We start from the raw sequence: 56717 nt of genomic DNA, 5'->3' as shown, positions 1-56717 counted from the left end.
GAGCCACCCAGTTGCAAGGCCAGCGGATGCTCGGCCTCGTCAAAGCGCAGATGGCGTTCGACATCGCCATGAATCAGCGCACCGGTGGTGACCATCTCGGTATAAAGCCAGGTATTGCGCGTGATATGGCGGGCGAAATAGCGGTAATGGCGATCGGTCCAGTCCAACATCGGCGCGATGGACAGGGTGCGCGGCGGCAATGCTTGACGACTCACGACTGCAAAGCCTCCTGCTGCAGGGCGATCAGCTCGCGTATGCCTTTTTCCGCCAGATCCAGCAGTGCATTCAGTTCGCTGCGGCTGAACGGTACCCCCTCGGCCGTACCCTGTACTTCGACAAAATGGCCGGCACCGGTCATCACCACATTCATATCGGTCTCGCAGGCCGAATCTTCCGGATAATCCAGATCCAGCACCGCTTCGCCGTTAAATACGCCGACCGAAACGGCGGCAATATGGTCGGTAATCGGGCTTTCGGCAAGCTTGCCGGCGGCAATCAGGCCGGCGATGGCATCGGACAGCGCAACAAAGGCGCCGGTAATGCTGGCGGTGCGGGTGCCGCCATCGGCCTGGATCACGTCACAGTCGATCACAATCTGGCGCTCGCCCAGCTTTTTCAAATCGACCACCGCGCGCAGGCTGCGCCCGATCAGGCGCTGGATTTCCTGGGTGCGGCCGGACTGCTTGCCGCTGGCCGCTTCGCGGCGCATGCGGCTATTGGTCGAACGCGGCAGCATGCCGTATTCGGCGGTGACCCAGCCCTGCCCCTTGCCCTTGAGAAAAGACGGCACATTCTCTTCGACGCTGGCGGTACAGATCACTTTGGTATCGCCGAACTCGACCAGCACCGAGCCTTCGGCATGGCGGGTATAGTGGCGCGTCAGACGCACGGGGCGCAGAGCGTTGGCACTTCGCTCGGAGGGTCGCATAAGGCAGCTCGCTGGGAAAAACGCGAGATTGTACAGCAACTTGCGGCACGGCCGTAAGCATGGCCAGCCGCAAAAGAACAATGCACTACAACAGACTGCGTCCGGATGCCATCATCTCGCTCTCCAGCGCCGCCATCATGGCATCGGGAATTTCCGGTGCATCCTGACTATCCACCACCCCGGCTCCGCTGCGCGACGCCGGCAACAAAGTCATGGCGGCGACGCTCAGATTATCGCTGCCGGCCCCCCCCCGGCGCTCGGCCACCTGCAGCAAGGCCGGCACCACCTGCGTCAAAGCGCGCGCACTCAGCGCCCGGGCCAGCTCGGTATCGTTCATCTGCGACCACACGCCATCCGAACACAATAGCAAGGTCGAACCGGCTGACAGCGGCAAGGGGCCGGCCTGCCCGATCAGCGGGCTATCCGTTCCGCCCAGGCAGCTATAAATGCGGTTGCGTTCGGGGTGAACCAAGGCTTCCGCTTCATTAATCAGCCCCTTGTCCAGCAGGCGCTGTACAGTCGAATGGTCTTGCGTGCGCCAGCTCACCATTCCGTGCTCGAACAGATACAGGCGCGAGTCTCCGGCCCAGGCGCAATACAGCTTATCGTCCTGCACCAGCGCCGCCACCACCGTCGTGGACGGCACTTCGGGAAAGCGCCGCGACAATGCCAGACGCACCAGCGCATGCTGCACCTCATCCAGGGCATCCTGTAAAAAACGGGCGGGATCGGCCGCGCGCGGGCGCATGGTCAAAGAAAACAAATGGGACAGGGTATCGATCACCATTTGCGATGCCAGCTCGCCATGCAGATGGCCGCCCATACCGTCGGCCACCGCCAGCAACACCGCCTCGCGCGAATGCAGCATCAGCACCCGGTCTTCGTTATAACGGCGCCCGCCCAGGCGACTGCCCCCTCCCCAGAGGAATTTCATGCGTCCACCTCCGGATGCAGCCAGCCACTCATCCTTTGCCACAAACCCTTGGCCGGTGGCGGCGGTTCGCTATACGGGCTGTTCAGGCTTTTTTGCAACTGCATCAGGCTGCCCGGGCGCTCATTCATATCCAGCGCCATACACTGCGCCACCAAAGCACACAGTTCGGCCGAATAGCGCGTACGTGCCTGCGCCAGCGCCGGCAGCACATCGCTATCGCGGGCGGTCGCAGCCATGGGGGCACCAATGCCCAGACAGGCATAAAGACAAGCCCCCAAGCTGTAAATATCGGACCAAGGGCCCAGTTTGCCTTTGGCCTGATGCTGCTCGGGTGCGGCAAAGCCCGGGGTATACATGGACACAAAGCACTTATCCTGTTGCAGGGCATTTAGCCTGGCAGAACCAAAATCGAGCAAGATGGGCGAGCCGCTGCGGCGCAGATAAATATTGGCGGGCTTGATATCCAAATGCAGCAAATGGTGGCGATGCACCTCGCGCACGCCGGAAATCAATTCGGCAAACAGCTGGCGTAGTCTGGCTTCGGGCAAACTGCCGCCGCAGAGCTCGATCTCGCGCGCCAGCGAGCGCCCGGACTTGTAGCCCATCACCATGTAGACGGTCTGGTTGGCCGGAAAGATATTACTCACCCGCACCACATTGGGGTGATTGATGCCGACCAGTACCCGCGCCTCCTCGAAAAAGCATTTCAGGCCGATGCGGAAGGTGTCGCGATCCAGCTCATTGTCTACCCTGACCTGATACTCGGCCGTGTGGCTGGCCAAGGCCTGCGGCAGATACTCCTTGATAGCGAATTTGTTATCGTGCCTATCCAGCGCCAAATACACCCGGCTAAAACCACCGGAGCTCAGCTCGCGCACAATGGTGTACTCGTCCAGTTGGAACCCTGGCGGCAAGCCGCCTTGCTTGGTTTGCGTCATCGCTGTTGTTATAGTGTTGTGGGCCTTGATGAAATTACACCATCCGGGCCCGGTTCCTGAATCAAAACCTACCGGAAGAAAACCATGATACTCAGCATGACCGGCTTTGCCGCCATCACCCGCGAATTTACCGGCGGGATGCTGGCGATGGAACTACGCGCCGTCAACCACCGCTACCTTGATGTCCAGCTGCGCCTGCCGGAAGAGCTGCGCATCGTCGACCCGGCCTTGCGCGAACGCATCTCGGCCAAAGCCAGCCGCGGCAAGATCGAGTGCCGCGTCTCGCTCAATCAGGTCGACTCGCAAGTGCCGACGCTGGAACTGAACCGCGACTACCTGCAAAGCCTGCTCGATGTCGCCGCCGACATCCGTACGCTAGCACCCGATGCCCGCGGCCTGTCGGTTGGCGAACTGATGCGCTGGCAAGGCGTGCTGCGCTCCAATGAACTGGCTCCCGAAGTGCTGCAACAGCTGTGCATCGACTGCCTGACCGAACTCTTGACCGACTTTAACGCCAGCCGTGCGCGCGAAGGCGAAAAACTCAAGCAAATCCTGCTGGACAGGCTGGATGGCATGGAAGCCATCGTACGCGAGATCAAGCCGCGCCTGCCACAAATTCTCGACGGCTATATGGCCAGACTCTCGCACCGGCTGCAAGATGCACTGGGCAGCGTGGACGACGACCGCATCAAGCAGGAATTCGCCCTGTTCGCCCAAAAAATGGATGTAGACGAAGAACTCGGCCGTCTGGGCGCGCATATCAGCGAAGTGCGCCGCATCCTCAAGGCCGGCGGCCAGGCCGGCAAGCGCCTCGACTTCCTGATGCAGGAACTCAACCGCGAAGCCAACACCCTGGGCTCCAAATCGGTCTCGACCGAAACCACGCAGGCCTCGGTCGAGCTGAAAGTACTGATTGAGCAGATGCGCGAGCAAATCCAGAACATCGAATAAGCCCCCTCATCCGGCGCTGCGCACCACCTTCTCCCGCTAGGCGGGAGAAGGATCAGAGACTGTCACACCAGGCGTGCAATGGCTGACGAATCCAGTTCGCCATCGCCGCCGGCGACCAGCTCGTCAATCAGCGCGCGAACCCGTGCCGCCGCCGGCAAGCTAATTCCCAGCTCGGCAGCGGTATCCAGCACGATGCCCATGTCTTTTTGATGCAACACGGCCTTGAAACCGGGGGCGTAGTTGTCGTCTATCATGCGCTGGCCGTGGATATCCAGCACCTTGCTCTGGGCAAAGCCGCCCAGCAACGCCGCGCGCACCGGCACCGGATCCACACCGCAGGCGCGGGTCAGCTTCATGATTTCGGCCACGGCAGCAATGCCGGCACCGACGGCAATCTGGTTGCAGGCCTTGGCCACCTGCCCGGCACCCGAGTCGCCAATATGGGTGATGGTCTGCCCCATCGCAGCCAGCACCGGCCGCACCACCTCCAGCGCCGCGGCCTTGCCGCCCACCATAATGGTCAGCGTACCGGCAATGGCACCGGCTTCACCGCCGGACACCGGGCAATCGAGAAAATCCACGCCTTTTTCTGCCAGCGCCGTGGCAATCTCGCGCGCGCCCAAGGGCGAGATAGTGCTCATATCGACACAGATCAGGCCGGGCCTCGCCGCGTTTGCCACCTCTTTCATCAGCGCCGCCACATCCGGCGTATCGGACACATTGCTGACCAGCACATCGACTTCAGCAGCCAGTTGCGCCACGCTATCGGTCCAAGTCGCCCCCGCATCCAGCAAGGCCTTGGCCGACTCGGGGCGGCGCGCCCACACCGTCACCGCAAAACCGGCCTTGAGCAGGTTTTGCACGCACGGTTTGCCCATAATGCCCAGACCAATATACCCGATTTTCATTTTAACCTCACTGCAAACTATAAAACGTCATAATACCGCGTCGGGCATGTCCTTGCCTGCTGCCTGCTGCTCGAGAAAATAGACAAAGGCCAGAAGCTCGGCCACGGCGCGATACAGCTCCGGCGGGATATGGTCATCCAGATTGACCTGCATCAGCAGATTCACGAGTTCGGGCGAATCGTGCACAAACACGCCCGACTCGCGCGCGCGCTCGATAATGCGCTCGGCCATCTGGCCATAGCCCTTGGCCACCACCTGCGGCGCGCTCTTGCCCTCCTGGTAAGAGAGCGCCACGGCAGAAGTACGGTTGGCGGGTTTATTCATCAGTGCTCGCGGATTTGATATTCAGCGCCACCAGCGCCAGACCGGCGGCGGCCAGGCCGTCTTCCAGCCGTGCGCGGTGGGTTTCGATCAGGGCCGCGGTTGTGTCATCCGCGTCCAGCGTCAGCTGAATCTGGTGGCCGACCAGACGCACGCGTGCGCCCAAGCTGCCCAGTGCCGGCAAATCCAGATTCAGCCGCGTGGCCCATACCGGAATCTCGCCGCCGCCCTCGGCCCCCTGCTCATTGGCCGCTTCGCGCTCAATCTGCCATTGTGCCGCCTGCCCCGGCCAAGCCTGGGCGTTGACATTGAGCACGCGGCTTTCCAGCGTATCCAGCTGTTTTTGCAATACGCTGCCCAGCTCGGCCATCACTTGGCTACGCGCTTGCGGCTCCTGCTTCAACAGCTCGCCGGCTTGTGCCTGCGGCTGGCTTTGCAGCTTTTCCAGCGGCAAACGCCCTTCGACCCAGGCTTTTTGCTGCGACTCGTAAAACACCCCGCTTTGCTTGACCACCTGCGCGAGGCTGTCGGCGCGCACCGACAGCGGCGCTTGCGGGTCAAGCAGCGTACTCGCCTTGCCCGCAGCTTGCGGCGCGGCGCGCAGCAGATCCGACAGATAGCGCGTGGCACTACTCAAACGCACCGCGACCGAGCTGTTTTGCGCCGGCTCGCCGGCATCGGCCGCCAGCGCAAAAGTCAGTGCCGGCGCCAGCGCCGCGACTTTAAGCGCAATACTTTCGCCCTTGGCCGAGACGCCCGGCGGCAATTGCAGGGTAAACAGACCGTTTTTGATCAGCGCGACCAGCTTATTGTCCGGCAGACGCTCGACCACGCGCGCATTCACCGTTTCACCCAATAACAAGGCCGGGACTTTGCCCGGCGCCTTGTCTACCGCAATCAGGCCGCGGCCGGCATCTTTCAGGAAACGGGCGTTATCAATCCGCGCCTGTCCCTGCGCCGGCAGACTTTGGCCCGGCGCATTACCCAGAGAAGGAATCATGAAGTCGAACTATTGCGGTAAAGGGAAACAATCAGCTCGGCCTCGCTGCGCGAAATACCGCAGCGCTCGGCAACTTCGCCGGCCGACAGGCCATGGCGCGCCAGCTCGATCGCCTGATTGTAGGGAGAAGAAAGTTCAGATGAGAGCGGCGGATCGTTGCGCCGCCGCAGCGGCTCGGTCGTCTGCGGTGGCGACTCCGCAATCGGCTGCGGCGTGCTCAGGCTGTGCAGGTCTCTTTGCAGGCGGGTAATTTGCGCCTGCAACTCGATCTGGTGCGTATCCGCTACCCGCACCGCACTACGCAAGCGGTACACCTGCCAGCCCAGCGCGGCCACGGCAACAGATAAACATGCAAGCAGCAGCCATATTTCCACTTCAGCCTCCTGACAGGGACACCGCACCCGTGCTACAGGCCCTTGCTATAGGCGTCCAGTACGCGGCTGCGGGTGCGCAGATGATGCATTTCTTCGGAAAGGGTATCACGCTCGCGCCCCATCAAGCGGCGCGACTGTTCGATATTAGCCTGAACTGCCGTCAGCGTCAGGCGCAACGTCGCCTGTTCATCTTCCGACAGCGCCAGCGTCTCCAGCCGCGGCAAACCGTCCTGCTCAGCCATCAGACGCTCGCCCAGCACCAGCGCCTGCGTCCAGTCTTCTTGTTCGGCCGCCCGCCGCGCCGCCTCGGCCAGCCCGGCAAAAGCCTGCCATGCCGCTAACGCCTCAGCGTAGGGCATGGGCGGGCTCCACGGCCGCCGGCGCCGGCTTGTAACCGATTTCGGCCCAAGCCGAACGCACCTCGCCCAACAACGCATCAACCTCATCCAGCGCGGCCTCGTCATTGTGCAGATTGGCCTCAAGCAAACGCCGGGTGCAATACTCGTACAGGCTGGCCAGATTCACCGCCAGCTCGCCGCCTTGCTCGGCATCCAGCGAATTGCGCAGGCCCTCGTCGATAATCGATACCGCCTTGCCAATCAACTTGCCCTTCTCGGCTACCTTGCCCTGCGCCATTTGCAGCTTGGCCAGACGAATTGCCTGCAAAGCACCATCAAACAACATCAATACCAGCTTGTGCGGACTGGCACCGCCGACTTCGTTTTCCAAGGCCGAACTGCCATAAGCCTGCTGCATTCTGCGGATATTCACATCCGTCCCCTCTTTGAATTGCGATTATCGGTTGCCGGATAGGCCGGCCAATTGTTGCGTCAGGAAATTACTCATGTTCTGGTACTGCGCCAGCATGGCATCCATCGCATTAAACTCGGCACGATAGCGCTTCTCGGTTTGCACCAGACGCCGCTGCAATGCCTCCTGCTGTGTGGTCAGGCCTTTGGCCGATTCGCTCAAGCCCTTGCTGAAGGCATCAATCGCACCATCGGTCTTGACCAGGCCATCCAGCTTCTGGTCCAGATCGAAGGCAAAACCCTTGGTAAACGATACCGTACCGCGATTGCCCGTCACGCCACCATTCACGGCAATAGTCAGCCCTTCAACCGGCGTGCCGACCGCGCCCACCAGCTTGTTGCCATCACCCTTGGCCGGGTGGCCACCGATCGTGCCGGCCACGCTGTCGCCGCCGGGAATGCCTGCGCCGGGTTTGAAACCGGCAAACTCAAGACCCGACACCAGCTCTACCGACGACTCCTTGCCGGTCTTGCCCGACTGGATCGCCAGCTTGCCGCTGTCCGGATCCACCGTCACCGACACCTTGCCATCCTTGCCCAGCTTGGCATTGATACCTGACTCGATCTCGTGCGCCAGTTCGGCAGCGGAAGCATAAGTCTTCTCGGTCAATGACACGCTGACTTCCTTGCCATCGACCTTGATCTTGAAATCCTTGTTGTCGGCATTTACCGTCAACTCGGGTTTTTCGTCCGCTTCCTTGGTACCGTTGAGCAACTGGGTGATCACCACCTCGTACTCGCCGGCCTGCGTCTTGCTGCTGCCGCCTACATACGAAATCCCCGAATCCGAGGTGATGGCATCGGTGGCGAAGAATTTGGCGATATCGTCAGCGTTCTTTTCCAGTGCCTTGTCCAACAGCTTGTCATCCAGCTTCATGGTACCGTCCTGATTGAACGTCAGGCCGAACTGCGATGCCATGGTATAGATGCCGCCATTGTCGCCCCCCTCGTTAAAGGCCGAGCGAATCTGGCTCTGGATGGTACGGATGATGCTGGCGCCGTTAAGGACACCGGCCGGCCGCTGCTCACCCGGCTTTACAGACGCATCCAAATTCACACCGGATACATCCTTGAGCGCCTTCATCAGCTTGTTGTAACCTTCCACCAGCCCCTCGAGCGAGCTCTTGATGCCGGAAGTATCCTTGGACACCGATAGCCGCACCGCGCTGTCCTTGCCTTCTTCCTGCGCTTTTTTCAGCGTGAGTGTCACGCCGTCAATTGCATCGCTCACCGTATTGCTCTGTTTGACCACCTGGATGCCATCCAGTAAGAACTTGGCATCCTTCGCCGCCTGCACCTGGGTCAGCAACGGTTTGCCATCGCCCCCCAGCAGGCGCTTACCGTCCTTGTCATGCGTCGCCACCTGATTGAGCGCAGGATCGCTCGCTTCGATTTTCATCGTGCTTTCGGTGCCGGTATGCTTCGACGAATACACCAGCTTGTAACCAGAGCCATCATTCACGATGCTGGCCGTAACCCCAATGTCTTCCTTGTTCACTGCGTCGCGGATATCCTCCAGCGTCGCATTGGCCGGAATGGTTACCGACTTGGGTGCTTTGCTGCCATCGCTGCTAAAGCTGCCATCCGCCCCGGTCGTACCGAAGGAAAAGGTCAGCTTGCTTTCCGTACCGCCATTCACCGCCGATTTGGCGCTGGTGAACGTGCCCGACGCCAGCTTCTGCTCCTGCGCCAGCTGCTGCACCAGCACCGAGAACGAGCCGGTCGGCGCCTTGCTGGAGGCGGAAATATCGACGTGATCGGTCGAACTGCTCGTCCCCTTGAACGACACGAACTTGCCCGCATCCTGCAAAGCCTTGACCGCACTCTGAAACTCGGACACCGCCCCCTTGACCTGGCCGGTAGCCGATATTTTTTGCTGCAGTTGCGCCTCTTTTTGCTGCAAGATATATAAAGGACGCGACTCGACCGCCATCAGGTTCTTGATCAGCCCGTCAACATCCATACCCGAGCCCAGACCTCCCACACTTAGCGCCATCTTGCCTCTCCTTTATCTTTTACGGTTTGGGATCATGCCACGACGCCCGCTACCCTGCCTTGTCACAACACAAGCACGGTGAACTCAGGCCTTGTCTTTAAACAGCACGCCCACAATCTTGTCCAGACTCTGCGCGATTTTCAGCATTTCTTCGGAGGGCATCTGGCGAATGACCTCGTCGGTGCTCTTGTCGATCACCTTGACCACCTGAATGCCGGTATCGTCGTCAACACTAAACTTCAGCTCGCTGGAGTAGGCACTGACCAGCTTGTTAACCTTTTCCAGCGCCCCCTTCAGGTCACGCTCTTCGGCGCCACCCTTGGCTTGCCCGCTACTCGCACTATTCCCCAGCGCCTGCACCGCACCGGCGGCCACCGCGACCGTTGGCGCGCTGCTTTGCTGCGCCGGCAAAGCCTGTGGCCGGCTACCCTGCTCATTGGCTACCGGTGCGGCATAACCGCCACCTGCCGGCGTCATCGGACCTAAAGTCGTCATGATTTTCCCCTCGCAAACAAAAACCCGGCAGCTTGCGCCCACCGGGTTGCGTGTCTATTTGTCAGCAGCAGAAACCGGCGGCGCTTAACGCAGCAGTTGCAGCACCTGCTGTGGCAATTGGTTGGCCTGCGCCAGCATGGCGGTACCGGCCTGCTGCAGCACCTGGTTGCGCGACATCTTGGCGGTTTCCGCCGCGAAGTCGGTATCCAGAATACGGCCGCGCGACGCGTTCAGGTTCTCCGCGCTCGACTGCAGGTTGGAGATGGTGTTGCTGAAGCGGTTCTGCACGGCGCCAAGGTCGGCACGGCGCGAGTTGACCGTCGACAGCGCAGCATCGAGCACCTTGAGTGCGGCGTTGGCACCATCAGTATCGCTCAGGTCGATGCCGGCAACTGAAGCCAGTTTTGCATTCGCCGCTGCGCTTGTCATCATGTCACCGGTAGTGGATGTCACATTGAAACCGGTATTGGAATCGAATTTCAACGAGCCGGTCACGGTGACGCTGTCGTCAGCCTGAACAACCGGAGGATCATCTGGATCCGTAGCCGCTACCGGCCCCTTGATGGTTACAGGGGTATCGCTACTACCTGCCACCTGAATAGTGCTACCCAGCGTCGAGTTGGAGTAACCCGACAACTTGATATCCGCACCGGTGTTGTCTTTAAGCTCCAGTTCACCGTTTTTACCCGCCTTCGCCGTGATGCCGGTTTGCGCGGTCTGGGCGTTAATCGCCTCGGCCAGTGCCTTGGTATCGCCCCCCGAAACCAGCGCCGAAATGTCCACTTTCTGCCCACCATCGGCCTGCAACTTGAACGAGACGGTACCATCATCGATTTCCGTCAGCTTGACCGTGGTTTCAGCGGTTGCCGTGACCCCGGTTTTGCCGCTGACATCGTTCACGCCCTTGGCAATAGTTTTGGCACTGTCTCCTGCCGTGACGGCAACAGTCTCTGGCTTACCCGTACCGGCCACCGTCAGCTTTTGGGCCACCACACCATTGGCTTCAGGCGTACCGGCAGCCTTGCTTGCCACTGCAGCACCCATGGCGATGCCGGCCGCGCTGGTTTGGTAGCTGCCGATTTCGTTACCGCGGATGCTGCCGACCGATACGTTGATGGTCTGGTTGGCGTTGGCACCGACCTGGAACTGGGCATCGCTCAGCGTGCCGTCGAGGATGTTCTTGCCGTTGAACTGGGTGGTGTCGACCAGGCGGTTCAGCTCTTCCTGCAACTGGGTGACTTCGGACTGGATCGCCTTGCGGTCGGAGGCCGAGTTGGTATCGTTGGCCGACTGCACCGCCAGCGTGCGCATGCGCTGCAGCATGTCGGAAGCAGAGGTCATGCCGCCTTCGGCGGTCTGCGCCAGCGAGATGCCGTCGTTGGCGTTGCGGCGCGCCTGATCCAAGCCATTAATCTGGCTGCTCATGCGCTCGGAAATGGCGAGACCGGCAGCGTCGTCCTTGGCGCTGTTGATGCGCATACCCGAGGACAGGCGCTGCAAGGACGTCGACAGGGCAGACTGGGAACCGGACAGATTGCGCTGGGCGTTGAGCGAGGCAGTGTTGGTATTGATGCTCATCGACATGATGATGTTCCTTGTGCTGGGTTATCCATCAGGCCCGCCACCCCGACCCCATGCCGGTGTGCAGCCTTCACCCGTTTTATCGTCCCGCCCTATCAAACCTTTAGGACTTTTTTATATTTTTCACCGGTCGTCTTCTGGCCAGCAACGGCAAACGCCTGCGCCATATCGACGAAAGCACCCCGGCAGTGGCACGACTCAAGCCGGCAGCACCCGCAACCAGTGCTCGGCCTTGGCAAAACCAACCTCGCCCAGCACGCGCACGCACTCGGTTAGATACGTCGGGCTATGTATCACCTCGCGGTAGTAATTGGCCAGCAACTCGGCCTGCTCCGGCGCATTCAGCGCGCGGTCACGCGCCAGCGCGAGCCCCGCCCACCAGAAACGCAGGCTCAGGTATTGGGTACACAGCAGCACGGTATTGGCGAACAGGGATGACTCCGGCGCCAACGGCATATAGTGGCCCAGCGCATGGTTGTACAGCACCCTCCCCAGTACCGCGTCCAGATCCGCATCGGCCAGCGCGGATTCCGCCGACACGCCGCTATCCCAGCCGGCGGCGGCTTCGCCGACCAGTTCGCAGTAGCGCTGTCGCGTCAGCGCCCAGCGCGTACGCAGGCGGCTAAGCGCGGCCATCAGCTGCAAGTGCAGATCATCGTCGCGCCGCCACAAGGCAACCGCCTGCATGGCATCACCCGACGCCAGCAAGTACTGCCATTCATCCAGCACGCGCTGGATCTCGGTCTCACGCGCGACACCCTCGGCGACAGGAGCAACCCGTGCCGCGTCGACCGATTCGGCGATCAGCAGCAACAAGCCCAGCCGCTGCCATAGCGGGATATCCTGGCTACCCAGCACGCCAAGGTAGAGCACCCTTACATTCTCGTTGGGCTCACCCCCTGTCTTACTACTGACCATTCGCGGCCGGACGGTTCGCTGCTCAATGGTCAGCTGCACCGCGCCGGCGTCCTCGACCAGCAAGCGCGCCACCTCGGGGCAGGACGGCGACGCGGTCTGTACATAGTGCCCGGCCGCTTCGATGGTGATGCGCGGATAAGTGGCACAGATATTGGGCAGCACTACCTCGCCACAACGGGCATGCAACTGGCACAGGCCCTCGCCGCTAAGCAGCGGACAGCGGCCGTCGGCGCCACCAACGGCCAGAAAGCCGAAATCGGCGCTGCCGCTCTTGCCCTGGCCGCGCTTGAGTGCCTGCGCGATCAGCGGCTTGAGTTCGGGGTCGGGCAGGTTTTTCAGCCGCCGATAGCTATCGTGCTCGACAGCCACACTCCAGCCATAACAACAGGTATCGGGGCAGGCAGGGCCCAGGCAGGAAAATTTACCCAGATAGGCAGGAACCAGCATATCGCGCGTTGTTGTTATCATCAGAAACTCCAATCACCGCCAGCAGCAGGCTGGCGGTCTTAATTGTCCATTTTTCAAAATGGTGTTGGCTAGGATCAGACCCCAGAGGCCGTGGCCATGGTTCACATCCGGCACAAAGTCTCGATCAACTGGCCGACCGCCGCTACGCCCTGCCCCAGCGCGGCCGGTTCAAATGCGACTTGCTCGGCCGACTCGCCCTTGCCGGCGGCCCAGTTGACCACCAGACACAGGTGGGCATAGGGCAGATCCAGCTCGCGCGCCAGCGCGGCTTCGGGCATGCCGGTCATGCCGACGATGTCGCAGCCATCGCCCTCCAGCCGGCGAATTTCGGCGCTGCTCTCCAGGCGCGGGCCTTGGGTGCAGGCATACACGCCGCCATCCAGCAGGGGGATGCCGCTTTGGGCTGCGCTGGCCAGCAGGCGGGCGCGCATCTTCGGGCAGTAGGGACGGGTGAAGTCGGCGTGCACCACCGGCCGCTCCGGGCCTTCGAAGAAGGTGTGCTTGCGCCCCCAGCTGTAGTCGATGATGTCGTGCGGCAACAACAGCGTACCCGGCGCCATATCGGCGCGTATGCCACCGACCGCGCCGACCGCAATAATGCAGCGCACGCCCTGGCTATGCAGCGCCCACAGGTTGGCGCGGTAATTGATTTCGTGCGGCGCCAGCGAGTGGCCATAACCGTGGCGTGCCATAAATACCACGCCTTGCGTGCCGATGCGGCCATAGGTCAGCGGGCAGGACGGCTCGCCGTACGGGGTACGGATCAGCTGGCGGTGCGTGACTTCCAGGCTTGGCAGGCTGGCCAGACCACGGCCTCCGATAATGGCGAGCATACGGTCACCCCCGACGGAATATTAAATTTTGGGTTATTGAAACACAGATGCATTTGACGGCATAGCAGCCAAATCAAACAGCGGAATCAAACCGGGAAATATATTCAAAAAGCGCAGCCCCACGATGTGGCGCTGCGCTATTTATCCGCATCGGCCAGCACGATACGCCGATGCCGGCATCACGCCCGCTCGCCCACGCCCTCGAACCACGACTGCAAAATCGTCTGTGCCGCCACTTGGTCCAGCGCGGGTTTTTGCTTGCGCCCGCGCAAGCCTGCTTCGCCCAGCATGCTCTCGGCCACTTCCGAGGTATAACGCTCGTCCACCAGAAACACCGGCAGGCCGTAGCGCGCTTTGAGCCGGTTGGAAAACTTGATGGCCAGACGGGTCATATTGTGCGCGGTGCCGTCGGCGTGGGTGGGCAGCCCGACAATCAGCGCCACCGGCTTCCATTCGGCCAGCAGGTTCGCGATGGCGGCAAAACGCTCATCGGTCACCAGGGTGTCGATGGTAATCAGCGGGTGGGCGATGCCAAGCAGGGTTTCGCCCAGCGCCACCCCGATGCGCCGCTCGCCAAAATCAAAGCCCAGTACGGTGCCAGCCAGTTGTTCACGCATGACCGACATCCCCCGACAACAGCGCAGGGTCGAAGCCGAGCAAGGCGATGGCGGCGGCGTAACGCGCCTCGGGCGGCAGATCGAAGATGATCTTGCTGTCGGCAGCCACCGTCAGCCAGGCATTCTGGGCGATTTCCTGCTCCAGTTGGCCGGCTTCCCAGCCGGCGTAGCCTAGCGACATGGTCAGGCGCACAGGCCCGATCCCCTCGGACACCGCCTGCAGCACATCGCGCGAGGTGGTCAGCGCCAGCGAGTCGCTGATGTGCAGACTGGACTGCCAGTCGCCCAAAGGCTCATGCAGCACAAAACCGCGCTCCGGCTGCACCGGCCCGCCGAACAGCACCGGGGCATCGGCCAGCGCGCCCGCGTCCAGCGTCAGCTCGATCTGGCTAAACAGCTTGGCCATGCTGATGCCGGAGGGCTTGTTGATAATCATCCCCATCGCGCCGTGGTCGCCGTGGTCGCACAGATACACCAGCGATTTGGCAAATAGCGGGTCGGCCATATTGGGCATGGCGATAAGGAAATGGTGGGAAAGGGTCAGGTCGCTCATGCCGACATTATGGGTAGGCAATGCGCTGCGGGGCAAGCACGAAAGGCGCGGGCCCCGGGAACGGGGAACCGAGCCCCTACTCCCTACTCCCTACTCCCTACTCCCTACTCCCTACTCCCCTGCTGTAGAATCACCTCCTTTCGCTTCGCCTATCTGGAACCACCTCTTGCGCCTGACCCATATCAAGCTCTCCGGCTTTAAATCCTTTGTCGACCCGACCAATATCCCGGTGCCCGGGCAACTGGTGGCGGTGATCGGCCCCAATGGCTGCGGCAAATCCAATGTGATCGATGCGGTGCGCTGGGTACTGGGCGAATCTTCGGCCAAACAGTTGCGCGGCGAATCGATGCAGGACGTGATTTTCAACGGCTCGACCACGCGCAAGCCAGTCAGCCGCGCCTCGGTCGAGCTGGTATTCGACAATAGCGACGCCACCCTGTCCGGCAGCTGGGGCCAGTATGTCGAGGTGGCGATCAAGCGCGTGCTGACGCGCCAGGGCGAGTCCAGCTACTACATCAATAACCAGCAGGTACGGCGGCGCGACATTACCGATCTCTTCCTCGGCACCGGTGTCGGCGCACGCGGCTATGCGGTGATCGAGCAGGGCATGATCTCGCGCATTATCGAGGCGCGCCCGGAAGAGCTGCGCGCCTATCTGGAAGAAGCCGCCGGCGTATCCAAATACAAGGAGCGCCGGCGCGAGACCGAAAACCGCCTGCGCGACACCCGCGACAATCTCGAGCGCATCGCCGACTTGCAGCAGGAACTGACACGCCAGGTCGAACGCCTGTCCGAGCAGGCCGAAGTCGCCGCCCAGTACAACGATTTGCGCGGTGCCCTTACCTTCAAGCAAAACCTGCTGGCGCTGGCGCGGCGCGAAGAAGCGGCACGGCTGGAAGCGGCGGCGCGCAGCGAGCTTGCCCGTCTGGAAACCGAAGAGAGCGCCCAGGCGGCGCTGCTGACCGAGCTGGATACCCGGCTGGAAACGGTGCGCGAAGCGCACTTCAGCGCCAGCGACCATGTGCAGACGGCACAGCAGGCACTGTTTGATGCCAGCAGCCAGCTCACCCGGCTGGAAGAGCAGCAACGCCACCAAAGCGAAAACCAGAGCCGTATTGCGCGCGAAATGGGCGTATTGCAAAACGAGCGCCAGACCCTGGCCGCTAGCCGCGCCCAGATGGAGGCCGAGCTGGACGAATGGCTGCCGCGACTGGAAGAAGCGCAGATGGTGCAGGAAGAGGCGCAGATGGCGCTGGAAGACGGCGCCACCAGCCTGCCCGAAGCCGAAGGCGCATTTCGCGGCTGCGACGCGAACCTGGCCAGCCTCACCGCCAGCCAGGCCCAGCTTAGCCGCGAACACGAGCTGGCACGCCAGGGCATCCTGCATCGCCAACAGGCCTTGCAGCAAGTCGCCGAGCGCGAAGACGCACTGACGCGCGAACTGCAGGCTTTGGCGCTGCCGGAAGCGGCGGCGCTGCAAGGTGCCGAAGACAAGGTTGCGCAGGCACGCGCCGCACTGGATGCGGTGCGTGCACGCGTGGCGGCGGATGAAGCCAAACTCGCCGATATGGCCAGCGAGCGCGAACACGCCGATGCGGCACTCGCCAAGCTGCGCACCGAACAGGCCCGCGCCGAAGCCGAAGCCGAGGCGCTGGACAATATGCTCCAGCGCGAAGCCGCCGGTGAGGCGCTGGGCGACTATCTGGAGCGCCAGCACTTAAGCGATGCGCCGCAGCTCTGGCAGACACTGCAAGTTCCCGAGCCATGGCGCATCGCCATCGAAGCGGTGCTGGACAAACGCTTGTCGGCGCGCGCCGCCGACTTGCCCGACAGCCTGCCGCCGGCGGCGCTGCAGCTGATCGACGCCCAAGGCGCCCCTCAGGCCGCCAACCCGGCGCGCCACGCCACGCCATTGTCAGCGCATGCGCGCGCGGCCGCGCCGTTTGATGCGGCGCTGAATCTATGGCTGGCCGGCCTCTATTGCGCCGACACGCTGGAGGAAGCGCTGGAGCGCCGCGGCGAACTGGCCATGGGTGAGGCGTGGATCACGCCGGCCGGACATCGGGTCGATGCGCTCAGTGTCGCCTATTACGCCGAAGCCTCGGGCGCCGGCCTGATGGCGCGCAAAAGCGCGCTGGATGCGGCGCGCGCGCGCAGCGCCCAGTTGGCACCGCAAATAGACCACGCCCAGAAAAAACGCGAAGCCAGCGCCAGCATGGCCGGCATGCTGGCCGAGGCGGTGCGCGCGCAAAAAGGCGCGATCAGCCGGCTGGAACAGGAACTCTCGGCCCTGACGCTGGAGCATGTGCGTCTGGATCAGGCCGCACGCCAGGGCGCCGCGCGCCTGTCGGCCATCAATGCCGAACGCGAACGGCTGCAGGAAACACGGACCCAGGCCGAGCAGGATATGGCCGAGATGGGCATGCAGGCCGAAGAAGCGGCACTGACGCTGGAAGAGCTGAGCTATACGCTGGAAGACGCGCGCCTGGCGCGCCTGAATGCCGAAACCGGGCTGGAGCTGGCACGCAACCGCACCCGCGACGCCGAGCGCCGCGTGCACGAAGCCAGACTGAATATGAGCACCGCCGAGCAAAAAACCGCCGAGGCCGGGCGGCGCGCGCGCGAGCTGGCCGAACGCGAAGAGGCGCTGGCCGAGCGGTTGGAAACGCTGGCACTGGAAGCCGAAACGGTAATCGAGGCCATTCCCGAAGACATGCTGCAAGAAGCGATTCTGGCGCGTGAAACGCAGGAGCTGGCACTGTCGGGCGCGCGCGACGCGCTGGCCGGCCTGGCCGAAGAGTTGCGCCAGCTGGCGCAACGGCAACAGGCGGTCAATACCAGCTTGCCGGCACTACGCGAGGCGCGCAGCGACTGGCTGCTCAAGCATCAGGAGGCCAGGCTGAATATGGCGCGCTTTGCCGAAGAGCTGCAAGAGGCCGGTGCCGACGAGGCGCCGCTGCTGGAAGCCTTGACCGATGCGGTCAAGCCGAACGCGCTGGCGGCCGAAATCGCGCGCCTGGCGCGCGCGCTGGAGGGCTTGGGTGCCGTCAACCTCGCGGCACTGGAAGAGCTGGCCGAGGCACAAAAGCGCGGCGACTATCTGGCCGCGCAATGCGACGACCTGAATGAAGCCATGGCCACGCTGGAAGACGCCATCAGCCGCATCGACGGTGAAACGCGCGACATGCTCAAGACCACCTACGATGCGGTCAACAGCAAGATGAGCGAGTTCTTCCCCACCCTGTTTGGCGGCGGCCATGCCGAACTGGTGCTGACCGGCGAGGACTTGCTGGATGCCGGCATCCAGATCATTGCCCAGCCGCCGGGCAAGAAAAACAGCACCATTCACCTCTTGTCCGGCGGCGAAAAGGCGCTGACCGCGATGAGTCTGGTGTTTGCGCTGTTCTCGCTGAACCCGGCCCCGTTCTGCCTGCTGGATGAAGTGGATGCGCCACTGGACGACGCCAACACCGGCCGCTTCTGCGAGCTGGTAAAGAAAATGTCGGATGCCACCCAGTTCCTCTATATCAGCCACAACCGCCTGACCATGGAAATGGCCGAGCAACTGGTGGGGGTAACCATGCAGGAGCAGGGGGTGAGCCGCATCGTGGCAGTCGATATCGTCGAGGCGCTGAAGCTGCGCGAGCATGGTTGATCTGGCGCAAATCGATTGTGCGCCGGGCAGCTGATAATCCGCAGCCGCCTGCCCTCATCCGGCGCTTTGCGCCACCTTCTCCCAGGGGGAGAAGGAATGCGGGAAGGTTCTGGCTGGCGGTGCCCGCGCCACCGGCTCCCAGAGGGATAAGGGATTCGGAGAAGGCCCAGACTGACGGAACAGCAGGATACGGGATGGGGAGCACCTTGGCTGATGGTCCCCGTTAGCAATAGACAAACCGCTTGACCGGCCATCAGCAATCATCACAGGAACGACAGACGCAGCATGACCATCCGTATCCAACGCTGGGAACCGGAAAACCTGATTTTCTGGCTGGCGCGCGGCAAGCCGATTGCCAGGCGCAATCTGTTGCTGTCCATCCTAGCCCTGCATCTGAACTTCAATATCTGGATGATGTGGAGCATGGTCGTGGTCAACCTGCCATCGGTCGGCTTTTCCATCACCCACCAGCAACAATTTTTGCTGGTGTCCATTCCGCCGCTGACCGGTGCCGTCATGCGCGTCATTTATTCTTCGCTGTGGAGCTGGACCGGTGGCGGCACCTGGCTCGCGCTCTCGACCTTGCTATTGCTGATACCCGCTTTCGGTGTCGGCCATGTGGTGCAGGATATCAGTACACCCTTTCCCCTATTGCTGCTGATCAGCGCCTGCTGCGGCATCGGTGGCGGAGCCTCCAGCTCGCACCTGTCCAACACCAACCTGTTTTTCCCCAAGGCGCAAAAAGGCCTGGCCATGGGCTTAAATGCCGGCATCGGCAATCTGGGGGTATCGATGGCGCAATTGCTGATTCCGCTTGCCATCTCGGTTCCCTTGTTTGGCGCACTGGCCGGCAGCTCGCAAATCTGGGGCCATGGTGGCGAGGTCTATCCGGTGTGGCTGCAAAACGCCGGCTATCTGTGGATTGCGCCCATTTTACTGGTGTCGGCGCTGTGCTTTGTCTACGCCCATGACCTGCCCAAACTCAGGCTGACGCCGCGCGATCAATGGCAGATGATGCAAGAACGCCACACTTGGTATGTCTGCTTTTTGTATATGGGCACTTACGGCACCTTTCTTGGCATGGCCGCCGCCTTTCCCTTGCTGTCGCGCACCCTGTTTCCGCTGCATGACGCGACGCCCTATCTGTTTATCGGCCCCATGCTGGCGGCCTTGTCGCGCCCGTTTGGCGGCTGGTGCGGCGACCGCATCGGCGGCGGCATCAGCGTGATTGCCTGCTATGCCGTACTGATCATCGGCACGCTGGGCGTGATCGCCAGCCTGCCGGACGCAGAAAGTCCCGGCTCGTTCTGGCTGTTTCTGGCCATGTGCCAGCTTCTGTTTCTCGCTGCCGGCATAGGCAATGGCGCGGCCTACCAGCTCGCACCCAAGGTCTTTATGCTGCAGGCCGGGCGCGAAGCCCACGCCAGGGGTGAAACCGTGGCACAAACCTATCAGCGCGGCACACGCCGCGGCACGGCGGCCATGGGAGTCAGCTCGGTGATGGCGGCCTTCGGCGGCTTTGTGATTCCCGAAACCTTCGGCTATTCGCTGGAAACCGCCGGCAGTTTTATGCCGGCCTTTGTGCTGTTCCTGCTGTTTTATCTGCTGTGCGCCACGATTGCCTGGCGCTGCTATACGCGCGCAAGCGCCACGCTCAAGTGCTGATAAAAAAAACCGGGGTACTGCTGCCGCTGGCCCTGTCACTGCTGCTGCATACGCTGTTTGTTGCACTATTGCCCGCCATGCAGGCGCAAACAACACGCCCGCCCTTGCAGCTAGGCCTATTGGCCCTGCCACGCCCAAGCTTGGGCAAGCCGGCTTCGGTGCCGGCCTCGCCCGCCCAAGCGGCGCCCTTGCCGGCCAAGGCCATGGCCAATCACCGGCCCGCCCCCAAAACCACGACCGCCAAGCCCTTGCCCGCACCGCCTAGGCCCGCTGGCAGACCCGACCTTGCCCTGCCCGCCCCGCCGGCAGCGCCGGCAACGGCAGCAACGGCAGCAACAACGGCAAGCCCAGCGACAGCCGGCACAGCGACCGGCAGCAGCGCGCCCGCCAGCGCGGGAGCAGGCGCGCTGCAGACAACCGATGCGGGATCCGCTTCGGATGCCGGCTTTAGCAGCGCAGACTGGCGTGCGGGCTCGCTGGACAACCCCGCCCCGGTCTATCCGGAACGCGCGCGCGCGCGCGGCGAAGAAGGCCGGGTGGTGTTGCGGGTTGAGGTCGGCGCCGATGGCCGCGTGCGCGATATCAGCATCTTGCACAGCAGCGGTTTTCCACGGCTGGATCGCGCGGCGCGCGATGCGGTCGAACGCTGGCGCTTTACCCCGGCCAGACGCGGCAATCGCGCCGTTGCCGACCGCGTCGATGTGCCTATCCGCTTCCGCCAGACTGATGAATAAGGTCAAACCGTAAACGGAAAACGCGCGCCACAGCCCGCTTATTCGTTTAATTTTGCGAGCGCACAAAATCATTAAAAAGCAAAGCCGTTTGCATGACGAGCTTTGATATAATATTGTCCCGTCTATTAGCCGTATTGTGGATAAAGCTGAATGAGCGAATTACAGATCGGCTTGCTGATGCTGGGCGGCGCATTTATCGCGCTGGTACTCGGCGTCAACTGGTATCAGGAATGGCGCTTCAAAAAGAAGACCCGCCAGGCTTTTGCGCGCGAGCACTCCGACGTTTTGCTGGACGTACCGAAAAACCAGGTACGCGACGGCGTCGCCAACGACCGCCTCGAGCCGGTTTTGGCCACCCCGCTGGATCTGCCGGACTTGCCAGAGCCGTCCGCCCATACCGCCGCGCCAAGCGCCGGCCTAGCGCCGCTTGAGCTGCCGGATGAGCCGCTGCCCGAGCCGGAGGCGATTCGTCTGGATATGCCGATGCCCATGGATGCCGACGATCATCAGGCCTTGGTGGTGGCCATGCTGGACCCGTCGCTCGACTTTATTGCCGAAGTGGTGTTCCGCCAGCCGTTCCAGCTCAATGCCCTGCCACGCTTTGCCGTGGCCAAGCGCGTACAGCAAATCGGCCGCACCGAACATGGCCTGTGGAAACAGGCCGAGGCGGTGCCCGGTGTGCGTTACAAGCAACTGAATATTGCGCTGCAGCTGGTGGATCGCAGCGGCGCGGTCAATGAGCAGGAAGTCTCCAGCTTCTGCCAGCAAGTGGCACGCTTTGCCGAAGAAAACGAAGCGGCGGTCAGCTTTCCGCAACGCGCGCAAAAACTGGTTGCCGCGCGCGAACTGGATCATTTCTGCGCCGATGTCGATATGCTGATCGGCATCAACATCCTGCCGCGCGCCCCGATCAATGGTGGCGAGCTGCGCAACTTTGCCGAAGCCTGCGGCCTGCAGCTGGAACACGATGGTGCCTTCCACTGCCTGTCCGACTCGGGCAATACCCTGTTTTCGCTGAGCAGTGCCGACCAGACTCCATTTTCCGATGCCGGCCTGTCCAGCCAGCGCCTGCCCGGCCTGACGCTATTATTTGACGTGCCGCGCGTAGCCGGTGCGGTTGAGGTCTTTGATCGTGCGGTCGAGTTTTCACGCGAACTGGCCGCCGAATTCGATGCCCAGCTGGTCGACGACAACCGCCGTGCCCTGAGCGCACAGGGTCTGGCCCGCATCCGCGAACAATTGGTACAGATCTACGCCAATATGGACGATAGGGGCATCGCACCGGGCAGCTTCGCCGCCCTGCGCCTGTTTGCCTGACGCGCCCAGACGTAAACAACCGATATCAACACCCGCAGCCGGCGCGAATGCCGGCTGTTTGCTTTGGAGCGCAATGATGACCGAGCCTGAGCGCCGCGCAGCCGAACTTGCCACCTTGCTGAACCGCTACAACCGCGAGTACTACCAGCTGGATGCGCCCAGCGTGCCCGATGCCGAATACGACCGCCTGCTGCGCGAGCTCGAGGCGCTGGAAACCGCCCATCCCGAACTGAAAGCCCCTGATTCGCCAAGTTTGCGCGTCGGTGCCGCACCGCTGGCGGCGTTTGACAGCGTGCGCCACGACACGCCCATGCTGTCGCTGTCCAATCTGTTTTCCGACATGGAGGCCTCCAGCTTCGCCACGCGCCACGCCGAGCTGATTGCCTTTGACGAGCGCATCCGGCGCGAGCTGGGCATTCATACCGCCAGCTACGCCGTCATGCCCAAGTTCGACGGTCTGGCGGTGAGCCTGATTTACCGCGATGGACTACTGGTGCAGGGCGCCACGCGCGGCGATGGCAGCAGCGGAGAGAACGTCAGCGAAAACATCCGCACCATACGCAGCATTCCCTTGCGCCTGAATACCCCCACCCCGCCAGCCTTGCTGGAAGTGCGCGGCGAGGTACTGATGTTCAAACAGGATTTTGAACGGCTGAACAGCGAGCAGCTGGCACGCGGCGACAAGGCCTTTGTCAACCCGCGCAATGCCGCCGCCGGCAGCTTGCGCCAGCTGGATGCGCGCATCACCGCGCGCCGCCATTTATCCTTCTTTGCCTACGCCATCGCCCAACTGGACGGCGCCGCGTGGCCGGACAGCCACCAGCACGAGATCGACTATCTGCAGAGCCTGGGCATACCGGCAGTACCACCCGAACGACGCCCGGTGCTCAGCGGCGTCGAGGCGCTGGCCGGCTATTACGAGGCCATGATTGCACAGCGCGCCAGCCTGCCCTACGACATCGACGGCGTGGTGTACAAGGTCGACAGCCGTGCACAACAGGATACGCTGGGCTTTGTGTCGCGCGCGCCGCGCTTTGCCGTCGCGCACAAGTTTCCGGCCGAAGAAGCCCTGACCACGGTCGAAGCCATCGATGTACAGGTCGGACGCACCGGCGCGCTGACGCCGGTGGCACGTCTGGCGCCGGTGTTTGTCGGCGGCGTCACCGTCACCAACGCCACCTTGCACAATGAAGACGAGGTACGGCGCAAGGATGTGCGCGTGGGCGACACCGTTTATGTGCGCCGCGCCGGCGATGTGATTCCGGAAGTGGTATCGGTGGTGCTGGCCCAACGCCCCCAGCAGGCCAGCGCCGACGCTGACCTGTTTAGCCCGGCCAGCACGCCGCGCTATCCGCCATGGTCGCTGCCGGCCGCCTGTCCGGTGTGCGGCTCGCATGTCGTGCGCGAAGCAGGTGAAAGCATTGCCCGCTGCGCCGGCGGCTTCGCCTGTCAGGCGCAGCGCATGCAGGCCATCCGCCACTTTGCCGGCCGGCGCATGATGGATATCGAAGGGCTGGGTGAAAAGCATATCGATAATCTGGTCGATCTGGGCTATGTGCACCGGGTGGCTGACCTGTACCGGCTCACGCTGGCTGACCTGCTGGAAATGAAACGCCGCGCCGATGCGCGCGACAACACGCCAGACGAGGCGGAGAGTGCGCTCGCACAACTGGCCATAGGCCAAAGCGCAGACCTGCTGGCGGCACCGCTAGACAAGACGCCGACCCGCTGGGCGGAAAACCTGCTGTCCGGCATTGCCGCCAGCCGCCAGCCGCCGCTGGCGCGGCTATTGTTTGCGCTGGGCATACGCCATGTCGGCGAATCAACCGCCAAGACGCTGGCCGACTATCTGGGCACGCTGGAAACGGTACGCCATGCACCGGCGGCGCTCTTGGCCGCCCTGCCCGACATCGGCGCCGTGGTGGCCGCCTCCATTGCCGACTTTTTTGCCGAGGCCAATAACGAACACGCCATCGATGACTTGCTGGCCGCCGGCGTCACCCCGGCCGACGAACATGCGCCGTCGCCCGAGCTTGCCGAACTGCTTAGCCCTGCGCGCCTGCTGGCCCGTCTGGCCATCCCGCGCCTGACCGAAATCCGCGCATCCCAGCTCGTGCAGCAAGTCAACAGCCTTGAAGCCTTGGCCGCGCTGGATAGGCGCAGCGTCATCGCGCTGGCCTTACCGGCCGAGGTGGTCAATGCACTGGCCGATTATCTGGATCAGCCGCGCGCGCGCGCGCAGCTGCAAGCACTCGCCGCACAAGTCGCCGGGCTATTGCAACAACTGCCCGCGCAGGCGCAAGACACCAAGGCGCTGGCCGGGCAGAGCTTTGTGCTGACCGGTACCCTGCCCACGCTGTCGCGCGACGAAGCCCGCGCCCTGATTGAAGCGGCCGGCGGCAAGGTGTCCGGCAGCGTCTCGAAAAAAACGCACTATGTGGTGGCCGGCGAAGCCGCCGGCAGCAAGCTGGAAAAAGCGGTCGCACTCGGGGTGACGATACTGGACGAGGCGGCGCTACGCGTGCTGCTAGGCTAAGCCGCAGGCAGAATCGCCATGCTATAAAAATAGAATGCGGCAAGCATCCAAGCTTAGTGGATAAGTACTCCCCGACAGGCGTCAAAGCCAATACAATGCGAGGCGACAAAATGCACAACCATCCCATTTTTGGAGCAGTCATGCAAAAGATTACCAAGGCCGTGTTTCCGGTTGCCGGCATGGGCACCCGCTTTTTGCCCGCCACCAAGGCCAGTCCGAAAGAAATGTTGCCGGTGGTCGACAAGCCGCTGATCCAGTATGCGGTCGAAGAGGCCGTAGCCGCCGGTATCACCGAGCTGATTTTCATTACCGGCCGCAATAAGCGCTCGATCGAGGATCACTTCGACAAGGCCTACGAGCTGGAAACCGAACTGGAAAACAAGAACAAGCAAAAACTGCTGGAGATGGTACAGGGCATTATCCCGCCTACCGTCAGCTGCATTTATATCCGCCAGACCCAGGCGCTGGGTCTGGGTCATGCCGTTCTGTGCGCCCGCCCTGCCGTTGGGGATGAGCCCTTTGCCGTGATTCTGGCCGACGACCTGATCGACGGCGAACCCGGCGCGATGGAGCAGATGGTCAAGGTCTTCAACCAGACCCACTCGTCCATCCTCGGTGTGGAAACCGTACCGCACGAGCAAACCGGTTCTTACGGCATTGTCGAAGTCAAAGAAAATGGCCGTGGCCAGCAGCAGGTGACCAGCATCGTGGAGAAGCCGCACCCCGACGTCGCGCCATCCAATCTCGCCGTGGTCGGCCGCTACATCCTGACCCCGCGCATCTTCGACAAGCTGGTCAACACCCAGGCTGGCGCCGGAGGCGAGATCCAGCTCACCGACGGCATTGCCGCGCTGATGAAGGATGAAGCCATACTGGCGCTGCCCCTGCGCGGCACCCGTTACGACTGCGGCTCCAAGCTCGGCTACCTCAAGGCCACCGTCAATTACGCCTTGAAACACCACGAGGTCGGCGCCGAGTTTGCCGATTACCTCAAGTCGCAGGCACGCTAAACCCTTGAGTCCCGTGCGCTGTGCCCACCCGGTGCAGCGCATTTTTCTTTGTCCATAAAATAAAGGCTGCCTCATGCCAAACTTTGCCGAAGCCCAAGGCATACTCAACAGTTCCGACATCCTGTTTACCGCAGCCGAAGTCGATGCCGCCGTCGACCGCATGGCGGCCGACATTACCGCCAAGCTGGGTCGCGACTACCCGCTGGTCCTGTCGGTCATGGGCGGTGCCGTGGTGTTTACCGGCCAGCTCTTGCCGCGCCTGGTGTTCCCGCTGGACTTCGACTACGTTCATGTTTCCCGCTACGGCGACAAGACCCACGGCGGCGAACTGGTGTGGCGCACCGCCCCCAAGGAAGATGTACGCGACCGCGTGGTACTGGTACTGGATGACATCCTGGACGAAGGCCATACCATGGCGGCCATCCGCGACAAGGTGATGGAAATGGGTGCCAAGGCCTGCTACAGCGGCGTCTTTGCCAACAAGCTGATCGCCAAGGAAAAGCCTATCGCCGCCGATTTTGTCGGCATCGATGTGCCGGACCGTTATGTCTTCGGCTACGGCATGGACGTGCGCGGCATCTGGCGCAACCTGCCGGCAATTCACGCACTGAAATAAGCCTGTTCAAGTCAGCCGGAGCCCCTGCCGGCTCCGGCTTGTCCAGGCTGATCGATCTGAAGTTCTCCCGCCCGCCTGATACCCCCCAGTCCGCCAGCAGCAACGCGATCCATCACGGCGGCTAATTGCCATGCAAAAAGGGCGCCATAAGGCGCCCTTGCTCTGTCACACTCCAGCCTGACTTACTTCGTTTTCAAGCCCTTGGCGGCAACCTCGTCCAGCAGCAAAATCATGCTGACCGTGCGCGGTGCGAAGGTCTTGAGATCCACCGTTTCCTTGTCCAGATCGTGCTCGTAATCGGTTTCCACCCCCAGGCCATCGATGGTCGGAATATGTTTGGAGGTAAAGTTGCCGATAGTGACACCACCACCGGACCATTCAACCACATTAGCCCCGTATTGCTGCTTGACGATTTTCTTGTAGGAATCGACCAGCGCCGCGGCGGCCGGCGTTTTTTCCATGGCCGGCAAATAGGAGAACGGGCCTTTTACCTCGACCCGGGTGCCACCCACCGTCGGCGTGGCGGCGATCTTGGCAATGGCAGCCTGGATCTTCTTCAGGTCCTCGACCTTGTAGCCGCGGATATCCAGCTTGGCCGTGGCGGCAGCCGGTACGCTGTTGCGCTTGGTATTCGGGGTTTCGATCACGCCTACATTGATGGTCAGCTCGGGAATGAACTGGCCATGGTCGCTCAGGCCGCGCTTGGCAAGGCCGGCCGGCGTGAACTGGGACGGATCTTTCGGCAGCGGGCTGGCCAGTTTCATAATGCGGGTGATCTGGTTCGCAAGCTCCACCGTCGCGCTGGCCGACGATTGCGGCGAGTTGCCGGCATGGCCGGTCGTGCCCTTGACGTTGATATCGAAGTTGGCCGCCCACTTGCGCTGCGTGGTCAGACCCCAGCCCGGACGGGCGGTATCCACCGACAAGGTCAGATCGGCCTGCTTGGCCAGCTCGCCCAGGATCTGCTCTTCCAGATCGGAACCGACTTCTTCTTCGGCATCGAAGTAAAAAATCATTTCGCCGTAGTTGTTGAAGCCCAGCTTTTCCATGGCTTGGGCAAAATGCAGCAGCTGTGCAACCGAAGCCTTGCTGTCTCCCGCGCCCGGGCCTTGCGACAAGCCGGTCTTGGCATCGTAGCTGTACGGCTTTTTGGCCAGGCTGCCCTTAGGCTGCACGGTATCGGTGTGGCCCAGAATCAGCACGCGCTGCTGGCCTTCGCCCTTCTTGCGCAGGATGACATGGGTGCCGGCATCATTCTCGCGGTACTCGGTCTGATAACCCAAAGGCTCAAAACGGGCTTTCAGCCAGTCTGCCATCTGGCGGCTGCCGGCCTTGTCGCCGGTAGGCGATTCTATTTCGGTCAGTGCTTTGTGATCCTGCAAATAGGCAGGAAACTGTCCATCCACCACCGACTTGACCTTGGCAGGATCAAGCGGTGCGGCAAAGGCAGACATAGAGAAAGCAGCGAGGCAGGCAGCGGTAAGCGGGGCGATACGACGAAACGACATGAAGCACTCCATCCAGCCATTTAGGGAGCGCTTACTTTACGCCGGCACCGCTGATAATTAAATAATTATCTGATGGATTATTATTAATATTGCAAATTGATTGATAAATATCAAATAGGAATATCACACAACACGCATAGCGCGACACATCGTGCTACGCCATAAAAAAGCGGTGCCCCTAAAGTGCGCCGCCTTGCCGATCCACCGGCGTCAAATAATGCCCAGCAACAAACCCGCCCCGGCCGCCACAAACAGCAAGGTCAGCGCCAGGCCTATCCATACCGTCCAATGCCGCCCGGCTTCGAGACAGGCCTGCGCGGGCTGCGCCGGATTAACATAAACCTTGACCGCCTTGCCCAGCGGATACTGCGCCACCCGCGCCGCCGCCCCGGCCATGCTTTGCTGGTAGCCGGCATCGGGGAAGGACACGGTGGATGCACTGTATTCCACGCCGTTATACCGGTAACGGTAAGTCAGCAGCGCCTTATACTCTTCGCGCGCGCTGGCATCGCCGCCACCCCGGCGCAAGCGGCTATCGATGCGGCTGTCGGTGATTTCACCGAGCGCAGTCGGCCACGCTTCGGCCGCTCGCCCGGTTTCTCCCAAGCGCCACAGATAGCTAAAGCCCGCCAGACCGACCGCGATCAGCAGAAAAGGCAGAAACTTTTCCATCCGCTTCAGCTATTGCGCTTGCCGTTGGCGCGCTTGGCGTATTCCTGCTCGCGCGCCTGCTTGGCGGCGGCGCGCTCGGCGATCAACTCCTTGGCGCGCTTTTTCCATACCGCCCATTCGTCCGGACGCTCCAGCGACAGGCGGCCGATCAGGCCGTCGCGGAACTCGGTCAGCACGATTTCGGACGCTTTCTGGATATTGATACGCCCGCCACCCAGCACGGCACCGCGCTTTTTGCCTATCATTTCCAACACCTGCCAGTCCTGCATGCCGTTGATGTCGTCCAGCTTGTAGCGGGCGCTCAATTCGGCTGCATAGTGCTGCAACAGATATTTGAGCAACTCCAGCACCACCTCTTCTTCATCCATCGCATTGCGGCCGACCGCTCCGCTGGCGGCGAGATTGTAGCCGCCCTCTTCTACTTCGATCTTGGGCCACAGCATGCCCGGCGTGTCGAACAGTTCAAAATCGTCGGCCAGCATGATGCGCTGCTCGCCCTTGGTCACCCCCGGCATATTGCCGGTCTTGGCAATCTTGCGCCCGGTCATGGTATTGATCAGCGTGGATTTGCCGACGTTGGGAATGCCGCAGATCATCACGCGCAAAGGCTTGTCCAGCCCGCCGCGATTAGGCACCAGCTCGCGGCAGGCCGCGATCAGCTTCTGGCTGGGGGCGCGCTCGCCGGCGTCAAGGCCGATGGCCTGGGTGCCAGGCTGGCTGCGATACCAGCTCAGCCACTGCTGGGTCACGGATGGATCGGCCAGATCCTGCTTGTTGAGAATCTTGAGCGTGGGCTTGCGCCGCGCCAGTTGCGCGATCATCGGGTTGGCACTGGAGGCAGGCAGGCGGGCGTCCAGCATCTCGATGACAACATCGATGCCGCGCAGGCGCTCAGCCACATCCTTCTTGGCCTTGTTCATATGGCCGGGGAACCATTGGATAGCCATGTTTACTGCTTTCTTAAAGGGTCGATCAGATGGATCAAGCCGTTATGTTTGAGTTCAAGCGTCAGCGCCAGTACACGGCCGATTTCACCGGGCGGAAAGCCCTTGCGCGCAAACCACACCAGATAAGCCTGCGGCAAATCGGCAATCAGCACCCCTTTATACTTGCCGTAAGGCATGCGGCGGGTGGCGACCAGGATGAGCAGCTCGGGGTCCATGGGACGCTCTGACGAGAAAAGGAAGGCATTGTGCCCATAGCAAGATGGCCTGTCACGCGACAGGCCATAAAAATGCGGAAAAACAAGGCAATAGCGCCCGTTTATGCCGCTTTACAGCAGAATGGCCTTGCCGTCGTTCAGCGTAATAAAACCGCGCACGATACGATAGACGAACCATAGCCAGGCGATGCCCAGAATCGCGAAACCCACCAGAATCCAGGTCAGCGCACCGCCGACAACCGTCCACAGCAGCATCCACCAGAAAGTGCGGATCTGCCAGCGAAAATGGCTTTCATACAAAGTGCCGCGCACATCGGGCATTTTCAGGTAGTTGATGACCAGCCCCACCAGCATGGGCAGGCCGGTAAACAGGCTGACCGCCTGGATCGCGTAAACCAGTAATGCCAGATTGTTCAAACGGCGATCGCCGGTTCCTACGACTTCATAATCCATCATTCACCTCTTTAATCCTGCCAGTTTACAAACCCAAGCGTGTCAGCCATACCCCGGCACGCAAGCGTAGTTGCACGCGCATCATGCGGGTGCGCGCGATGGCGCCCGAAGCGGCCATCATGTTTTCAAAAGCAATCCCGCTCCAGCCCTGCATCAGCATGGAAGCATCCCCCGGCGGCGGCACCAGCAGCAAGGCTTCAGCCCGTGGTGCCGCGAGCCCCAGCTCCTGCGCCAAAGCCGCCAGACGCTGATTGGCTATAGCCAGTTGCCCCAAGCTGGACTCGGGCAAGGCGATATGGCTCAAACCCAGCAGCAGGATGCGGGCGGCCAGCCAGTCGGCCGCATCGCTCAAACGTGCCGCTGCCGGGCTGGTTTCCTGATAGCGGCGCGAAGCCAGCACCATGGCCAGCTGACGAATTTCCGGCAGCAGCGACTCGATCAGGCCGGCGTCCCCCGCTTCCAGCGCCGACAAGGGCGCCAAAGAAACCGGCTCGCCGGCAACCATGGCTTCGGCATCGGTCAGCAGGTAGACCGGCCACAGCACGGCAGCGCGCTGCAAAGGCAAGGCTCTCTGGGGTATCGTAATAGTGTCTCTACTGTCTGCCATGCTCGAGTGCTCCTGGGGTGCCGCAATCCGGAGCCTGCTGTGCTGGGTACTAGATGCACAAATGCCGCCTGATCGCGGCGGCATTCGTTCGGGATTCATTGCGAATTCAATTCACGCAAACCCACCGGCGCCGCCATATGAGGAGCGGTACCAATAATAAGCGTGAGCGATTGCGTGGAGGGTATTCATGCGTTCCATCCTGCCAAGATGACCGTGAATTGTCAAGGCGCAGCCCAATTCACGACCTCGCTGATGCAAAAACCCGACACAAGGTCGGGCTGGATGCTTACATATTCGGGTAGTTAGGCCCGCCACCGCCTTCCGGCACCGTCCAGTTGATGTTCTGGGTCGGATCCTTGATGTCGCAAGTCTTGCAGTGCACACAGTTCTGCGCATTGATCTGCAAGCGCGGCTTGCCTTCTTCCCGGCCCATGATTTCATACACCCCGGCCGGGCAATAACGCTGCTCGGGCGCGTCGTACTTGGCCAGGTTGATCTGGATCGGCACATCGGCGTTTTTCAGCTTCAGATGCGGCGGCTGGTCTTCGCTATGGTTGGTATTGGAAATAAATACCGAGCTCAGACGGTCGAAAGTCAGCTTGCCGTCCGGCTTGGGGTAGGCAATCGGCGAATACTCATCGGCCGGACGCAGGCACTCATGGTCACGATGCTTGTGACGCAGGGTCCATGGCGCTTTGCCGGCGAAAATATAGGTATCGATGGCCGAGTACAGCATCGCCCCCCACATACCCCAGCGGAAAGATGGACGGATGTTGCGCGCACGATACAGTTCGTCCTTCAGCCAGCTCTTCTCGAAGCGTGCCGGATAGGCGACCGCCTCGTTGCCGCCTTCTTCCGAGACCAATAATTCGAATACCGCATCGGCAGCCAGCATGCCCGATTTCATCGCGGTATGCGTGCCCTTGATCTTGGGCATATTGAGGAAGCCGGCCGTGTCGCCAACCAGCACGCCGCCGGGGAAGGTCAGTTTGGGCAGACTCTGCAAGCCGCCCTCGACCAGCGCCCGGGCACCATAGGAAAGACGGCGGGCACCATCAAAATACTTGCGGATGGCCGGATGAGTCTTGAAGCGCTGGAACTCTTCAAACGGCGACAGATACGGGTTTTTGTAATCGAGGCCAACCACATAACCGACCACCACCTGGTTATTCTCGAGGTGATAAAGGAAGGAGCCGCCATAAGTGGACGCATCCAGCGGCCAACCCACGGTATGCACAATCTTGCCTTCCTCGTGCGCCGATGCCGGCACCTCCCACAACTCCTTGATACCGATGCCGTAGGTCTGTACATCGGCATCGCGCTGCAGATCAAAGCGCTGGAACAAGGTCTTGCTCAGCGAACCACGGCAGCCTTCGGCAAACACGGTCTGCCTGGCCCACAGCTCCATCCCCGGCTGCCAGGCATCGGTTTTTTCACCATCCTTGCCGATGCCCATGTCACCGGTAGCGACCCCTTTGACCGAACCATCGGCGTGGTACAACACCTCGGCCGCAGCAAAGCCCGGGTAGATTTCAACGCCCAACTCTTCAGCCTGCTGCCCAAGCCAGCGGCAGAAATTACCCAAGCTGACGATATAGTTGCCTTCGTTATGCATTTGCGGCGGCGTTGGCAACTGCACCGACTCGGTTTCGGTCAGCAGCAAGAACTGGTCTTTCTTCGCTGCCGTATTCAGCGGTGCGCCTTTTTCCTTCCAGTCGGGAATCAACTCTTCCAGCGTACGCGGCTCAATCACCGCGCCGGACAGAATGTGCGCGCCGATTTCCGAACCTTTTTCCAGCAGGCAAACGCTCAGTTCTTGTCCGGTCTGTGCCGCCAGTTGCTTGAGACGGATCGCGGTGCTCAGTCCGGAAGGACCGCCACCCACGACCACGACATCGTATTCCATATATTCGCGTTCCACCGCTTCTCCTTATGCCTTGCGCCAGGCTTTCTCCATATTGCATGCAATGATGCTATTTTTAGTGCAGCGCGTCAAAATCGAACACTCGTTTAAACGATACTTCTTGCATGCAAGGCGTCAATTTGTGCCGGGGTATAACCCAGACCGGACAGAACGGCGTCGGTGTGTTCGCCCAGTTTGGGCGGGGCCAGCGCATACTCCAGCGGCGTGCCAGACAAGCGTATCGGGCACGCCACCTGCGGCACATCCTGCCCCATGCTGTCCTGCATATGCATTTCCATCTGCCGGTGACGGACCTGCGGATCGGCAAAGGCCTCGTCCACGGTATTGATAGGCCCGCACGGCACACCGGCCGCCTCCAGCATCTCCAGCCATTGTCCGCGTGAGCGGCAGATAAATGCGCCGGCAAGCTCAGCCACCAGCAGCTCGCGGTACTGCACCCGCTGCGGGTTGGTCGCAAAGCGCGCATCGTTCGCCAGCTCCGGCTTCGCGATACACTCGCAAATGGCGCGGAACTGGCGGTCATTGCCGCAAGCCAGAATGAAATGGCCATCGGCACAGGCAAACACCTGATAAGGCACGATATTGGGGTGGGCATTACCCAAGCGTGGCGGCACTTCGCGCCCGACCAGATAATTCATCCCCACATTGGCCAGCATGGCCAAGGCACAATCCAGCAAGGCCATATCGATATGCTGCCCAAGCCCGGTACGGGTACGCGAGAGCAAGGCGGCCTGCACCGCATTGGCAGCATACAGCCCGGTAAAGACATCGGTGACCGCCACGCCGACCTTGTGCGGCTCGCCATCGGCCGGGCCGGTAATGCTCATCAGCCCGCTCATGCCCTGCACGATATAGTCGTAGCCCGGGCGCTCGGCATACGGGCCATCCTGGCCAAAACCGGTAATCGAGCAATACACCAGCCGCGGATTCAGTGCCGCCAGACTGGCATAGTCGAGGCCGTACTTGGCCAGCCCGCCCACCTTGTAGTTTTCCAGCAGCACATCGGCGCTGGCGGCCAGGCGGCGCACGACTTCCTGCCCTTCCGGCCGGGTGATATCCACCGTCACCGAGCGCTTGCCGCGATTGGCCGCCAGAAAATACGCCGCGGTCCCGTCGGGCAAGCTCGGCGGCGCCCATTGCCGGGTATCGTCCCCCGCGCCGGGGCGCTCCACCTTGATCACCTCAGCCCCCAGATCGGCCAGCAACTGGCCCGTCCATGGACCGGCCAACACCCGCGACAAATCGACTACTTTGATACCGGCCAGCGCACCAGACATGGCAAACTCCTACGGTTTGAACAGGGCAAAAAATCGCCCGGGCAGGCCGGGCGTCAAGGACAGACAGGAAACAGGGCGGACACGGCAGCCTGACAGCGTGTCCGCAATAGATCAGCTAAACGCCTGAATGCCGGTGATGGCGCGTCCCAGAATCAGGGCATGCACATCATGCGTCCCCTCGTAGGTATTCACCGCTTCGAGGTTCATCACATGGCGAATGACATGGAACTCGTCCGAGATGCCGTTGCCGCCGTGCATATCGCGCGCCACGCGGGCAATCTCCAGCGCCTTGCCGCAGTTATTGCGCTTGATCAGCGAGATCATCTCCGGCGCAGCGCGGCCCTCGTCCATCAGGCGGCCGACCTGCAAGGCAGCCTGCAGGCCCAGTGCGATCTCGGTCTGCATATTGGCCAGCTTGAGTTGCGGAATCTGGTTGGCCGCCAGCGGGCGACCGAACTGGTGGCGGTCAAGCTGATACTGACGCGCCGCGTGCATGCAGAATTCAGCCGCACCCATCGCACCCCAGGCAATGCCGTAACGCGCCTTGTTCAGGCAGCCGAACGGCCCTTTCAGGCCGGAGACCCCAGGCAGCAGGTTTTCTTCCGGCACGAACACGTCGGCCATCACGATCTCGCCGGTAATCGATGCGCGCAGGCTGAACTTGCCTTCGATCTTGGGGGCGGAAAGCCCGGCCATGCCCTTCTCCAGCACAAAGCCGCGAATTTCGCCTTCATCATCCTTGGCCCACACCACAAACACATCGGCCACCGGGCTATTGGTGATCCACAATTTGCTGCCCTTGAGCAGATAGCCGCCATCGACCTTTTTCGCCCGCGACTTCATCCCGGCAGGATCCGAACCGGCATCCGGTTCAGTCAGCCCGAAGCAGCCTATCCATTCACCGGTGGCAAGCTTGGGCAGATATTTGGCTTTTTGTGCCTCGGAGCCGTAGGCCCAGATCGGATGCATGACCAGGGATGACTGCACGCTCATGGCCGAGCGGTAACCCGAGTCGACGCGCTCGACTTCGCGGGCAATCAGGCCGTACGCCACATGGTTCAGGCCGGCGCAGCCATAGCCGTCTATGGTGCAACCCAGCAGACCCAGTTCGCCCATTTCGTTCATGATCTCGCGATCGAAACGCTCTTCACGGTTGGCCAGCAACACGCGCGGCAGCAACTTGTCCTGACAGTAAGCGCGGGCAGCCTCCTGCACCATGCGCTCCTCGTCGCTCAGCATGGAAGAAAGCAGCAGCGGATCGTCCCAGCTAAACGGGGCGCGGCTTGTATTGGCGGCCATGATTGTCTCCGGTGAGTTAATTCCGCCTTGCGGAATACTGTTCTACGTTGCAGAATAGACTAAGCGCTCGGATTCAAGATGTAAAGCGTCACCAGCCTCTACGACCTGAACCCTCATCAACAAAAAGGAAAACCGGATGTCAGAACAGGACAAGGACAGGCTGTTTGTCACCGCCTTGGCACGCGGACTGGCCGTATTGTCAGCCTTCCAGCCCGGCGAGACGGCGCTGTCCAATCAGGAGCTGGCCAAACGCACCGGCCTGCCCAAATCCACAGTGTCGCGTTTAAGCTACACCCTGCTGCAACAGGGCTATCTGCAGCAAGATGGCGACAGCGGTTTTTACCGGCTGGGGCTGGCGGTACTGGCGCTAGGCTCTGCGGTGCTCTCCAGCTACGACATCCGCAGCCTCGCCGCACCGCTGATGCGCGAGTTTGCGCTGGCACACAACCTTTCGGTCAGCCTCGCGCTGCGTGACGGCACCGATATGGTGTATCTGGAAACCTGCCGCAGCCAGGCGCGCATCAGCATCCAGCTGACCATAGGCTCGCGCGTCCCCCTGGCCACCAGCGCCATCGGCCGCGCCTGTTATGCCGGCTTGCCCGAGGCGGAGCGCAAGGCTGTGGAACAAGAGCTCGCCCTGCGCTACGGCCAGCACTGGCCCGCCATTCAGCAAGCACTGGAAGCGGCCAGAGCACAGTATCTGCAGTACGGCTTTTGCGAGTCTTTTGGCGAATATGAAAAAGACGTGATGGCGGTGGCGCTGCCGCTGCCGGCGCTGGCGGGTCAGCCCTCCGGAGTCAGCCTGAACGCCAGCGGCCCCGCTTTTGCCTGGAGCGCCGAGAAGATGCGCGACGAAATCGCCCCGGCACTGCACGAGCTGCGCCGCCGCCTGCTACCGGGCTAGCCAATAGAAAAGGGCAGCCCGATGGCTGCCCCGAGTCTTGCGCCTGCCGCGATTCAGGCGGCTTGTGGCGGCACGCTATTGATGTAATGCACCAGCTGGTCGATCACGAACTGCTGCTCGGCAATGGTGGCATGCACCACATCGCCGATCGAGATAATGCCCTCGACTTCATCCCCGTCCATCACCGGCAGGTGGCGGATGCGTTTCTCCGTCATCAGGGCCATACAATCGGCCACGGTCTGTGCCGGCGCGACACAAATCACCTTACTGGTCATGATCTCCTGCACCTGTGTACTGGCCGAAGAGCGCCCTTCCAGAATGATGCGCCGGGCGTAGTCGCGTTCGGAAAAAATCCCCACCACATGCCCGCCGCCCATCACCAGCACCGCGCCGACATTTTCCTCGGCCATCACCTTCAGCGCCTGCAATACCGACACTTCCGGGCCGACATACACCAGCTTGCGGCTGGCCTTGGCGGCCAGTAATTGACGAACAGTCTGCATGGCCCATCCTCCGTTCACGACGCTCATGTCATGAGTATAGAAAGGCGCAGGCAAATGCACGGATAATTTAGCCTATGACCTAGGCGCCGTTGCCGGCCCGTATCATGGTGCCCACGCCGGCCGCCGTCATCACCTCCAGCAGCAAGGCATGCGGCACCCGCCCATCGATGATATGCACCGCGCCCACACCATTTTTCGCCGCTTCCAGCGCCGAGGCGATTTTGGGCAGCATGCCGCCATGTATGGTGCCGTCGGCAAAGAGTTCATCCACCCGTGTCGCGCTCAGATTGGTCAAAAGCGTGCCTTCCTTATCCAGCACCCCCGGGGTATTGGTCATCAGGATCAGCTTTTCCGCCCCCAGCGTTTCGGCCAGCTTGCCGGCCACCAGATCGGCATTGATGTTGTAGGCTTCGCCGGCGCGGCCCACGCCTATGGGCGCAATCACCGGAATGAAGTCCTGGCTGTCGAGCAAGGCGACCAGACCCGGATCAATGCTGTCGATTTCGCCCACCTGACCGATATCGATAGGCGCCTCGTCCCCGGCCGCGGGCAACAACAATTTTTTGGCGCGAATAAAGTGCCCGTCCTTGCCGGTCAGCCCCACCGCCTTGCCGCCATGCTGATTAATCAGCGACACGATCTCCTTGTTGACCAGACCGCCCAACACCATCTCGACCACATCCATGGTTTCGGCATCGGTCACGCGCATGCCCTGGATAAACTCGCCCTGCTTGCCCACGCGTGCGAGCAAGTCGTTAATCTGCGGGCCGCCACCATGTACCACCACCGGGTTCATACCCACCAGCTTCAACAGCACCACGTCTTTGGCAAAATCCTCCTTCAGCTTGTCATCGGTCATGGCATTGCCGCCGTACTTGATGACCAGCGTCTTGCCGGCGAAGCGGCGTATATAAGGCAAAGCCTCGGACAGGATGGAAGCCTTGTCGGCAGCAGGGGTCGTCATGGTGATCGCTCCAGATGGCAACTAATAAAACCGACATTCTACCCATACGGCTTAGTGAAATTGTATTTATTAATTGCAAAGGGCATATCGCTAGATTAGAGTCCGGCCATTAATAAATATAAATTCAGAAAGTGCCATGACCGAAACCCAAGCCGTGCGCTGGCAAAGGCGCAAAGAGGTGCGCCCGGGCGAAATTCTGGATGCTGCGCTCGCACTGTTTGTCGAAAAAGGCTACAGCGCCACCAAGATAGACGACATTGCCCGCGCCGCCGGTGTCACCAAGGGCACGCCTTATCTGTACTTCCCGTCCAAGGCCGACATTCTCAAAGCCGTGGTGCGCGAAAAACTGCTGGAGCGGGTGGCCGATATGGAAAACCTCAGCCGCGCCCATCCGGGCACACCGGCTACGCTGATCCGCCTGCTGCTGCTCAAATGGTGGGATGACGTCGGCGCGACGCCGCTGTCCGGCCTGTGCAAGCTGATGGTGGCCGAAGCCGTCAATTTTCCCGAGCTGGCACGCTTTTATCACGACGAAGTGATTATCCGCAGCCGGGCCATTGCCCTGCGCCTGGTGCAGCAAGGCATGGACAGCGGCGAGTTTGTGCAGGGCGACGCCGAAGCGGCGGTCGATGCCCTGCTTGCGCCGCTATTGATGACCATGATCTGGCGTCACTCCTTTGCCTGCATCCCCGGCTGCGAAATCTACCGCGGCGAGCCCAAGCTCAGGCTGCAAGCGGCCATCGATCTGGTACTGGCCGGCCTTGCCCGACCCGAATAACAAGCACAAATCCACACGAGAGAATCCGCAATGAACACATGGCAACAATGGGTGCTGGCCGGCACCATGCTGGGGACGCTTGGCGCCTGCGGCAAGAAAGCCGAAGTACAACAGGAAATCCGTCCGGTCAGGACCATGATTGCCGGTGACCGTCATGCACAAACTGCCGACAGTTACGCCGGCGAAGTGCGTGCCCGCCATGAAACCCGCCTCGCCTTCCGGGTGCCGGGCAAGGTGGTCGAACGCTATGTCAGCGCCGGCCAGCAGGTCAAAAAAGGCCAGGCGCTGGCACGGCTGGACGGCAGCGACTACGCGCTGGACCTGTCGGCCAAACAGGCGGCACAGTCGGCAGCACAGGTCGAGCTCGCGCAACAGGAAGCCGACCTGGCCCGTTCGCGCGAGCTGCTCAAGCAGGCCTTTATCAGCCAGGCGCAATTTGATCGCCAGCACAGCGCACTGGAAGCGGCGCGCGCACGCGCCAAACAGGCAGCCGCCCAAGCCAGTGCCTCGGGTAATCAGGCGGATTATGCGCTACTGCGCGCCGACGCCGACGGCATCATCAGCGAGATTTCAGCCGAGCCCGGCCTGGTCGTCGCCGCCGGTCAGCCGGTCGCCCGCCTTGCCGCCGATGGCGAACGCGAAGTCGCCATCCAGTTGCCGGAAAATGCACTGGATAAGGTGCGCAGCGCCAAAACGCTGAACGTCACACTATGGAGCACGCAACAACAATTCCCGGGCCAGCTGCGCGAGCTGGCTGGCGACGCCGACCCGGCGACCCGCACTTACGCCGCGCGCGTACGCATTCATGCGCCGGCCGGGCAATTGCAGCTGGGGCAGACCGCCCGCGTCACGCTGCCGGCTGCCTCCGGGCAAGGCCTCTATCTGCCGCTATCCGCCATTCTCGACACCGGCGGCAAGCACTCGGTGTGGGTGGTGGACAGCAAAAAGCTGACCGTCAAGCAGCGCGCCGTCACGGTAGCCACTTTGGACAGCCATGGTGCCACCCTGTCCGGCGGGCTCAATGCCGGCGAGCAGGTGGTGACTGCCGGCGTGCATCTGTTGCGCGACGGCCAGTCCGTCAAGCTGCTGAAGCCATAAGGACAGACGCGCATGAGACTCAACCTTTCCGAATGGGCGCTGAAAAACCAGCCGCTGGTGCGCTACCTGATCGTGATGCTGATGCTGGCCGGTGTCTGGTGCTATGCCCAGCTGGGGCAGAAGGAAGACCCGGAGTTCACCTTTAAGGCGATGATGGTGCGCGTGGTCTGGCCCGGTGCCGGCACGCTGGAGATGGAGCAGCAGGTCACCGACAAGATAGAACGCAAGCTGCAGGAAATTGGCGAGCTGGAATATATCAAAAGCTATACCAAGCCCGGTGAAGCCCAGTTCATCCTCAATCTGCGCGAGGGGGTGGACCCGAAAAAGGTGAAGGACTACTGGTATCAGGTACGCAAAAAGCTGGGCGATATCCGCCACACCCTGCCTGCCGATGTCAAAGGTCCCTTCTTCAACGACGAATTCGGCGATACCTACGGCAATCTGTACGCCTTTACCGGCGACGGCTACAGCTATGAAGAGCTGCGCCGTTATGTCGACACCGCCCGCCAGGAAATCCTGCGCGTGCCCGATATCGGCAAGGCCGAGTTTGTCGGCGCGCAAGAAGAGCGCATCTATGTCGATCTGGACACCGCCAAGCTGGCCACGCTGGCGCTGGACGCCCGCGTCATCTGGGCGGCACTGGCCGAGCAAAATGCCACGCGCCCGGCCGGCGAGTTCCATACCGCCAGCGAACGGGTCTGGGTGCGGCCCAGCGGTGCCTTCGACTCGGTCACCGCCGTCGCCAACACCCCCATCATCGCCAACGGCAAGACCTTCCGCCTGGGCGATATTGCCCGCGTCAGCCGCGGCTTTATCGACCCGCCGGTCATGCGCATGCGCTTTAATGGCCAGCCGGCGCTGGGGCTGGCGGTCAGCATGAAAGATGGCGGCGATGTCTTGAAGTTCGGCGCGGCGCTGGCCGAACGCATGCAGGAAATCGAAGGCAAGCTGCCGCTGGGGGTCGAGGTCAATGCGATTTCCGACCAGCCCAAGGTCGTCAAAAGCGCCGTCGGTGAATTCATGCGCTCCTTGCTGGAAGCCGTCGTCATCGTGCTGGCGGTCAGCTTCTTCAGCCTGGGCTGGCGCCCCGGCGTAGTGGTGGCTTTGTCGATTCCGCTGGTGCTGGCGATGACCTTCATCTCTATGTACTTCCTCAAGATAGACTTGCAGCGCATTTCGCTAGGCTCGCTGATTATCGCGCTGGGGCTCTTGGTCGACGACGCCATTATTGCGGTCGAGATGATGTCGCTCAAGCTGGAGCAAGGCTGGAACCGCTTTCAGGCGGCCACCTTTGCCTACACCAGCACCGCCTTCCCCATGCTGACCGGCACGCTGATTACCGCCGCCACCTTCTTGCCGGTAGGCTTAGCCAAATCCAATGCCGGCGAATATGTATTCAGCCTGTTTGCCGTGGTCGGCATCGCACTATTGCTGTCCTGGGTGGTGGCGGTGGTGTTTACCCCTTATCTGGGCTTTATGCTGCTGCCGGAACGCGCCCATGACAGCAGCCACCAGGATGTGTACCACAAGCCCTTCTATCTTAAATTCCGCCGTGCGGTTGACTGGAGCCTGTCGCACCGCAAGCTGGTGATTGCCGCAACCTTTGCCACCTTTATCCTGTCGCTGGTCGCATTCAAGCTGTTTGTGCAGCAGCAGTTCTTCCCGGCCTCCAACCGGGTCGAACTGATGGTCGACTTGTGGCTGCCGCAAGGCGCCAGCTTCGAAGCCACCGAACGCGAAACGCAGAAACTGGAAGCCTTGCTCAAGGGCGACAAGAATATCGCCAGCGTCACCAGCTATATCGGTGGCGGCAGCCCGCGCTTTTACCTGTCGCTGGATCAGCAGCAGCAGCACCTCAACTATGCCCAGCTGATGGTGATGACGCATGACGAGAAAAGCCGCGAGGCGGTGCGCAGCAAGCTGTTCCAGCTGCTGGACAACGACTTCCCCATGGTGCGCGGCCGCGTGGTGCGTCTGGAGAACGGCCCGCCGGTAGGCTATCCGGTGCAGTTCCGCGTGATGGGGCCGGATCACGCCCAGGTACGCGCCATCGCCGGCCAGATCGAGGCGCTGCTGCGCGCCCATCCGGGCACGCGTCAGGTCAATAACGACTGGGGCGAACAGCTCAAGTCGCTGCGCATTACGCTGGATCAGGACAAGGCCCGCGTGCTGGGCATCTCCAGCCAGAATCTGGCCCAGCAACTGCAGCTGCTGATCTCGGGGGCGGCCATTACCGACTACCGCGAAGGCGACCGCACCTTGGGCGTGGTGGCACGCCTTAACAAAAATGAACAACTCGATGTCGGCGCGCTGGGCGATTTGATGATACAAACAGCCGGTGGCCGCTATGTGCCGGTGTCGCAGATCGGCCATATCGATTATGTGCCGGAAGAAAGCATCGTCTGGCGCCGTGGCCGCCTGCCTACCGTCACCGTACGCGCCGATGCGCGCGACGGCACACAGGCATCGGATATTTCGCGCGCGCTATGGCCCAAGCTGCAGGAAATGGAAAAAACCCTGCCGCTGGGCTACCACCTGGAGCTAGGTGGCGCGATGGAGGCCAGCCAGAAGTCGCAAGCGGCCATCAACCAGGTTGCCCCCTTGATGCTGGTCATCGTGCTGACCTTGCTCATGCTGCAGCTCAAGAGCTTCCAGCGCAGCCTGATGGTTCTGCTGACCGCTCCTTTAGGCATAATAGGGGTGACGCTGACACTGATCGCCTTCTCGGCACCCTTCGGCTTTGTCGCCATGCTGGGCGTGATCGCACTGTCGGGTATGATCATGCGCAACTCGGTCATTCTGGTCGACCAGATCGAACAGGATATTTCCGAAGGCATCGAGCCATGGGAAGCGATTGTCGGTTCCACCGTGCGCCGCTTCCGCCCCATCATGCTGACGGCACTGGCAGCGATTCTGGCCATGATACCGCTGACACGCAGCACCTTCTGGGGGCCGATGGCGGTCGCCATCATGGGCGGCCTGCTGGTCGCCACCGTATTGACGCTGCTGTTCCTGCCGGCCTTGTACGCACAGTGGTTCCGCGTCAAACGTCCGACGGTCTGAGCATAAGAAAAACGCCTGCGCCGCTGGCACATCCCCCGGCGCAGGCATCAAGACTTAGAGAGATTGCATGAACACATCCGCCCCCAAGCTCGCCACCTTGCTGCTGGCAGGCACGCTTGCCATGCCGGCACAGGCTTTTGACCTACTGGAAGCATGGTATGCGGCACGCCAGTATGATTCGGGCTTCGCGGCACAAAAAGCCGAACGCAATGCCGGACTGGAAAAACGCGATCAGGGCCGCGCCCTGCTCTTGCCGCAGCTGGGGCTGTCCAGCAGCGTCAGCCGCAGCAACGATATCGAGCCGGGCGTTTCCGGCAGCTACAGCAGCCATGGCTGGGGCGCCGAGCTCAAGCAGCCTCTCTTCGATGTCGGTGCCTGGACCGGCTACCAGAAAGGCAAGATCAGCAGCGCGCTGGCCGACACCCGTTTTAGCGCCGCCGAACAGGCGCTGATCCTCGCGGTGTCCCGCGCCTACTTTGATGTGCTGCTGGCGCAGGACACGCTGTCGTCCACCCAGGCGGCGAAAAAGTCTTTCGAGAAACAACTGGCACAGGCCAAAAAGGCGTTTGAAGTCGGCACCGCCACCATACTCGACAGTTATGAAGCGCAGGCGAGCTACAACGCCGCCAGCGCGCGCGAAATCAGCGCCATCAACCAGCTGGAGGTCAAACGCAATGCGCTGGGTACGCTGACCGGGCTAGTCAATGAAGGCATCAGCCCGCTCAAGGGCAAGATCGCCCTCTTGGCCCCCGAACCCGGCTCGGCCGATGCCTGGATCGCACGCGCGCTAAACAACAACCCAGCCATTGCCATTAGCGAACAGCAAACACAGCTGGCGCGGCAAAATGTCACCGCCGCACGCGGCAACCACCTGCCCAGGCTTGCACTGACCGCCGCTTATCAGGACCAGAGCACCAACAACCCGCGCACCAGCTTTACCGACAATCGTGGCAGCAATATTGGTCTTAACCTGACCATTCCGCTCTATGCCGGCGGCGGCATCAACTCGCAAGTACGCGAGGCGGTCGCACTGCAGGAGCAGGCTGGCGAGCAGCTGGAATCCAGCAAGCGCAAGGTGCGCGAAGACGTGCGCGCCGCCTTCCTTGGCGTATCCAATGGCGCGGCGCTGGTAAAAGCCAATGAGCAACTCTTGCTGTCGGCCAAAAACAAGGTCGATGCCACCCGTCTGGGGCGCGAAGTGGGTCTGCGTACCATTCTTGATCTCTTGCAGGCGGAACAAGCCTATTACGAGGCCGAACGCCAGTTGTCCGAGTCGCGCTACGGCTATCTGTTTGCCCGCCTGCAACTGGCCCAGGCCAGCGGCGAGCTGTCCGAGGCCACGCTCAGAAGCGTCAACCGCTACTTCTAAACGCGCCCCTGCAAAATCAGGCCGGCCTGACACTCGCCCAGAGTGCAAGGCCGGCTTTTTTATGGTTATGTTGGCCTGTTGTGATCATTTCTGCATCACTCGCGCAAAACGGGTGTTTAATTTTCCACCATACGCGTGACATTTTCCTAAACACCTCATTAGAATGAATCGGGCAAACTGCGGACCGATGTAGCGCCATAATATTCACTAAACATAAATAGTGAGACAACACGCCACGCCCGTACCTTCAAAGCAACAGACCAGATGAGGCCAACCATGAGCGAAACCCAGCAACTCCTGCAGCGTAAAGCCGATGCCACCCCACGCGGCGTGGGCGTGATGTGCAATTTCTTTGTCGAGCGTGCGAAAAACGCCGAGCTGTGGGACACCGAAGGCCGTCGCTATATCGACTTTGCCGGCGGTATCGGCGTCCTGAATACCGGTCATCTGCACGACAAGGTGCAGGCTGCTGTCGCCGCCCAGCTGGAAAAATTCAGCCACACCTGCTACCAGGTTGTGCCATACGAGAGCTATATCCGCGTAGCCGAGCAGCTCAACACGCTGGCACCGGGTGCTTTTGCCAAGAAAAGCGCCTTCTTCACCACCGGTGCCGAGGCGGTAGAGAACGCCATCAAGATTGCCCGTGCCGCCACCGGCCGCTCCGGCGTAATTGCCTTTGGCGGCGGCTTTCACGGCCGCACCATGATGGGCATGGCGCTCACCGGCAAGGTTGCCCCTTACAAAATCGGTTTCGGCCCGTTCCCGGCCGAAATCTATCACGCCGTATTCCCCAATGCCCTGTATGGCGTATCGGTTGCCGACTCCATCGCCAGCATTGAAAAATTGTTCAAGTACGATATCGAAGCCAGCCGCGTTGCCGCCATTATTTACGAGCCGGTACAAGGCGAAGGCGGCTTCTATGCCGCCCCGAATGAGTGGGTACGCGAACTTCGCCGCCTGTGCGACGCGCACGGCATTGTGATGATCGCCGACGAAGTACAGGCCGGCTTTGCCCGTACCGGCAAGTTCTTTGCCAGCGAACACTACGACACGGCACCTGACTTGATCACCACCGCCAAATCGCTGGCCGGCGGCTTCCCGCTGTCTGCCGTGGTCGGTCGCGCCGAAATCATGGATGCACCGGCGCCAGGCGGTCTGGGCGGCACTTACGCCGGCAACCCGCTGGCACTGGCCGCTGCCGAGGCGGTGATCAGCGCCATCAGCGAAGAGAAGCTGCTGGAGCGCGCCAACCGTCTGGGCGATGCACTGAAGGAAAAGCTGCACGGCCTGAAAAAATCGGTGCCGCAAATTGCCGATGTGCGCGGTCTGGGCGCCATGATTGCGGTCGAATTCAATCAAGCGGATGGCAGCGGTGCGGATGTCGACTTCACCAAAAAGGTTCAGGCCAAGGCACTGGAAGCCGGCCTGCTGCTCTTGACCTGCGGCGTCAACTACAACGTGGTGCGCTTCCTGTTCCCGCTGACCATAGAAGACGCGGTATTCGACGAAGCACTGGCCATTCTCGAAGCCGCCATCAAGGCTTGATCCCACCCACGGCAACGGCGCGGCACGCGCCGTTTGCGGAGCAAGACATGCTGAACCTGAAAGACCCGAGCCTGCTCAAGCAGCAGTGCTATCTGAACGGCGAATGGCTGGATGCCGACAATGGTGAAACCATTCCGGTGAGTAACCCGGCCACTGGCGAAATCATTGCCCAAGTGCCCAAGATGGGGCGCGCCGAAGCGGAGCGCGCGGTCGCGGCCGCTGCCGATGCATTCCCGCTGTGGAAGAAAAAAAGCGCCAAAGAGCGCGCGCTGCTGCTACGGCGCTGGTTCGACCTGATGATGGCGAACCAGGATGACCTCGCTGCCATCCTGACCGCCGAGCAGGGCAAGCCGCTGGCCGAGGCCAAGGGCGAGATCGCCTATGGCGCCAGCTATATCGAGTGGTATGCCGAAGAAGGCAAACGCATCTACGGCGACACCATCCCGTCGACCGGCGCCGACAAGCGCATTCTGGTCAGCAAGGAACCGATAGGCGTCACCGCCGCCATCACGCCGTGGAATTTCCCCAATGCGATGATTACGCGCAAGGCCGCACCGGCGCTGGCTGCCGGCTGCCCGATGGTGGTGCGTCCGGCATCGCAAACGCCGCTGTCGGCGCTGGCCATTGCCGAACTGGCACAGCGCGCCGGCATCCCGGCCGGCGTGTTCTCGGTCATCACCGGCGGCTCAACCGATATCGGAGCGGTGCTGACCGGCTCGGATACGGTGAAGAAATTCAGCTTTACCGGTTCGACCGAAGTCGGCGTCAAGCTGATCGCCCAGTGCGCGCAGACGGTGAAAAAGGTCTCGATGGAACTGGGCGGCAATGCGCCGTTTATCGTATTTGACGACGCCGACCTCGATGCGGCCGTCGAAGGCGCGATGATTTCCAAGTACCGCAATGCCGGCCAGACCTGCGTCTGCGCCAACCGCATTCTGGTGCAAGACGGCGTGTACGATGCCTTTATCGCCAAGTTTTCCGCTGCGGTGGCCCAGCTTAAGGTCGGCAACGGTGTCGAGGCCGGTGTCACCCAAGGGCCGATGATAGATGACAAGGCGGTGGCCAAGATTGAAGAGCATATTGCCGACGCGCTGGCCAAGGGCGGGCGTCTGCTCGCCGGCGGCAAGCGCCATGCACTGGGTCATAGTTTCTTCGAACCGACCGTTATCGCCGACGTGACCCCGTCCATGAAGGTGGCGCGCGAAGAGACCTTCGGCCCGCTGGCACCGGTGTTCCGCTTCCACAGCGAAGACGAGGCGATTGCCATGGCCAACGATACCGAGTTCGGCCTGGCCTCCTACTTCTATGCGCGTGATATCGGCCGCATCTTCCGCGTCAGCGAAGGCCTGGAATACGGCATGGTCGCCGTCAACAGCGGCATCCTGTCCAATGAGGCGGCGCCGTTTGGCGGGGTCAAGCAGTCCGGTCTCGGTCGCGAAGGCTCCAAGTACGGCATTGAAGACTATCTGGAAATCAAGTACGTGCTCCTGGGCGGCATCGACCGCTAAGCGGCACAAACTGGCAAACGGGCCGCCTGTGCGGCCCGTTTTCGCAAGCACCACACACATAACGACAATAAGGGACAAACCATGAGTGAAACGCTAAGCCGCCATACCGGCTCCTATTACGCCGCCAGCGCCAACCCGACCCCCAAACGCCCGGCACTGGATGGCCGCCAGGTCGCCGACGTCTGCGTGATCGGTGCCGGTTACACCGGCATCTCCACCGCCTTGCATCTGGCAGAAGCCGGCTACAAGGTCATCGTGCTCGAAGCCGCCCGCGTCGGCTGGGGCGCCTCGGGACGCAATGGCGGCCAGATCGTCAATAGCTACAGCCGCGATATGGACGTGATCGAAGCGCGCCACGGCAAGGAAGCGGCCCGCCGCATCGGTGCCATGGCATTCGAAGGCGGACGCATCATTCGCGAACGCATCGCCAAATACGATATCCAGTGTGACCTGAAAGACGGCAATGTATTTGCGGCCTTTACCCAGAAACAGCTGGACGAAATGGCGGCGAAAAAAGCCCTGTGGGAAGCCTATGGCCACACCGGCCTCAAGCTGATCGACAAGGCCGGCATGCAAGACATCGTACAGAGCGACGCCTATGTCGGCGCGCTTCTGGACAACTGGGGCGGCCATATCCATCCGCTGAATCTGGCCTTGGGCGAAGCGGCCGCATTCGAGTCGCTGGGCGGCGTGATTTACGAGCAGTCGCCGGTAACCGCCGTCATCGAAGGCGACAAGCCCTCGGTCAAAACCCTGCATGGCGAAGTCAGCGCCGACTTTGTCGTGGTGGCCGGCAATGCCTATCTGGGCAACCTGATTCCCAAGCTGGCGGAAAAAACGCTGCCCTGCGGCACGCAGGTGGTCACTACCGCACCGCTGGACGCCAAGCTTGCCCAAGCCTTGCTGCCGGGCAACAACTGTGTCGAAGACTGCAACTTCCTGCTCGACTACTACCGGCTGACTGCCGACAACCGCCTGCTATACGGTGGCGGCACCGTTTATGGCGCACGCGACCCCGGTGCCATCGAAAATCTGGTCCGCCCCAAGCTGGAGAAAACCTTCCCGCAACTAAAGGGCGTCAAGATCGACTACAGCTGGACCGGCAATTTCTCGCTGACGCTGACCCGTCTGCCGCAGGCCGGGCGCATCGGCAAGAATATCTACTACTCGCAAGGCTGCAGCGGCCATGGCGTGACCTATACCCATCTGGCCGGCCGCCTGCTGTCCGAAGCGATCCGTGGCCAGAGCGAGCGCTTCGATGCCTTTGCCTCCTTGCCGCACTACCCGTTCCCGGGCGGCCGCCTGCTCCGCGTCCCCATGCTGACCCTGGGCGCCTGGTGGTATGAAATGCGCGACAAGATGGGGGTCTAGCTAAGCTAGCTCGCTCTGTGCAGTGGCAATGCGGTTGCGGCCGGAAAATTTGGCCGTATAACATGCCTTGTCGGCACGGGCGAGCACCTCTTCGGGTGTGGCATCAGAGGCTTGGATCTGCGTCAATCCGATGACGGCACTCAAAGTAAAAAACTGGCCGGCAAAAGCCAGGCGGTGGCATTCAATACGTTGCCGGATCTGACTCAGCAGCAGTTGCCCATGGGCTTCATCACAATGGCGCAGGATTAAGTTGAACATCCCTTCCATATCATCAAGAACCGGTTTGGCTTGAAGAAGGTTCGTTAGCGTGGTCTGGCCAAGAACAGCGCGCAATTGATGACGCTGTTCGCTCTGGCGAACCTGATGATCGCCAAGCGATGCCTACTCGGGCTCAACACCAAGGTGCGTCCTGAAATGGCAACGAAAACCAGTACCTGGCACGCCAGGCCGTGCGAAAAATCTCTCGTTCGCAGTCGATTGCGTCAACGATGCCGCACAGAATCGTATTTTTTCAGCGCGTCCTTAAGCGAAAAGCACCGCTCCACATGGATGGAAAGCGGTGCTTTTTCATGATTCCACTTAAATTTTTAGACTGAAAAACAGCCTCAGAACCCTTAAGTGAATGGCATTAGCCCCAGCCCCTCAGGGCGGCGGTGCAGATCAATGACGCAGGCGCTAATGCCAGCGCGTCTGCTGCTCAGACAGGGCGATCCCGGCTTCTTGCATGCAATCCACCAGATCCTGCCAGCAAGCCTGCCTGTCGGAGGCCACATCCGGCACCACCAGCCATGGTGTACGGGCAATGATCTCTTTGCTTTGCTGCCGGCGCAGCGCCACATCATAACCTTGCAACTCGGGCTGGTATTCGGCCACCGCTTCCAGTTCGCGCAAGCTGGCAAGACGGGCTGCGGCAATCGCCACCGTCAGCCCCAAGCGTTTTCTGTTCCAGGCGCGTACACCCGCTTCCAGCGCATCCCAAATCGGCAAGGGTGCAAACAGCTCGGCCTCGCCATACTCCATCTCGCGGCTGATGGCCTGCTGCACCAGCGGCATCGCCGCATCCAGCGCCTTGCGCGAAAGTTTGCGAACCTGCTCGTGCCGGAGTACGCCGCGCTCGGCCAGAAACGGAATCCAGGCCAGCACCAACTGGGCATCCGGCGTCTGGTCGGCCGCCTCAAAGGTGGCGCGCGACGCCTCGGGGTCGGCCGGCGCAAAGTCGCAACCGGCATCCATAATCGGCGCCAGATGCACAAGGCTCTGACAGGCACGCTCGTTCAGCATGTCCAGTGTGAAAATGGTGGGCGATACCCACAAGATGGACTTTTCCGAGACCTCCAGCGCATCCGCCAGCGCCACCTCGACCCGCTCCATCAGCGGGTAATGCCACCACACCCCGCCCTTGGCGCGCGAGAAGGCAAGCGGCAAGGCCCACAATTCAAACGATGCAAAACTGCCATCCGGGCGCACCACCTCGGGCCGGGCAATCGCGCCCCGTGCCGTTTCGACCAAGAGTTCACGCACCGGTGCCTCGGCCAATAGCCCCAACTGGGCCTCGGTAAACACGGCCTGATCGCCGCCCATCAGCACCTGCTGCACGGCGGCCGTCAGTTGCATGCGTGCCATCGGTTCGTCCAGCGCTTCGCGCGCCTTATCCATCAGACCGGCAATTGCCGCCTGACGCTCGACCGGCGGCAAAGGCTCGGTCGGAATCACGCGCATTTCGCGCTGCAGCGGATTGGCTTCACGCTCGGCATAAGCCTTGTTCAGCCGCTCGTACAAGGCCATGGCTTCGTCACAGATGCGCTGCAAGGCCGCGGCCGTCGGCGGCTCTTCCATGAAGTTGAAGTCAAACATGCGCAAGCCGCTATTGCAGACATAGTGGGTGATGTTTTCAGCTTCGTCGTATAGCACGGCGCTGGCAAAACCCTCCGCCTCACGCCCGGCAAACGGCATATTGTCGTTACCGACCAGACGGCAGATAAAGGCCGGCGCCTCGGTGTGCACGATGTACTCGTAAGGCTCCAGCCCCTTGTCGTCGACGGCATCGCCAAAGATAAAGCGGTTGGGTACAAAAGGATCGCCCTTGATGCGTGCGTTGCGAGGATGCGGTTTCATGTGTGACTCGGGACCAGACGGAAATTCAGCCTGCCATTCTACCGCGCACCCGCCCTTGCGTGTTAACCACGCAGCGGCGGCAGGGCGCGCGTAAAATGAAAGGAGCTGATCTCAAACCCTTCACGCAAATAGAGCTTGTGCGCCTGCGTGCGCCAGGTACCGGAGTCGAGGGCAAAGAATCGGCAATCACGCGCGCGCGCCTCGGCGGCACAGGCGTCCAGCAAACATTTGCCCACGCCTTGCGAGCGGCAGGCCGCATCGGTAACCAGATCGTCTAAGTAAAGGCGCAAGCCCTGGTAGGTATTTTCGTAAATCCGCCATAGCGCGACGCCAAGCACGGCGCCACCGCTATCGACGGCGACCCACATCCGTGCACCGCCGGCAAATACGCGCGCCATGGTCTGTGCGTACGTGGCACTATCCTCCGGCAGCATCGGGCGCAATTGGCGGTGCACCGGCAGTGCCGCCGCCAGCAGCTCAGGGCGGATGATGGCACCGCTCTCGTCGGTCACCGCCAGTACGCTCAGCATGATGCCTCTCCGGCGCAGCCACAGGATGCACCCGCTCCTGCGCGGGTATGCGTTGCGTAGCCATCACGCTTCCACCAGTCCAGTCCGCCCAGTAGCTCCTTGACGTTAAAACCGAGCCTTGAAAGCGCCAGCGCGGTTTTGGTCGACGCATTGCAGCCGATGCCGTCACAGAAGGCGACCAGCAACACATCGCGTGGCAGGTGTGCGGTCGAGTCCGCGTCTATCGTGCGGTGCGGCAGGTTGATCGCGCCGGGAATGGTCTCGGCGGCGAACGCCGCGCCAGAGCGGCCGTCGATAAGCAACAGCGGCTCGCCGCGCTCAAGCGCGCTGTAAACGTCGTAGCTGTCGGTCTCGAACGCGAGCTTGGCCGCGTAATAGTCTGCTGCCTTCATTTCTGTTCTCCCTCTTTTGTTGCAAACCGGTCCATGGCTGCCGCCACGGTGCGCGATGCTTCATCTGCGCACGCCGCAAGGCCGTGGCGTATCCCCGCCTGCTCGGCCGCACTGCGGTTCTGGCTAAGCTTTGCCTTGCCCTGCAGACGCGAAATGCTGATCTCGATGCCGACTACCGCCCGCAGCATGGCGGCGAGGTAGTCGGCCGGCGCATCGTCCAGCTGCCACGGGGCGGCAAAGCCGGCCTCATGCGCCGCCGTCAACCGAGTTATCTGGGCGCGCACCCAGACTTCGTCATCGATCACCCGCAGCATGCCATGGGCGTGCACCACACTGTAGTTCCACGTTGGCACCACGCGGCCATGCTCGGCCTTGCCCGGCAGCCACGATGGCGACACATAGGCATCCGCACCGCTGAAAATCGCCAGCACGGCACAGGCCTCCGCTTGTGCCAGCGGGTTGGCGCGCGCAATATGCCCTTGCAGCACACCGCGTTCGGCATCCGGCCACAGTACCAGCGCGTCAGCACACAACTGGCCATCCTCCAGCCGCACCAGATGGGCTAGCGGATGTGCGGCCATCAGCGCATGGCAGGCTTGGGCCTCTTGCACGGCAAAAGCATTCGGACAATACATCGGCGCACTCCGGCAATGAATGAATAAGGCATAATAGGCACGCAGGTGGCCTGATCATAGAGCCACTTAAGCCAACACGGAGCAGACCACTTGCCACACGACTGGATCATCGATGCGCTCGTTGCCAGCGCTTGCCAGCGGCGCAGTGAACTGGAAGCCTGTTTGCGCGGCTGGATCACCAGCGCCCAGCTCAAACCGGGCAATCGTCTGCCCTCCAGCCGCGAAGTCTCTGCCGCACTGGGCATCGCCCGCAACAGCGTCACGGCCGCCTATGAACAACTGGTGGCCGAAGGCTATTTAGAGGGACGCCATGGCAGCGGTACTTATGTTGCGACACTGCCGCAACTCCCCGCCACCACCCCTGCCACCCGGCTCACGGCGCGCGGCCTGTCGGCACGCGGCGCACAACTGCTTGCCGCCAGCCGCCTGCCCACCGGTCTGATTGGCGCCTTCGCGCCGGGCGTGCCGGAGCTGACGCGCTTTCCGCATGCTTTATGGCAACGCCTGCAGTCGCGCCATCAGCGCAGCGCCAGCCCCGATATGTTCGGCTACCGCAATGATGGCGGCTACCTGCCGCTACGCAGTGCATTGGCAGACTATCTGACCTTTGCACGCGGTGTGCGCTGCCATAGCGAGCAGATCGTGATCACCCAGGGGGCGCAGGGCGCGCTGGAGCTGGCGGCCCGCCTGCTGGCCGAGCCGGGCGAAACCGCCTGGGTCGAGGAACCCGGTTATGCCGGCGCCCATGCCGCCTTGCAAGGCGCCGGCCTGAGGCTGGCTCCGGTCACGGTCGACGCTCATGGACTGTCACTCGCACAAGCCGCTCATTCGCCTGCCCCACGCCTGATCTATCTCACCCCGTCGCATCAGTACCCGAGCGCAGTGGTGATGCCGCTGTCGCGCCGGCTGCAGATTCTGGCCCATGCCGAGGCCTGTGGTGCATGGGTCATCGAGGACGACTACGACAGCGAGTTTCGCTACAGCTCGGCACCTATCCCTGCGCTGCAGGGCATTGCCCGCAGCGACTGCGTCATCTACATCGGCACCTTCAGCAAGGTGATGTATCCGGCGCTGCGCCTGGGTTATATGGTACTGCCCGACGCGCTGGTCGACGCATTTCGCCGCTGCAATGCCCGTCTTTATCGCGAAGGTCATTACCCGCTGCAGGCGGCGCTGGCCGAATTCATTGGCAGCGGGCATTTTGCCCGCCACATTCGCGCTATGCGTGAACTGTACCGCCAGCGCCAGACTCTGCTGCGCGCCGTGCTGGCACAAGAACTGGGCGACACACTGCCCTTGTCCGCAGGCGAAGCCGGCCTGCATCTGCTGGCCCGCCTGCCCGACGGCTACGATGAGCTGGCACTGAGCGCACGAGCGGCAAGCGAAGGCTTATGGCTACGGCCGTGGTCAGCGCATTGCCTGCTTAGCGGGCCTGAACGCGCACTGGTACTGGGCTATGCCGGTGTCGAAGAAACGGCCTTGCAAAGTGCGGCACGACGCTTGGCACAGTTGCTGACACAAGACCCGGCCTTCGTGGCCGCGCACGCCTGATCCAGATCAAACATCCTGCCTTTTATCCAAAATGGCAAGTGCGCTATCGCTATAATCCCGCGCCTTAAGCGCCGCCTTTTGCCGGCGCACCCATGAAAGACAAAGCATGCACCGCAAACCTATCGCAGCCGCTTTTTCCGGCCTGCTAGCACTGACTGTTGCCCTTCCCGTTCTTGCCGCAGATATCGACGCCTTTAAAGGCTTGTCCGGCAAGCTGGATATTGCCGGCGGCACCGCCCATATTCCGGTCGTACAAGACATCGCCCGTCAGGTGTCAAAAGCCAACCCGGCAATCCGCATCAGCGTAACCGGCGGTGGCAGCGGCGTTGGCGTACAGAAAGTCGGTGAAGGTCTGGTTGATATCGGCAGCACCGGGCGCAAAGTCAGCGCCGAAGAAATCGCCCGTTACCAGCTCAAGCCCTTCCACTTTGCCCTTGACGGTGTCGCAGTCGCGGTCCACCCGAGCAACCCGGTCAAGGACATCAGCCTCGCCCAGCTGCGCGATGTATTCAGCGGAAAAATGACCAACTGGAAGGCCTTGGGCGGAGCCGACGCCCCCATCCATCTGTATGGCCGCGACGAGGCCAGCGCCACGCGTGAAGTCTTTGTCGGCAAAGTGCTGGGCAAGGACATCGCGCCCGCGGCGAAAACCACGCTGGTCAGCTCCAACGGCGCAGCCAAGTCAGCCATTGCCCGCGACAAGGGTGCCATCGGCTACCTTGGCATGGGCATGCTGGACCAGAGCATCAAGCCTTTAAGCGTGGATGGTCATGCGCCGACCCAGCAAAATGCCCTGTCCGGTGACTACCCCATCGTGCGCGGCCTCTACTTCAATACCAAGGGTGAACCGGCGGCACTGCCCGGCGCTTTTTTACGCTACCTCAAAACGAATGAAGGTCAGGCCATTATCCGCAGCCATGGCTACATCCCTGCGTTCTGATGTCTGAACGTCTGCTTGCGACGGCCGCCGCACTTGCCGGCGGTATCGCGGCGTGCGCGGTGCTCGCCATTCTGGCGCTGTTGTTATGGCTGGGGCTGCCGCTATGGCGCGATCCGGCCCTGCTGATCTCGCTTGCCGGCAGCAGCTGGAATCCGGCCGCCGGCGAGATAGGCCTGGCCAGCATGGCAGCCGGCACGCTGCTGCTCGCTGCCTCGGCCCTGCTGCTTGCCTACCCGTGCGGACTGTTGCTGGCACTCTCAACACTGGGGCTCGCCCCCCGTCCACTGGCCGCGGCAATGCGCACCTTGCTGGCGCTGCTGTCCGGCATTCCGACCGTGGTCTACGCCTTTGTCTCCGTCTGGTTACTGGTGCCCTGGCTGCGCGACAGCTTGGGGCTGGGCATGGGCTATTCCTGGCTGGCGGCTGCACTCACACTGGGTGTCATGCTGACGCCAACCGTGGCCCTGTTGCTAAGCGGCGCCTTGTCGCCGACCTTTAGCCGTCTGCAAGCGCCAGGCGATGCGCTGGGTCTGTCGCGCGTGCAGTTGCTGCTGTGGGTTGTGCTGCCGAGCGAGCGGCGTGCACTACTGTCCGCACTGCTGCTATCTTCCGGGCGCGCCGTCGGCGATACGCTGATAGCCCTGATGGTCAGCGGCAACGCCATCTGGCTGCCCGCCAACCCGACCGAACCTTTGCGCGCCCTGACCGCACATATCGCGATCACGCTGGCAGCCGACACCCAAAGCCAGGCTTATGCAGCCATCTACGCGGCCAGTTTGCTATTGCTGGCTTATGTCACGCTGGTCCATGTCCTCAGCAAGAGCTTGTCCAATGAATCCGCGCACCGTCATTGAACGCACTGTTGTCGTACTCAGTACGCTGCTGGCAGCCGCCTTCGCCGGCCTGTTACTGCTAATACTGGGGTTCTTGCTGACGGGTGCCTGGCCTGCATTAAATGGCAGGCTCTTGTTTGGCGATACAGCGGCCTGGCCGGCACTCAGCGGCCAGACTCCGGTGTGGGATGGCTTATGGCCGGCACTCGCCGGCAGCCTGATGCTGGTGACGCTCGCCATCAGCATTGCCTTGCCGCTGGGCATTGCTGCCGGTATCCATCAGGCCGAATATGCACGCGGACGCAGGGCACGTCTGGCATGCACCCTGGTTGATCTGCTGGCGGGCATGCCATCCATTGTGATGGGACTGACCGGTTTCATGCTGATCCTGCTGCTACGCCATATCTTGCCCGATGCCAATACTTCACTCCTGCTGGCCGCATGCTGTGTTGCCCTCCTGGTGCTGCCTTATCTGGTACTGGCTACCCGGCTCAGCCTGCAGCAGTTGCCGACAGAACTCAGGCTAAGTGCACAAGCGCTGGGTCTGAGCCCATCGCAAGCCATCCTTCACGTCTACCTGCCAGCCGCCAGCCCCGGCATACTCTCGGGCTGCATTCTGGCGATAGGGCGTGCGCTGGAGGATGTGGCCGTCATCCTGCTGACTGGCGTAGTCGCCGAAACCGGCCTGCCCGGCAGCCTGTTCGACAAATTCGAAGCACTGCCCTTCTTTATCATGGTTACCGCCGCCGAATACCGCGATGAAGCGCAGCTGGCACGCGCTTTTGCCGCGGCCCTGCTGCTGATGGGCTTGTCTGCACTGCTGTTTGCGACTGCGCGCCAACTCCAGAAAAGATCCTTATCATGAGCGCTATCCGCTGCCATCAACTCTCGCTGGCCATCGGCAAGCAACAATTGCTGTCCAATATTTCGCTTGAACTGCCAAAAAACAAGCTGTCGGTGCTACTTGGCCCATCAGGCTCGGGCAAGACCAGCTTTTTGCGCGTACTCAACCGCCTGCACGATGACACGGCGGGTGTACGCATCAGCGGCGAGCTGGCGCTATCGCTCTCCGGCCAGACCATCCAGCCCTACCAGCGCAGCACCGACCCTGTCTGGCTGCGTCGCCGCGTCGGCATGGTATTCCAGCACCCGAATCTGCTACCGGGCTCTATCGGACACAACCTGCGCCTGCCACTGCAACTGGTAAAAAACCCACCCCGTGCCGAACTGGCAGTCCGCATTGAGGCGGCGCTACGCGAAGCACAACTCTGGGACGAAGTCTGCATGCGGCTGGATGCGCCAGCTGCCTCGCTTTCCGGAGGGCAGCAACAACGCTTGTGCCTTGCACGTGCGCTTATCCTGCAACCGGAAATTCTGCTCTTGGACGAACCTACCGTCTCTCTGGATACGCAGGCCAGCAGCGATATAGAAGCACTGATTGCTTCGCTTAAATGCCGCTACACGCTGGTGATGGTCAGCCATAACCCGGTACAGGCCCAGCGGCTGGCGGATAAGATTATCGTCTTCCGTGACGGATCACTGGTCGAGTGACCTGCGCC

54 protein-coding genes and 1 pseudogene (1 of these 55 running past the window's edge) are annotated in these 56717 nt (G+C 61.7%); 22 read left to right on the top strand and 33 right to left on the bottom strand.

What is annotated here, in order from left to right:
* The 4 genes from dusA to M3P88_RS00265 all read right to left on the bottom strand — a co-directional run.
* On the bottom strand, positions 1 to 170 hold the start of the coding sequence (gene dusA, locus M3P88_RS00280) for a tRNA dihydrouridine(20/20a) synthase DusA (RefSeq protein WP_249614737.1). It extends 781 nt beyond the left edge of the window; 170 of the gene's 951 nt are visible here — the first part of the coding sequence; its start codon is at positions 168 to 170; the stop codon falls past the left edge of the window.
* A gap of 41 nt (positions 171 to 211) precedes the next feature.
* On the bottom strand, positions 212 to 928 hold the full coding sequence (gene rph / locus M3P88_RS00275; protein ID WP_249614108.1) for a ribonuclease PH: 717 nt from the start codon (positions 926 to 928) through the stop codon (positions 212 to 214).
* Between the two features lie 85 nt (positions 929 to 1013).
* Entirely contained in the window at positions 1014 to 1862 is an 849-nt protein-coding gene (locus tag M3P88_RS00270) for a PP2C family protein-serine/threonine phosphatase (protein ID WP_249614107.1), read from the bottom strand.
* Complete coding sequence (locus tag M3P88_RS00265) at positions 1859 to 2800, bottom strand: serine/threonine protein kinase (RefSeq protein ID WP_249614106.1); 942 nt, start codon at positions 2798 to 2800, stop codon at positions 1859 to 1861. The genes M3P88_RS00270 and M3P88_RS00265 overlap by 4 nt, the downstream gene beginning before the upstream one ends.
* Before the next feature lie 84 nt (positions 2801 to 2884).
* Between M3P88_RS00265 and M3P88_RS00260 the strand changes: the two genes are divergently transcribed.
* Positions 2885 to 3751, top strand: a complete 867-nt coding sequence (locus M3P88_RS00260) for a YicC/YloC family endoribonuclease (RefSeq protein ID WP_249614105.1) — start codon at positions 2885 to 2887, stop codon at positions 3749 to 3751.
* Positions 3752 to 3813: 62 nt separating this feature from the next.
* Here M3P88_RS00260 and M3P88_RS00255 read toward each other — a convergent pair whose 3' ends face one another.
* From M3P88_RS00255 to M3P88_RS00190, 13 genes are all read right to left on the bottom strand, one after another.
* Positions 3814 to 4659 (bottom strand): NAD(P)-dependent oxidoreductase, encoded by an 846-nt coding sequence (locus M3P88_RS00255; protein ID WP_249614104.1) that lies wholly within the window; start codon positions 4657 to 4659, stop codon positions 3814 to 3816.
* A 27-nt stretch (positions 4660 to 4686) separates the two neighbouring features.
* Positions 4687 to 4983, bottom strand: coding sequence for an EscU/YscU/HrcU family type III secretion system export apparatus switch protein (locus tag M3P88_RS00250; protein ID WP_249614103.1), 297 nt, complete (start codon positions 4981 to 4983; stop codon positions 4687 to 4689).
* Positions 4976 to 5980, bottom strand: a complete 1005-nt coding sequence (locus M3P88_RS00245) for a flagellar hook-length control protein FliK (RefSeq protein ID WP_249614102.1) — start codon at positions 5978 to 5980, stop codon at positions 4976 to 4978. Before M3P88_RS00245 ends, M3P88_RS00250 begins: the two co-directional genes overlap by 8 nt.
* A complete protein-coding gene (locus M3P88_RS00240; protein ID WP_249614101.1) occupies positions 5977 to 6354 on the bottom strand; it encodes a DUF2802 domain-containing protein in 378 nt (125 codons plus the stop codon). Before M3P88_RS00240 ends, M3P88_RS00245 begins: the two co-directional genes overlap by 4 nt.
* Before the next feature lie 32 nt (positions 6355 to 6386).
* On the bottom strand, positions 6387 to 6713 hold the full coding sequence (fliT, locus tag M3P88_RS00235) for a flagellar protein FliT (protein ID WP_249614100.1): 327 nt from the start codon (positions 6711 to 6713) through the stop codon (positions 6387 to 6389).
* Positions 6700 to 7125 (bottom strand): flagellar export chaperone FliS, encoded by a 426-nt coding sequence (gene fliS / locus M3P88_RS00230; RefSeq protein ID WP_249614099.1) that lies wholly within the window; start codon positions 7123 to 7125, stop codon positions 6700 to 6702. Before fliS ends, fliT begins: the two co-directional genes overlap by 14 nt.
* A 24-nt stretch (positions 7126 to 7149) precedes the next feature.
* Positions 7150 to 9159: a flagellar filament capping protein FliD gene (gene fliD / locus M3P88_RS00225; protein ID WP_249614098.1), complete on the bottom strand. Its 2010-nt coding sequence runs from the start codon at positions 9157 to 9159 to the stop codon at positions 7150 to 7152.
* 84 nt (positions 9160 to 9243) lie between these two features.
* Complete coding sequence (locus tag M3P88_RS00220) at positions 9244 to 9654, bottom strand: flagellar protein FlaG (RefSeq protein WP_249614097.1); 411 nt, start codon at positions 9652 to 9654, stop codon at positions 9244 to 9246.
* 84 nt (positions 9655 to 9738) lie between these two features.
* Positions 9739 to 11238, bottom strand: a complete 1500-nt coding sequence (locus M3P88_RS15860) for a flagellin N-terminal helical domain-containing protein (protein ID WP_283773045.1) — start codon at positions 11236 to 11238, stop codon at positions 9739 to 9741.
* A gap of 195 nt (positions 11239 to 11433) precedes the next feature.
* Entirely contained in the window at positions 11434 to 12621 is a 1188-nt protein-coding gene (fliB, locus tag M3P88_RS00205) for a flagellin lysine-N-methylase (RefSeq protein WP_249614096.1), read from the bottom strand.
* Between the two features lie 101 nt (positions 12622 to 12722).
* The gene (locus M3P88_RS00200) at positions 12723 to 13454 is read right to left on the bottom strand and encodes an S-methyl-5'-thioinosine phosphorylase (protein ID WP_249614095.1); all 732 of its coding nucleotides are present in this window, start codon (positions 13452 to 13454) and stop codon (positions 12723 to 12725) included.
* Between the two features lie 179 nt (positions 13455 to 13633).
* The gene (gene ruvX, locus M3P88_RS00195) at positions 13634 to 14071 is read right to left on the bottom strand and encodes a Holliday junction resolvase RuvX (RefSeq protein ID WP_249614094.1); all 438 of its coding nucleotides are present in this window, start codon (positions 14069 to 14071) and stop codon (positions 13634 to 13636) included.
* Positions 14064 to 14624 carry a YqgE/AlgH family protein gene (locus tag M3P88_RS00190; protein WP_249614093.1) on the bottom strand — a complete coding sequence of 187 codons (561 nt, stop codon included), beginning with the start codon at positions 14622 to 14624 and terminating at the stop codon, positions 14064 to 14066. The genes ruvX and M3P88_RS00190 overlap by 8 nt, the downstream gene beginning before the upstream one ends.
* A 166-nt stretch (positions 14625 to 14790) precedes the next feature.
* Here M3P88_RS00190 and smc point away from each other — a divergent pair, with 166 nt between their 5' ends.
* From smc to M3P88_RS00155, 7 genes are all read left to right on the top strand, one after another.
* Positions 14791 to 18279: a chromosome segregation protein SMC gene (gene smc / locus M3P88_RS00185; protein ID WP_249614092.1), complete on the top strand. Its 3489-nt coding sequence runs from the start codon at positions 14791 to 14793 to the stop codon at positions 18277 to 18279.
* A 285-nt stretch (positions 18280 to 18564) separates the two neighbouring features.
* Positions 18565 to 19944: an MFS transporter gene (locus M3P88_RS00180; RefSeq protein WP_249614091.1), complete on the top strand. Its 1380-nt coding sequence runs from the start codon at positions 18565 to 18567 to the stop codon at positions 19942 to 19944.
* Positions 19938 to 20678 carry an energy transducer TonB gene (locus tag M3P88_RS00175; protein ID WP_249614090.1) on the top strand — a complete coding sequence of 247 codons (741 nt, stop codon included), beginning with the start codon at positions 19938 to 19940 and terminating at the stop codon, positions 20676 to 20678. Before M3P88_RS00180 ends, M3P88_RS00175 begins: the two co-directional genes overlap by 7 nt.
* A 150-nt stretch (positions 20679 to 20828) precedes the next feature.
* Entirely contained in the window at positions 20829 to 21995 is a 1167-nt protein-coding gene (locus M3P88_RS00170) for a cell division protein ZipA C-terminal FtsZ-binding domain-containing protein (RefSeq protein WP_249614089.1), read from the top strand.
* A gap of 76 nt (positions 21996 to 22071) precedes the next feature.
* Positions 22072 to 24531 (top strand): NAD-dependent DNA ligase LigA, encoded by a 2460-nt coding sequence (ligA, locus tag M3P88_RS00165; protein WP_249614735.1) that lies wholly within the window; start codon positions 22072 to 22074, stop codon positions 24529 to 24531.
* A gap of 140 nt (positions 24532 to 24671) precedes the next feature.
* Positions 24672 to 25541, top strand: a complete 870-nt coding sequence (gene galU / locus M3P88_RS00160; protein ID WP_249614088.1) for a UTP--glucose-1-phosphate uridylyltransferase GalU — start codon at positions 24672 to 24674, stop codon at positions 25539 to 25541.
* 73 nt (positions 25542 to 25614) lie between these two features.
* Positions 25615 to 26157 (top strand): hypoxanthine-guanine phosphoribosyltransferase, encoded by a 543-nt coding sequence (locus M3P88_RS00155; protein ID WP_249614087.1) that lies wholly within the window; start codon positions 25615 to 25617, stop codon positions 26155 to 26157.
* A gap of 182 nt (positions 26158 to 26339) precedes the next feature.
* On the opposite strand, the gene M3P88_RS00150 is transcribed toward M3P88_RS00155, so the two are convergent.
* The 9 genes from M3P88_RS00150 to M3P88_RS00110 all read right to left on the bottom strand — a co-directional run bounded on the left by M3P88_RS00150 (position 26340) and on the right by M3P88_RS00110 (position 35059).
* Entirely contained in the window at positions 26340 to 27665 is a 1326-nt protein-coding gene (locus tag M3P88_RS00150) for a M20/M25/M40 family metallo-hydrolase (RefSeq protein ID WP_249614086.1), read from the bottom strand.
* 210 nt (positions 27666 to 27875) lie between these two features.
* A complete protein-coding gene (locus tag M3P88_RS00145; RefSeq protein WP_249614085.1) occupies positions 27876 to 28337 on the bottom strand; it encodes a DUF3592 domain-containing protein in 462 nt (153 codons plus the stop codon).
* A gap of 5 nt (positions 28338 to 28342) precedes the next feature.
* On the bottom strand, positions 28343 to 29284 hold the full coding sequence (gene ylqF, locus M3P88_RS00140) for a ribosome biogenesis GTPase YlqF (protein ID WP_249614084.1): 942 nt from the start codon (positions 29282 to 29284) through the stop codon (positions 28343 to 28345).
* A 2-nt stretch (positions 29285 to 29286) separates the two neighbouring features.
* Positions 29287 to 29499, bottom strand: coding sequence for a DUF3820 family protein (locus tag M3P88_RS00135; protein WP_249614083.1), 213 nt, complete (start codon positions 29497 to 29499; stop codon positions 29287 to 29289).
* A gap of 111 nt (positions 29500 to 29610) precedes the next feature.
* Positions 29611 to 29952: a DUF4870 family protein gene (locus M3P88_RS00130; RefSeq protein ID WP_249614082.1), complete on the bottom strand. Its 342-nt coding sequence runs from the start codon at positions 29950 to 29952 to the stop codon at positions 29611 to 29613.
* 25 nt (positions 29953 to 29977) lie between these two features.
* Entirely contained in the window at positions 29978 to 30559 is a 582-nt protein-coding gene (locus M3P88_RS00125; RefSeq protein ID WP_249614081.1) for a hypothetical protein, read from the bottom strand.
* A 286-nt stretch (positions 30560 to 30845) separates the two neighbouring features.
* Positions 30846 to 32465: an electron transfer flavoprotein-ubiquinone oxidoreductase gene (locus M3P88_RS00120; protein WP_249614734.1), complete on the bottom strand. Its 1620-nt coding sequence runs from the start codon at positions 32463 to 32465 to the stop codon at positions 30846 to 30848.
* 104 nt (positions 32466 to 32569) lie between these two features.
* The gene (locus M3P88_RS00115; protein WP_249614080.1) at positions 32570 to 33760 is read right to left on the bottom strand and encodes a CaiB/BaiF CoA transferase family protein; all 1191 of its coding nucleotides are present in this window, start codon (positions 33758 to 33760) and stop codon (positions 32570 to 32572) included.
* Positions 33761 to 33871: 111 nt separating this feature from the next.
* Positions 33872 to 35059 carry an acyl-CoA dehydrogenase gene (locus tag M3P88_RS00110; RefSeq protein ID WP_249614079.1) on the bottom strand — a complete coding sequence of 396 codons (1188 nt, stop codon included), beginning with the start codon at positions 35057 to 35059 and terminating at the stop codon, positions 33872 to 33874.
* A 136-nt stretch (positions 35060 to 35195) separates the two neighbouring features.
* Here M3P88_RS00110 and M3P88_RS00105 point away from each other — a divergent pair, with 136 nt between their 5' ends.
* On the top strand, positions 35196 to 35963 hold the full coding sequence (locus M3P88_RS00105; protein WP_249614078.1) for an IclR family transcriptional regulator: 768 nt from the start codon (positions 35196 to 35198) through the stop codon (positions 35961 to 35963).
* Positions 35964 to 36016: 53 nt separating this feature from the next.
* Here the strand turns inward: M3P88_RS00105 and M3P88_RS00100 are convergent, their stop codons facing one another.
* Both M3P88_RS00100 and argB read right to left on the bottom strand, forming a co-directional pair.
* Entirely contained in the window at positions 36017 to 36466 is a 450-nt protein-coding gene (locus M3P88_RS00100) for a CBS domain-containing protein (protein WP_249614077.1), read from the bottom strand.
* 79 nt (positions 36467 to 36545) lie between these two features.
* Entirely contained in the window at positions 36546 to 37430 is an 885-nt protein-coding gene (argB, locus tag M3P88_RS00095) for an acetylglutamate kinase (RefSeq protein WP_249614076.1), read from the bottom strand.
* Positions 37431 to 37566: 136 nt separating this feature from the next.
* Here argB and M3P88_RS00090 point away from each other — a divergent pair, with 136 nt between their 5' ends.
* From M3P88_RS00090 to M3P88_RS00060, 7 genes are all read left to right on the top strand, one after another.
* A complete protein-coding gene (locus M3P88_RS00090) occupies positions 37567 to 38208 on the top strand; it encodes a TetR/AcrR family transcriptional regulator (protein ID WP_249614075.1) in 642 nt (213 codons plus the stop codon).
* A 30-nt stretch (positions 38209 to 38238) separates the two neighbouring features.
* On the top strand, positions 38239 to 39306 hold the full coding sequence (locus M3P88_RS00085; protein WP_249614074.1) for an efflux RND transporter periplasmic adaptor subunit: 1068 nt from the start codon (positions 38239 to 38241) through the stop codon (positions 39304 to 39306).
* Positions 39307 to 39318: 12 nt separating this feature from the next.
* Complete coding sequence (locus M3P88_RS00080) at positions 39319 to 42369, top strand: efflux RND transporter permease subunit (protein WP_249614073.1); 3051 nt, start codon at positions 39319 to 39321, stop codon at positions 42367 to 42369.
* 67 nt (positions 42370 to 42436) lie between these two features.
* Positions 42437 to 43738 carry a TolC family outer membrane protein gene (locus tag M3P88_RS00075; RefSeq protein WP_249614072.1) on the top strand — a complete coding sequence of 434 codons (1302 nt, stop codon included), beginning with the start codon at positions 42437 to 42439 and terminating at the stop codon, positions 43736 to 43738.
* A gap of 276 nt (positions 43739 to 44014) precedes the next feature.
* The gene (gene gabT / locus M3P88_RS00070; RefSeq protein WP_249614071.1) at positions 44015 to 45283 is read left to right on the top strand and encodes a 4-aminobutyrate--2-oxoglutarate transaminase; all 1269 of its coding nucleotides are present in this window, start codon (positions 44015 to 44017) and stop codon (positions 45281 to 45283) included.
* A gap of 47 nt (positions 45284 to 45330) precedes the next feature.
* Positions 45331 to 46791 (top strand): NADP-dependent succinate-semialdehyde dehydrogenase, encoded by a 1461-nt coding sequence (gene gabD / locus M3P88_RS00065; protein ID WP_249614070.1) that lies wholly within the window; start codon positions 45331 to 45333, stop codon positions 46789 to 46791.
* Positions 46792 to 46872: 81 nt separating this feature from the next.
* Positions 46873 to 48162 carry an NAD(P)/FAD-dependent oxidoreductase gene (locus M3P88_RS00060; protein WP_249614069.1) on the top strand — a complete coding sequence of 430 codons (1290 nt, stop codon included), beginning with the start codon at positions 46873 to 46875 and terminating at the stop codon, positions 48160 to 48162.
* On the opposite strand, the gene M3P88_RS00055 is transcribed toward M3P88_RS00060, so the two are convergent.
* Complete coding sequence (locus M3P88_RS00055) at positions 48163 to 48420, bottom strand: GGDEF domain-containing protein (RefSeq protein ID WP_249614733.1); 258 nt, start codon at positions 48418 to 48420, stop codon at positions 48163 to 48165. It lies immediately after the preceding gene.
* Here M3P88_RS00055 and M3P88_RS00050 point away from each other — a divergent pair.
* A pseudogene (locus M3P88_RS00050) lies at positions 48412 to 48570 on the top strand (transposase); the annotation flags it as partial. The gene M3P88_RS00055 and the pseudogene M3P88_RS00050 overlap by 9 nt on opposite strands.
* Positions 48571 to 48837: 267 nt before the next feature.
* On the opposite strand, the gene M3P88_RS00045 reads toward M3P88_RS00050, so the two are convergent.
* The 4 genes from M3P88_RS00045 to M3P88_RS00030 form a co-directional block, all read right to left on the bottom strand.
* Complete coding sequence (locus M3P88_RS00045) at positions 48838 to 50277, bottom strand: hypothetical protein (RefSeq protein WP_249614068.1); 1440 nt, start codon at positions 50275 to 50277, stop codon at positions 48838 to 48840.
* 62 nt (positions 50278 to 50339) lie between these two features.
* A complete protein-coding gene (locus tag M3P88_RS00040; RefSeq protein WP_249614067.1) occupies positions 50340 to 50807 on the bottom strand; it encodes a GNAT family N-acetyltransferase in 468 nt (155 codons plus the stop codon).
* On the bottom strand, positions 50801 to 51199 hold the full coding sequence (locus M3P88_RS00035; protein WP_249614066.1) for a rhodanese-like domain-containing protein: 399 nt from the start codon (positions 51197 to 51199) through the stop codon (positions 50801 to 50803). The genes M3P88_RS00040 and M3P88_RS00035 overlap by 7 nt, the downstream gene beginning before the upstream one ends.
* A complete protein-coding gene (locus tag M3P88_RS00030; RefSeq protein WP_249614065.1) occupies positions 51196 to 51834 on the bottom strand; it encodes an FMN-binding negative transcriptional regulator in 639 nt (212 codons plus the stop codon). Before M3P88_RS00030 ends, M3P88_RS00035 begins: the two co-directional genes overlap by 4 nt.
* 90 nt (positions 51835 to 51924) lie before the next feature.
* On the opposite strand from M3P88_RS00030, the gene pdxR reads away from it, so the two are divergent.
* The 5 genes from pdxR (at position 51925) to M3P88_RS00005 (ending at position 56709) form a co-directional block, all read left to right on the top strand.
* Positions 51925 to 53385, top strand: a complete 1461-nt coding sequence (pdxR, locus tag M3P88_RS00025) for a MocR-like pyridoxine biosynthesis transcription factor PdxR (RefSeq protein WP_249614064.1) — start codon at positions 51925 to 51927, stop codon at positions 53383 to 53385.
* Between the two features lie 106 nt (positions 53386 to 53491).
* Positions 53492 to 54325: a phosphate ABC transporter substrate-binding protein gene (locus tag M3P88_RS00020; protein WP_249614063.1), complete on the top strand. Its 834-nt coding sequence runs from the start codon at positions 53492 to 53494 to the stop codon at positions 54323 to 54325.
* Positions 54325 to 55179 (top strand): PstC family ABC transporter permease, encoded by an 855-nt coding sequence (locus tag M3P88_RS00015; RefSeq protein WP_249614062.1) that lies wholly within the window; start codon positions 54325 to 54327, stop codon positions 55177 to 55179. The genes M3P88_RS00020 and M3P88_RS00015 overlap by 1 nt, the downstream gene beginning before the upstream one ends.
* Positions 55157 to 56023: a PstA family ABC transporter permease gene (locus tag M3P88_RS00010; protein WP_249614061.1), complete on the top strand. Its 867-nt coding sequence runs from the start codon at positions 55157 to 55159 to the stop codon at positions 56021 to 56023. Before M3P88_RS00015 ends, M3P88_RS00010 begins: the two co-directional genes overlap by 23 nt.
* Positions 56020 to 56709, top strand: a complete 690-nt coding sequence (locus M3P88_RS00005) for a phosphate ABC transporter ATP-binding protein (protein WP_249614060.1) — start codon at positions 56020 to 56022, stop codon at positions 56707 to 56709. Before M3P88_RS00010 ends, M3P88_RS00005 begins: the two co-directional genes overlap by 4 nt.
* Positions 56710 to 56717 lie beyond the last annotated feature (8 nt).

Source organism: Craterilacuibacter sp. RT1T, from assembly GCF_023502145.1.
GTDB lineage: Bacteria > Pseudomonadota > Gammaproteobacteria > Burkholderiales > Chromobacteriaceae > Craterilacuibacter.
This window is presented reverse-complemented; position numbering and strand designations above follow the sequence as displayed.

Excerpts from the sequence above, each read along its gene's own strand:
- rph (WP_249614108.1), bottom strand. The coding sequence starts at position 928 with ATGCGACCCTCCGAGCGAAGTGCCAACGCTCTGCGCCCCGTGCGTCTG.
- M3P88_RS00270 (WP_249614107.1), bottom strand. The coding sequence starts at position 1,862 with ATGAAATTCCTCTGGGGAGGGGGCAGTCGCCTGGGCGGGCGCCGTTAT.
- M3P88_RS00265 (WP_249614106.1), bottom strand. The coding sequence starts at position 2,800 with ATGACGCAAACCAAGCAAGGCGGCTTGCCGCCAGGGTTCCAACTGGAC.
- M3P88_RS00260 (WP_249614105.1), top strand. The coding sequence starts at position 2,885 with ATGATACTCAGCATGACCGGCTTTGCCGCCATCACCCGCGAATTTACC.
- M3P88_RS00255 (WP_249614104.1), bottom strand. The coding sequence starts at position 4,659 with ATGAAAATCGGGTATATTGGTCTGGGCATTATGGGCAAACCGTGCGTG.
- M3P88_RS00250 (WP_249614103.1), bottom strand. The coding sequence starts at position 4,983 with ATGAATAAACCCGCCAACCGTACTTCTGCCGTGGCGCTCTCTTACCAG.
- M3P88_RS00245 (WP_249614102.1), bottom strand. The coding sequence starts at position 5,980 with ATGATTCCTTCTCTGGGTAATGCGCCGGGCCAAAGTCTGCCGGCGCAG.
- fliT (WP_249614100.1), bottom strand. The coding sequence starts at position 6,713 with ATGCCCTACGCTGAGGCGTTAGCGGCATGGCAGGCTTTTGCCGGGCTG.
- fliD (WP_249614098.1), bottom strand. The coding sequence starts at position 9,159 with ATGGCGCTAAGTGTGGGAGGTCTGGGCTCGGGTATGGATGTTGACGGG.
- M3P88_RS00220 (WP_249614097.1), bottom strand. The coding sequence starts at position 9,654 with ATGACGACTTTAGGTCCGATGACGCCGGCAGGTGGCGGTTATGCCGCA.
- M3P88_RS15860 (WP_283773045.1), bottom strand. The coding sequence starts at position 11,238 with ATGTCGATGAGCATCAATACCAACACTGCCTCGCTCAACGCCCAGCGC.
- fliB (WP_249614096.1), bottom strand. The coding sequence starts at position 12,621 with ATGATAACAACAACGCGCGATATGCTGGTTCCTGCCTATCTGGGTAAA.
- M3P88_RS00200 (WP_249614095.1), bottom strand. The coding sequence starts at position 13,454 with ATGCTCGCCATTATCGGAGGCCGTGGTCTGGCCAGCCTGCCAAGCCTG.
- ruvX (WP_249614094.1), bottom strand. The coding sequence starts at position 14,071 with ATGCGTGAACAACTGGCTGGCACCGTACTGGGCTTTGATTTTGGCGAG.
- M3P88_RS00190 (WP_249614093.1), bottom strand. The coding sequence starts at position 14,624 with ATGAGCGACCTGACCCTTTCCCACCATTTCCTTATCGCCATGCCCAAT.
- M3P88_RS00180 (WP_249614091.1), top strand. The coding sequence starts at position 18,565 with ATGACCATCCGTATCCAACGCTGGGAACCGGAAAACCTGATTTTCTGG.
- M3P88_RS00170 (WP_249614089.1), top strand. The coding sequence starts at position 20,829 with ATGAGCGAATTACAGATCGGCTTGCTGATGCTGGGCGGCGCATTTATC.
- ligA (WP_249614735.1), top strand. The coding sequence starts at position 22,072 with ATGACCGAGCCTGAGCGCCGCGCAGCCGAACTTGCCACCTTGCTGAAC.
- galU (WP_249614088.1), top strand. The coding sequence starts at position 24,672 with ATGCAAAAGATTACCAAGGCCGTGTTTCCGGTTGCCGGCATGGGCACC.
- M3P88_RS00155 (WP_249614087.1), top strand. The coding sequence starts at position 25,615 with ATGCCAAACTTTGCCGAAGCCCAAGGCATACTCAACAGTTCCGACATC.
- M3P88_RS00150 (WP_249614086.1), bottom strand. The coding sequence starts at position 27,665 with ATGTCGTTTCGTCGTATCGCCCCGCTTACCGCTGCCTGCCTCGCTGCT.
- M3P88_RS00145 (WP_249614085.1), bottom strand. The coding sequence starts at position 28,337 with ATGGAAAAGTTTCTGCCTTTTCTGCTGATCGCGGTCGGTCTGGCGGGC.
- ylqF (WP_249614084.1), bottom strand. The coding sequence starts at position 29,284 with ATGGCTATCCAATGGTTCCCCGGCCATATGAACAAGGCCAAGAAGGAT.
- M3P88_RS00135 (WP_249614083.1), bottom strand. The coding sequence starts at position 29,499 with ATGGACCCCGAGCTGCTCATCCTGGTCGCCACCCGCCGCATGCCTTAC.
- M3P88_RS00130 (WP_249614082.1), bottom strand. The coding sequence starts at position 29,952 with ATGGATTATGAAGTCGTAGGAACCGGCGATCGCCGTTTGAACAATCTG.
- M3P88_RS00125 (WP_249614081.1), bottom strand. The coding sequence starts at position 30,559 with ATGGCAGACAGTAGAGACACTATTACGATACCCCAGAGAGCCTTGCCT.
- M3P88_RS00120 (WP_249614734.1), bottom strand. The coding sequence starts at position 32,465 with ATGGAATACGATGTCGTGGTCGTGGGTGGCGGTCCTTCCGGACTGAGC.
- M3P88_RS00115 (WP_249614080.1), bottom strand. The coding sequence starts at position 33,760 with ATGTCTGGTGCGCTGGCCGGTATCAAAGTAGTCGATTTGTCGCGGGTG.
- M3P88_RS00110 (WP_249614079.1), bottom strand. The coding sequence starts at position 35,059 with ATGGCCGCCAATACAAGCCGCGCCCCGTTTAGCTGGGACGATCCGCTG.
- M3P88_RS00105 (WP_249614078.1), top strand. The coding sequence starts at position 35,196 with ATGTCAGAACAGGACAAGGACAGGCTGTTTGTCACCGCCTTGGCACGC.
- M3P88_RS00100 (WP_249614077.1), bottom strand. The coding sequence starts at position 36,466 with ATGCAGACTGTTCGTCAATTACTGGCCGCCAAGGCCAGCCGCAAGCTG.
- argB (WP_249614076.1), bottom strand. The coding sequence starts at position 37,430 with ATGACGACCCCTGCTGCCGACAAGGCTTCCATCCTGTCCGAGGCTTTG.
- M3P88_RS00090 (WP_249614075.1), top strand. The coding sequence starts at position 37,567 with ATGACCGAAACCCAAGCCGTGCGCTGGCAAAGGCGCAAAGAGGTGCGC.
- M3P88_RS00085 (WP_249614074.1), top strand. The coding sequence starts at position 38,239 with ATGAACACATGGCAACAATGGGTGCTGGCCGGCACCATGCTGGGGACG.
- M3P88_RS00080 (WP_249614073.1), top strand. The coding sequence starts at position 39,319 with ATGAGACTCAACCTTTCCGAATGGGCGCTGAAAAACCAGCCGCTGGTG.
- M3P88_RS00075 (WP_249614072.1), top strand. The coding sequence starts at position 42,437 with ATGAACACATCCGCCCCCAAGCTCGCCACCTTGCTGCTGGCAGGCACG.
- gabT (WP_249614071.1), top strand. The coding sequence starts at position 44,015 with ATGAGCGAAACCCAGCAACTCCTGCAGCGTAAAGCCGATGCCACCCCA.
- gabD (WP_249614070.1), top strand. The coding sequence starts at position 45,331 with ATGCTGAACCTGAAAGACCCGAGCCTGCTCAAGCAGCAGTGCTATCTG.
- M3P88_RS00060 (WP_249614069.1), top strand. The coding sequence starts at position 46,873 with ATGAGTGAAACGCTAAGCCGCCATACCGGCTCCTATTACGCCGCCAGC.
- M3P88_RS00055 (WP_249614733.1), bottom strand. The coding sequence starts at position 48,420 with ATGTTCAACTTAATCCTGCGCCATTGTGATGAAGCCCATGGGCAACTG.
- M3P88_RS00045 (WP_249614068.1), bottom strand. The coding sequence starts at position 50,277 with ATGAAACCGCATCCTCGCAACGCACGCATCAAGGGCGATCCTTTTGTA.
- M3P88_RS00040 (WP_249614067.1), bottom strand. The coding sequence starts at position 50,807 with ATGCTGAGCGTACTGGCGGTGACCGACGAGAGCGGTGCCATCATCCGC.
- M3P88_RS00035 (WP_249614066.1), bottom strand. The coding sequence starts at position 51,199 with ATGAAGGCAGCAGACTATTACGCGGCCAAGCTCGCGTTCGAGACCGAC.
- M3P88_RS00030 (WP_249614065.1), bottom strand. The coding sequence starts at position 51,834 with ATGTATTGTCCGAATGCTTTTGCCGTGCAAGAGGCCCAAGCCTGCCAT.
- M3P88_RS00020 (WP_249614063.1), top strand. The coding sequence starts at position 53,492 with ATGCACCGCAAACCTATCGCAGCCGCTTTTTCCGGCCTGCTAGCACTG.
- M3P88_RS00015 (WP_249614062.1), top strand. The coding sequence starts at position 54,325 with ATGTCTGAACGTCTGCTTGCGACGGCCGCCGCACTTGCCGGCGGTATC.
- M3P88_RS00010 (WP_249614061.1), top strand. The coding sequence starts at position 55,157 with ATGAATCCGCGCACCGTCATTGAACGCACTGTTGTCGTACTCAGTACG.
- M3P88_RS00005 (WP_249614060.1), top strand. The coding sequence starts at position 56,020 with ATGAGCGCTATCCGCTGCCATCAACTCTCGCTGGCCATCGGCAAGCAA.